55 protein-coding genes (2 of these 55 only partly in view) are annotated in these 55,059 nt (G+C 70.6%); 19 read left to right on the plus strand and 36 right to left on the minus strand.

Going from position 1 to position 55,059, the window contains the following annotated elements; translation table 11 throughout:
• The 3 genes from ACFZDJ_RS37380 to sthA form a co-directional block, all read left to right on the plus strand.
• A protein-coding gene (locus ACFZDJ_RS37380; RefSeq protein WP_385385831.1) for a gluconate:H+ symporter crosses the window boundary here: on the plus strand, positions 1-619 show its 3' portion. Its footprint begins 719 nt before the window's first position; only the last 619 of its 1,338 coding nucleotides appear in the window; its start codon lies off the left edge, out of view; it ends in the stop codon at positions 617-619.
• Between the two features lie 43 nt (positions 620-662).
• Positions 663-1,997 (plus strand): enolase C-terminal domain-like protein, encoded by a 1,335-nt coding sequence (locus ACFZDJ_RS37385; RefSeq protein WP_391065678.1) that lies wholly within the window; start codon positions 663-665, stop codon positions 1,995-1,997.
• Between the two features lie 82 nt (positions 1,998-2,079).
• Positions 2,080-3,483, plus strand: coding sequence for a Si-specific NAD(P)(+) transhydrogenase (gene sthA / locus ACFZDJ_RS37390; RefSeq protein WP_384908991.1), 1,404 nt, complete (start codon positions 2,080-2,082; stop codon positions 3,481-3,483).
• A 94-nt stretch (positions 3,484-3,577) separates the two neighbouring features.
• Here the strand turns inward: sthA and ACFZDJ_RS37395 are convergent, their stop codons facing one another.
• The gene (locus ACFZDJ_RS37395) at positions 3,578-5,539 is read right to left on the minus strand and encodes an FtsX-like permease family protein (protein ID WP_391065681.1); all 1,962 of its coding nucleotides are present in this window, start codon (positions 5,537-5,539) and stop codon (positions 3,578-3,580) included.
• A gap of 209 nt (positions 5,540-5,748) precedes the next feature.
• On the opposite strand from ACFZDJ_RS37395, the gene ACFZDJ_RS37400 reads away from it, so the two are divergent.
• Complete coding sequence (locus tag ACFZDJ_RS37400; RefSeq protein ID WP_391065684.1) at positions 5,749-6,177, plus strand: hypothetical protein; 429 nt, start codon at positions 5,749-5,751, stop codon at positions 6,175-6,177.
• On the opposite strand, the gene ACFZDJ_RS37405 is transcribed toward ACFZDJ_RS37400, so the two are convergent.
• Positions 6,149-6,919, minus strand: a complete 771-nt coding sequence (locus ACFZDJ_RS37405) for an ATP-binding cassette domain-containing protein (protein ID WP_391065687.1) — start codon at positions 6,917-6,919, stop codon at positions 6,149-6,151. The two genes, ACFZDJ_RS37400 and ACFZDJ_RS37405, sit on opposite strands and share 29 nt — an antisense overlap.
• A 312-nt stretch (positions 6,920-7,231) precedes the next feature.
• On the opposite strand from ACFZDJ_RS37405, the gene ACFZDJ_RS37410 reads away from it, so the two are divergent.
• On the plus strand, positions 7,232-8,536 hold the full coding sequence (locus ACFZDJ_RS37410) for a histidine kinase (RefSeq protein WP_391065690.1): 1,305 nt from the start codon (positions 7,232-7,234) through the stop codon (positions 8,534-8,536).
• Positions 8,505-9,176 (plus strand): response regulator, encoded by a 672-nt coding sequence (locus tag ACFZDJ_RS37415; RefSeq protein WP_390933849.1) that lies wholly within the window; start codon positions 8,505-8,507, stop codon positions 9,174-9,176. Before ACFZDJ_RS37410 ends, ACFZDJ_RS37415 begins: the two co-directional genes overlap by 32 nt.
• 80 nt (positions 9,177-9,256) lie before the next feature.
• Here ACFZDJ_RS37415 and ACFZDJ_RS37420 read toward each other — a convergent pair whose 3' ends face one another.
• The gene (locus ACFZDJ_RS37420) at positions 9,257-9,871 is read right to left on the minus strand and encodes a TetR family transcriptional regulator (protein WP_391065693.1); all 615 of its coding nucleotides are present in this window, start codon (positions 9,869-9,871) and stop codon (positions 9,257-9,259) included.
• A gap of 234 nt (positions 9,872-10,105) precedes the next feature.
• On the opposite strand from ACFZDJ_RS37420, the gene ACFZDJ_RS37425 reads away from it, so the two are divergent.
• On the plus strand, positions 10,106-10,876 hold the full coding sequence (locus ACFZDJ_RS37425) for an SDR family oxidoreductase (protein ID WP_391065696.1): 771 nt from the start codon (positions 10,106-10,108) through the stop codon (positions 10,874-10,876).
• A 335-nt stretch (positions 10,877-11,211) separates the two neighbouring features.
• Positions 11,212-11,400: a DUF6215 domain-containing protein gene (locus ACFZDJ_RS37430; RefSeq protein WP_390933969.1), complete on the plus strand. Its 189-nt coding sequence runs from the start codon at positions 11,212-11,214 to the stop codon at positions 11,398-11,400.
• 176 nt (positions 11,401-11,576) lie between these two features.
• On the opposite strand, the gene ACFZDJ_RS37435 is transcribed toward ACFZDJ_RS37430, so the two are convergent.
• Positions 11,577-12,473 carry an RNA polymerase sigma-70 factor gene (locus ACFZDJ_RS37435; protein ID WP_391065699.1) on the minus strand — a complete coding sequence of 299 codons (897 nt, stop codon included), beginning with the start codon at positions 12,471-12,473 and terminating at the stop codon, positions 11,577-11,579.
• A 213-nt stretch (positions 12,474-12,686) separates the two neighbouring features.
• Positions 12,687-13,886, minus strand: a complete 1,200-nt coding sequence (locus tag ACFZDJ_RS37440) for an FAD-dependent oxidoreductase (RefSeq protein WP_391065702.1) — start codon at positions 13,884-13,886, stop codon at positions 12,687-12,689.
• Between the two features lie 194 nt (positions 13,887-14,080).
• Here ACFZDJ_RS37440 and ACFZDJ_RS37445 point away from each other — a divergent pair, with 194 nt between their 5' ends.
• Positions 14,081-14,911: a M55 family metallopeptidase gene (locus ACFZDJ_RS37445; RefSeq protein WP_390933844.1), complete on the plus strand. Its 831-nt coding sequence runs from the start codon at positions 14,081-14,083 to the stop codon at positions 14,909-14,911.
• A gap of 43 nt (positions 14,912-14,954) precedes the next feature.
• On the opposite strand, the gene ACFZDJ_RS37450 is transcribed toward ACFZDJ_RS37445, so the two are convergent.
• Positions 14,955-15,914, minus strand: a complete 960-nt coding sequence (locus ACFZDJ_RS37450) for an alpha/beta hydrolase family protein (protein ID WP_391065705.1) — start codon at positions 15,912-15,914, stop codon at positions 14,955-14,957.
• Positions 15,915-16,359: 445 nt separating this feature from the next.
• On the opposite strand from ACFZDJ_RS37450, the gene ACFZDJ_RS37455 reads away from it, so the two are divergent.
• A complete protein-coding gene (locus ACFZDJ_RS37455) occupies positions 16,360-17,310 on the plus strand; it encodes an alpha/beta hydrolase fold domain-containing protein (protein ID WP_390933841.1) in 951 nt (316 codons plus the stop codon).
• Positions 17,311-17,446: 136 nt separating this feature from the next.
• On the opposite strand, the gene ACFZDJ_RS37460 is transcribed toward ACFZDJ_RS37455, so the two are convergent.
• The 5 genes from ACFZDJ_RS37460 to ACFZDJ_RS37480 all read right to left on the minus strand — a co-directional run bounded on the left by ACFZDJ_RS37460 (position 17,447) and on the right by ACFZDJ_RS37480 (position 23,997).
• The gene (locus ACFZDJ_RS37460; protein ID WP_391065708.1) at positions 17,447-18,526 is read right to left on the minus strand and encodes an Ldh family oxidoreductase; all 1,080 of its coding nucleotides are present in this window, start codon (positions 18,524-18,526) and stop codon (positions 17,447-17,449) included.
• Between the two features lie 20 nt (positions 18,527-18,546).
• Complete coding sequence (locus ACFZDJ_RS37465; RefSeq protein WP_391065711.1) at positions 18,547-20,280, minus strand: thiamine pyrophosphate-dependent enzyme; 1,734 nt, start codon at positions 20,278-20,280, stop codon at positions 18,547-18,549.
• Between the two features lie 13 nt (positions 20,281-20,293).
• On the minus strand, positions 20,294-21,154 hold the full coding sequence (locus ACFZDJ_RS37470) for an amidohydrolase family protein (protein ID WP_391065714.1): 861 nt from the start codon (positions 21,152-21,154) through the stop codon (positions 20,294-20,296).
• A gap of 156 nt (positions 21,155-21,310) precedes the next feature.
• Complete coding sequence (lhgO, locus tag ACFZDJ_RS37475; protein ID WP_391065717.1) at positions 21,311-22,519, minus strand: L-2-hydroxyglutarate oxidase; 1,209 nt, start codon at positions 22,517-22,519, stop codon at positions 21,311-21,313.
• 29 nt (positions 22,520-22,548) lie between these two features.
• A complete protein-coding gene (locus tag ACFZDJ_RS37480) occupies positions 22,549-23,997 on the minus strand; it encodes an aldehyde dehydrogenase family protein (protein WP_391065719.1) in 1,449 nt (482 codons plus the stop codon).
• Between the two features lie 235 nt (positions 23,998-24,232).
• Between ACFZDJ_RS37480 and ACFZDJ_RS37485 the strand changes: the two genes are divergently transcribed.
• Entirely contained in the window at positions 24,233-24,520 is a 288-nt protein-coding gene (locus ACFZDJ_RS37485; RefSeq protein ID WP_391065722.1) for an antibiotic biosynthesis monooxygenase, read from the plus strand.
• A gap of 48 nt (positions 24,521-24,568) precedes the next feature.
• Here ACFZDJ_RS37485 and ACFZDJ_RS37490 read toward each other — a convergent pair whose 3' ends face one another.
• The 12 genes from ACFZDJ_RS37490 to ACFZDJ_RS37545 all read right to left on the minus strand — a co-directional run bounded on the left by ACFZDJ_RS37490 (position 24,569) and on the right by ACFZDJ_RS37545 (position 35,781).
• The gene (locus ACFZDJ_RS37490; RefSeq protein WP_391065724.1) at positions 24,569-25,609 is read right to left on the minus strand and encodes a methionine synthase II (cobalamin-independent)-like protein; all 1,041 of its coding nucleotides are present in this window, start codon (positions 25,607-25,609) and stop codon (positions 24,569-24,571) included.
• Between the two features lie 3 nt (positions 25,610-25,612).
• Positions 25,613-26,128 carry a heme-binding protein gene (locus ACFZDJ_RS37495; RefSeq protein ID WP_391065725.1) on the minus strand — a complete coding sequence of 172 codons (516 nt, stop codon included), beginning with the start codon at positions 26,126-26,128 and terminating at the stop codon, positions 25,613-25,615.
• Positions 26,125-26,928: an alpha/beta fold hydrolase gene (locus ACFZDJ_RS37500; RefSeq protein ID WP_391065728.1), complete on the minus strand. Its 804-nt coding sequence runs from the start codon at positions 26,926-26,928 to the stop codon at positions 26,125-26,127. Before ACFZDJ_RS37500 ends, ACFZDJ_RS37495 begins: the two co-directional genes overlap by 4 nt.
• A gap of 26 nt (positions 26,929-26,954) precedes the next feature.
• Positions 26,955-27,326: a VOC family protein gene (locus ACFZDJ_RS37505; RefSeq protein WP_391065731.1), complete on the minus strand. Its 372-nt coding sequence runs from the start codon at positions 27,324-27,326 to the stop codon at positions 26,955-26,957.
• Complete coding sequence (locus ACFZDJ_RS37510) at positions 27,323-28,090, minus strand: fumarylacetoacetate hydrolase family protein (protein ID WP_391065734.1); 768 nt, start codon at positions 28,088-28,090, stop codon at positions 27,323-27,325. Before ACFZDJ_RS37510 ends, ACFZDJ_RS37505 begins: the two co-directional genes overlap by 4 nt.
• A 5-nt stretch (positions 28,091-28,095) precedes the next feature.
• On the minus strand, positions 28,096-29,544 hold the full coding sequence (locus ACFZDJ_RS37515) for an aldehyde dehydrogenase family protein (protein ID WP_391065737.1): 1,449 nt from the start codon (positions 29,542-29,544) through the stop codon (positions 28,096-28,098).
• Between the two features lie 68 nt (positions 29,545-29,612).
• Complete coding sequence (locus ACFZDJ_RS37520) at positions 29,613-30,533, minus strand: VOC family protein (protein WP_391065740.1); 921 nt, start codon at positions 30,531-30,533, stop codon at positions 29,613-29,615.
• A gap of 96 nt (positions 30,534-30,629) precedes the next feature.
• Positions 30,630-31,541: a LysR substrate-binding domain-containing protein gene (locus ACFZDJ_RS37525; protein WP_390933828.1), complete on the minus strand. Its 912-nt coding sequence runs from the start codon at positions 31,539-31,541 to the stop codon at positions 30,630-30,632.
• A 180-nt stretch (positions 31,542-31,721) separates the two neighbouring features.
• Positions 31,722-32,669 carry a substrate-binding domain-containing protein gene (locus ACFZDJ_RS37530; protein ID WP_391065742.1) on the minus strand — a complete coding sequence of 316 codons (948 nt, stop codon included), beginning with the start codon at positions 32,667-32,669 and terminating at the stop codon, positions 31,722-31,724.
• A 45-nt stretch (positions 32,670-32,714) separates the two neighbouring features.
• A complete protein-coding gene (locus tag ACFZDJ_RS37535; RefSeq protein ID WP_391065744.1) occupies positions 32,715-33,728 on the minus strand; it encodes an ABC transporter permease in 1,014 nt (337 codons plus the stop codon).
• The gene (locus ACFZDJ_RS37540; RefSeq protein WP_391065746.1) at positions 33,725-35,221 is read right to left on the minus strand and encodes an ATP-binding cassette domain-containing protein; all 1,497 of its coding nucleotides are present in this window, start codon (positions 35,219-35,221) and stop codon (positions 33,725-33,727) included. The genes ACFZDJ_RS37535 and ACFZDJ_RS37540 overlap by 4 nt, the downstream gene beginning before the upstream one ends.
• Positions 35,218-35,781 carry a carboxymuconolactone decarboxylase family protein gene (locus ACFZDJ_RS37545; protein WP_391065988.1) on the minus strand — a complete coding sequence of 188 codons (564 nt, stop codon included), beginning with the start codon at positions 35,779-35,781 and terminating at the stop codon, positions 35,218-35,220. The genes ACFZDJ_RS37540 and ACFZDJ_RS37545 overlap by 4 nt, the downstream gene beginning before the upstream one ends.
• A 233-nt stretch (positions 35,782-36,014) precedes the next feature.
• Between ACFZDJ_RS37545 and ACFZDJ_RS37550 the strand changes: the two genes are divergently transcribed.
• The gene (locus ACFZDJ_RS37550; protein ID WP_261690358.1) at positions 36,015-36,419 is read left to right on the plus strand and encodes a cupin domain-containing protein; all 405 of its coding nucleotides are present in this window, start codon (positions 36,015-36,017) and stop codon (positions 36,417-36,419) included.
• Positions 36,420-36,509: 90 nt separating this feature from the next.
• Here ACFZDJ_RS37550 and ACFZDJ_RS37555 read toward each other — a convergent pair whose 3' ends face one another.
• The 6 genes from ACFZDJ_RS37555 to ACFZDJ_RS37580 all read right to left on the minus strand — a co-directional run bounded on the left by ACFZDJ_RS37555 (position 36,510) and on the right by ACFZDJ_RS37580 (position 42,313).
• Positions 36,510-37,841, minus strand: a complete 1,332-nt coding sequence (locus tag ACFZDJ_RS37555) for an MFS transporter (RefSeq protein WP_391065750.1) — start codon at positions 37,839-37,841, stop codon at positions 36,510-36,512.
• 255 nt (positions 37,842-38,096) lie between these two features.
• The gene (locus tag ACFZDJ_RS37560) at positions 38,097-39,062 is read right to left on the minus strand and encodes a catechol 2,3-dioxygenase (protein ID WP_391065753.1); all 966 of its coding nucleotides are present in this window, start codon (positions 39,060-39,062) and stop codon (positions 38,097-38,099) included.
• Positions 39,063-39,072: 10 nt separating this feature from the next.
• Entirely contained in the window at positions 39,073-40,161 is a 1,089-nt protein-coding gene (locus tag ACFZDJ_RS37565) for a 4-oxalomesaconate tautomerase (RefSeq protein ID WP_391065757.1), read from the minus strand.
• Entirely contained in the window at positions 40,158-40,868 is a 711-nt protein-coding gene (locus ACFZDJ_RS37570) for a 4-carboxy-4-hydroxy-2-oxoadipate aldolase/oxaloacetate decarboxylase (RefSeq protein WP_390933821.1), read from the minus strand. Before ACFZDJ_RS37570 ends, ACFZDJ_RS37565 begins: the two co-directional genes overlap by 4 nt.
• The gene (locus ACFZDJ_RS37575; RefSeq protein ID WP_391065758.1) at positions 40,865-41,614 is read right to left on the minus strand and encodes a PIG-L family deacetylase; all 750 of its coding nucleotides are present in this window, start codon (positions 41,612-41,614) and stop codon (positions 40,865-40,867) included. Before ACFZDJ_RS37575 ends, ACFZDJ_RS37570 begins: the two co-directional genes overlap by 4 nt.
• Positions 41,615-41,662: 48 nt before the next feature.
• A complete protein-coding gene (locus ACFZDJ_RS37580) occupies positions 41,663-42,313 on the minus strand; it encodes an FCD domain-containing protein (RefSeq protein WP_390933820.1) in 651 nt (216 codons plus the stop codon).
• Between the two features lie 993 nt (positions 42,314-43,306).
• On the opposite strand from ACFZDJ_RS37580, the gene ACFZDJ_RS37585 reads away from it, so the two are divergent.
• The gene (locus ACFZDJ_RS37585; protein ID WP_391065761.1) at positions 43,307-43,552 is read left to right on the plus strand and encodes a hypothetical protein; all 246 of its coding nucleotides are present in this window, start codon (positions 43,307-43,309) and stop codon (positions 43,550-43,552) included.
• A 344-nt stretch (positions 43,553-43,896) separates the two neighbouring features.
• Here the strand turns inward: ACFZDJ_RS37585 and ACFZDJ_RS37590 are convergent, their stop codons facing one another.
• The gene (locus ACFZDJ_RS37590; RefSeq protein WP_385376123.1) at positions 43,897-44,754 is read right to left on the minus strand and encodes a LysR family transcriptional regulator; all 858 of its coding nucleotides are present in this window, start codon (positions 44,752-44,754) and stop codon (positions 43,897-43,899) included.
• Between the two features lie 173 nt (positions 44,755-44,927).
• Here ACFZDJ_RS37590 and ACFZDJ_RS37595 point away from each other — a divergent pair, with 173 nt between their 5' ends.
• Positions 44,928-45,833 (plus strand): EamA family transporter, encoded by a 906-nt coding sequence (locus tag ACFZDJ_RS37595; RefSeq protein WP_391065764.1) that lies wholly within the window; start codon positions 44,928-44,930, stop codon positions 45,831-45,833.
• A 209-nt stretch (positions 45,834-46,042) separates the two neighbouring features.
• On the plus strand, positions 46,043-46,510 hold the full coding sequence (locus ACFZDJ_RS37600; protein ID WP_168505242.1) for a hypothetical protein: 468 nt from the start codon (positions 46,043-46,045) through the stop codon (positions 46,508-46,510).
• Positions 46,511-46,540: 30 nt separating this feature from the next.
• Here the strand turns inward: ACFZDJ_RS37600 and ACFZDJ_RS37605 are convergent, their stop codons facing one another.
• Both ACFZDJ_RS37605 and ACFZDJ_RS37610 read right to left on the minus strand, forming a co-directional pair.
• Complete coding sequence (locus ACFZDJ_RS37605; protein ID WP_390933817.1) at positions 46,541-46,888, minus strand: hypothetical protein; 348 nt, start codon at positions 46,886-46,888, stop codon at positions 46,541-46,543.
• Between the two features lie 146 nt (positions 46,889-47,034).
• Positions 47,035-48,489: an MFS transporter gene (locus ACFZDJ_RS37610; protein WP_391065766.1), complete on the minus strand. Its 1,455-nt coding sequence runs from the start codon at positions 48,487-48,489 to the stop codon at positions 47,035-47,037.
• Between the two features lie 240 nt (positions 48,490-48,729).
• Between ACFZDJ_RS37610 and ACFZDJ_RS37615 the strand changes: the two genes are divergently transcribed.
• From ACFZDJ_RS37615 to ACFZDJ_RS37625, 3 genes are all read left to right on the plus strand, one after another.
• A complete protein-coding gene (locus ACFZDJ_RS37615) occupies positions 48,730-49,308 on the plus strand; it encodes a TetR/AcrR family transcriptional regulator (protein ID WP_385376082.1) in 579 nt (192 codons plus the stop codon).
• A 109-nt stretch (positions 49,309-49,417) separates the two neighbouring features.
• Positions 49,418-49,798 (plus strand): MauE/DoxX family redox-associated membrane protein, encoded by a 381-nt coding sequence (locus ACFZDJ_RS37620; protein ID WP_385376079.1) that lies wholly within the window; start codon positions 49,418-49,420, stop codon positions 49,796-49,798.
• A complete protein-coding gene (locus ACFZDJ_RS37625; RefSeq protein ID WP_384909038.1) occupies positions 49,795-50,262 on the plus strand; it encodes a peroxiredoxin in 468 nt (155 codons plus the stop codon). The genes ACFZDJ_RS37620 and ACFZDJ_RS37625 overlap by 4 nt, the downstream gene beginning before the upstream one ends.
• Before the next feature lie 54 nt (positions 50,263-50,316).
• Here ACFZDJ_RS37625 and ACFZDJ_RS37630 read toward each other — a convergent pair whose 3' ends face one another.
• The 4 genes from ACFZDJ_RS37630 to ACFZDJ_RS37645 all read right to left on the minus strand — a co-directional run bounded on the left by ACFZDJ_RS37630 (position 50,317) and on the right by ACFZDJ_RS37645 (position 52,393).
• Positions 50,317-50,643 (minus strand): cupin domain-containing protein, encoded by a 327-nt coding sequence (locus ACFZDJ_RS37630; RefSeq protein ID WP_390933813.1) that lies wholly within the window; start codon positions 50,641-50,643, stop codon positions 50,317-50,319.
• A 113-nt stretch (positions 50,644-50,756) separates the two neighbouring features.
• Entirely contained in the window at positions 50,757-51,140 is a 384-nt protein-coding gene (locus tag ACFZDJ_RS37635) for an SH3 domain-containing protein (RefSeq protein WP_391065769.1), read from the minus strand.
• Between the two features lie 59 nt (positions 51,141-51,199).
• The gene (locus ACFZDJ_RS37640) at positions 51,200-51,535 is read right to left on the minus strand and encodes a hypothetical protein (protein WP_101406866.1); all 336 of its coding nucleotides are present in this window, start codon (positions 51,533-51,535) and stop codon (positions 51,200-51,202) included.
• Positions 51,536-51,748: 213 nt separating this feature from the next.
• Positions 51,749-52,393, minus strand: coding sequence for a hypothetical protein (locus ACFZDJ_RS37645; protein ID WP_391065772.1), 645 nt, complete (start codon positions 52,391-52,393; stop codon positions 51,749-51,751).
• Between the two features lie 26 nt (positions 52,394-52,419).
• On the opposite strand from ACFZDJ_RS37645, the gene ACFZDJ_RS37650 reads away from it, so the two are divergent.
• A protein-coding gene (locus ACFZDJ_RS37650) for a hypothetical protein (protein ID WP_391065775.1) crosses the window boundary here: on the plus strand, positions 52,420-55,059 show its 5' portion. It continues 2,289 nt past the right edge of the window; the window shows 2,640 of its 4,929 coding nt (coding positions 1-2,640); its start codon is at positions 52,420-52,422; its stop codon lies beyond the right edge, outside the window.

The following is a 55,059-nucleotide window of genomic DNA, read 5'->3' on the forward strand; positions in this document are numbered from 1 at the left end:
TGCCGCCGTGACCGACATGGCCACGTCCGGTTCGAGCCCGTTCCTGCACTTCGTCGCCTTCATCGGATCCGCGCCGATCGCACTGCTGCTGACCTTGCTGCTGGCGGTCTGGGCGTTCGGCCCGCGCATCGGCCGGAGCCTCGCGGAAGTCAGCGCCTCCTGCAACTCCGCCGCCCAGGCGATGGCCATGATCCTGCTGGTGATCGGTGCCGGCGGCGCCTTCAAGAACGTCCTCGTCGAGGGCGGGATATCCGACTACATCAAGGACCAGACGCAGGGCTGGTCCATCTCGCCGATCGTCCTCGCGTGGCTCATCGCGGTCATCCTCCGGGTGGCACTGGGCTCGGCGACGGTCGCCGTCGTCACGGCCTCCGGCGTGGTGCTGCCGCTCCTGGCGGGCAGCGGGGTACACCCCGAGATGATGGTGCTCGCCGTCTGCTGCGGTTCGATCGCCTTCTCCCACGTCAACGACCCCGGATTCTGGCTGTTCAAGGAGTACTTCGACCTCTCGGTCGTCGAGGCGATCAAGGTCCGCACCACGTACACCACCGTGCTGGCCGTCCTCGGTCTGGGCGGTGTTCTGGCGGTCGAGTGGGCCCTCGACGTCCTCAGCCTCTGACCGCAGCCCCCCATCACCCCCGTACCCAAGGACTTTGAGAAGCATGAGCAAGAGCCAGCCGACCGTCACCGCCTTCTCCGTCTATCCGGTCGCCGGCCGGGACTCCATGGAGCTGAACCTCTCCGGCGCGCACGGCCCCTACTTCACCCGCAATGTCGTCGTCCTGACGGACTCCGAGGGACGTACGGGTCTCGGTGAGGTCCCCGGCGGGGAGAAGATCACGCGGACGCTGCGGGACGCCGAGTCCCTGGTCGTCGGAGCGAAGGTCGGTGACTACAAGCGCGTCCTGCGCGAGATCGGTGACCGCTTCGCCGATCGCGACGCCGGTGGGCGCGGCGCCCAGACCTTCGATCTGCGGACCACCGTCCACGCCGTCACCGCGGTCGAGTCGGCGCTGCTCGACCTGCTGGGGCAGCACCTCGACGTACCCGTCGCGGCGCTTCTGGGCGACGGACAGCAGCGCGACTCCGTACGGGTACTCGGCTACCTGTTCTACGTCGGTGACCCCGGCCGCACGGAACTGGAGTACGTCCGCGAGCCCGACGCGGCCGAGGACTGGTACCGGATCCGGCACGAGGAGGCCCTGTCGCCGGAGGCGATCGTCCGGCAGGCCGAGGCGACCCACGACCTGTACGGATTCCGGGACTTCAAGCTCAAGGGCGGTGTCCTCGCGGGCGCGGAGGAGGTCAAGGCCGTACGGGCGCTCAAGGACCGCTTCCCCGAGGCGCGGATCACCCTCGACCCGAACGGCGCGTGGTCGCTGCGCGAGGCGGTCGAGCTGTGTACGCCCCTGGTGGGCACGCTCGCCTACGCCGAGGACCCCTGTGGAGCCGAGGGCGGCTACTCGGGGCGGGAGATCCTGGCCGAGTTCCGCCGGGCGACGGGCCTGCCGACCGCGACCAACATGATTGCCACCGACTGGCGGCAGCTGACCCACGCGCTGGCCCTGCAGTCGGTGTCCATCCCGCTGGCCGACCCGCACTTCTGGACCATGCAGGGCTCGGTGCGTGTGGCGCAACTGTGCAACGCGATGGGGCTGACCTGGGGTTGCCACTCGAACAACCATTTCGACATCTCGCTGGCCATGGTGACGCACTGCGGGGCCGCGGCTCCGGGCGCGTACAACGCGCTGGACACGCACTGGATCTGGCAGGAGGGTCTGGAGCGCCTCACCGTCGAACCGCCGCGCATCGTCGACGGGGAGATCGCCGTGCCGGACGCGCCCGGTCTCGGTGTCCGGCTCGACAGGGAGCGGCTGCTCGCGGCCCACGAGCTCTACCAGGAGAAGGCGTTGGGGGCGCGTGACGACGCCGTCGGAATGCGCTACCTCGTCCCCGGCTGGGAGTTCGACAGCAAGCGTCCCTGTCTGGTGCGTTGAACCACTCCCATTTCCGTCGTGGGACCGACTGTTGTCCATTCACCCTTCCGGGTGAGGACTTCGGCCTGACAGACTCCGCAGGGTGCGCGACTTCGACATGCTTGTCATCGGATCCGGCCCGGGTGGTCAGAAGGCCGCCATCGCCGCGGCCAAGCTCGGCCGCCGGGTCGCCGTCCTCGACCGCCCCGACATGGTCGGCGGGGTCTCCATCCATACCGGGACCATCCCCTCCAAGACCTTGCGCGAGGCGGTCCTCTACCTCACCGGCCTCACCCAGCGCGATATGTACGGCCAGAGTTACCGCCTCAAGGAGGACATCACCGTCGCCGACCTGACCGCGCGCACCCAGCACGTGGTCAGCCGCGAGGTCGACGTCATCCGCAACCAACTGTCCCGCAACCACGTCTCCCTGTTCGCCGGCACCGGCCGCTTCGTGGACGACCACACGGTCGCCCTGGTCGAAGCGAACGGCAACGAAAAGCTGCTGACCGCAGAGCACATCGTGATCGCCACCGGCACCCGGCCGGCACGGCCCGCGAGCGTCGCGTTCGACGAACGTACGATCATGGACTCGGACAACGTTCTCAACCTGGAGCGGGTGCCGCGCTCCATGGTCATCGTCGGGGCCGGGGTGATCGGCATGGAGTACGCCTCCATGTTCGCGGCCCTCGGCAGCAAGATCACGGTGGTCGAGAAGCGGGCCTCGATGCTCGACTTCTGCGATGTCGAGGTGATCGAGTCGCTCAAGTACCACCTGCGGGACCTCGCTGTCACCTTCCGCTTCGGGGAGACGGTCGCCGCGGTCGAGCATCATCCCCGGGGCACTCTCACCGTCCTGGAGAGCGGCAAGAAGATCCCCGCGGACACCGTGATGTACTCCGCGGGCCGACAGGGCCTCACCGACGAACTCGACCTGGACAAGGCCGGGTTGTCCGCCGACCCGCGCGGCCGCATCAAGGTCGACGAGAACTACCGCACCGAGGTGCCGCACATCTACGCGGTGGGCGACGTCATCGGTTTCCCGGCGCTGGCGGCGACCTCGATGGAGCAGGGCCGTACGGCGGCGTACCACGCCTTCGGCGAGCCGGTGCACCCGATGCACGACCTCCAGCCGATCGGCATCTACACCATCCCGGAGATCAGCTTCATCGGGCGCACCGAGGACCAGCTCACCGAGGAGTGCGTGCCGTTCGAGGTCGGCATCTCCCGCTACCGCGAACTGGCCCGGGGCCAGATCATCGGTGACTCGCACGGCATGCTCAAGCTCCTGGTCTCCCCGGACGACCGCAAGCTGCTCGGCGTGCACTGCTTCGGCACCGGGGCCACCGAGCTGATCCACATCGGGCAGTCCGTGATGGGCTGTGGCGGCACGGTCGACTACCTCGTCGACGCGGTGTTCAACTACCCCACGCTGGCCGAGTCCTACAAAGTCGCCGCCCTGGACGCCACCAACAAGATCCGCCAGATAGACCGCCTCAGGGACTGACCACCGCCAGGGCCCGGCGGGGCCCGTACCGAGGTCCGGCACGGGCGAGGCCCGGGGCGCCTGGTGAGGCACCCCGGGCCCGCTCACGTCGAGGTCATTCCTTCGCACCGATCGCCTCGACCGGCCGGATCCTCAGCAGCATCCGCGTCGGCAGCATCGTGCCAGCGGCCGCGAGGGCCGCCGTCGCGCCGGCGATCGCCAGGTAGCCGAGGCCGGGTATGGCCGGGATCGGGGTGCCGCTCACCTCCATCGACACCAGGACGAGCGGGAACGCGGAGAGCAGGGTCCCGATGCCCACCCCGGCCGCGATGACGATGACGCTCTCGCGCCGCATCATGCCCACGACCTGCCCGCGGGCCGTGCCGGACAGCCGCAGCAGCGCGAACTCGCGTCGGCGTGCGGCCGTGCTCATCGCCAGCGTGTTGACGACGGTGATCGCCGTGTAGGCGATGATCACGCCGACGACGAGGTAGTTGACCCAGGCGTTCGCCCGTTGTTCCGCGAGCTGGTCGTCGACGACGAGGCCGTCCCGGAGCACCGTGCCGGGGTAGGCCGCGGCCAGGTGCGACAGGGCCTGGGTCAGGTCGGGTGCCGAGGGGGCGGAGCGTACGAGGACGGACTCGTCGACCTTGCCGGTGGTGTGGGCGAGCAGCAGGTCGTGGTCCATGGTCACATCGGTGAATCCGAAGCCGCGTTCGTAGACGGCGACGACCTTGGCCCGCAACGGGGTGCCGTCGCCCAGGTGGAGCCGGGCGGTGTCCCCGACAGCGAGCCCCAGCCAGGAGGCCGTGGTGGTGCTGATCGCCACGGTGTCCCGCGACAGGGCCTTCATGTTCCCTTCCCGCGGCCGCAGATCGAGGGCGCTGCCGAGCGCCCGGGGATCCACGCCCTGCACGCTGAGCGAGACGGACTCCTGGGCGCCCAGCATCCTGCCCATGGCGACGACCTTGGACCTGACCAGTCCGGTGGCCGACGCCACCTGCTTCATGCCCCGCACCTTCTCGGCGAGTTCGGGTGACACTCCGGACGGCGCGGTGAGGACGTGGTCGGCGACGAGCCCGGCCCGCAGCTGGTCGGCGGACTCCCTGAGTCCGGTGGTCTGCGCGAAGACGACGGTCGACGAGAAGGAGACGGCGAGCACGAGCGGGGTGATCGCGCCGGCCAGCCGGGCCACGTTGGCCCGGGTGTTGGCCGCCGCGAGGTAGCCGGTGACACCGGTCCGGTTCAGCAGCGGGGCGAGCAGGCGTACGGCGGTACGGGAGACCAGCGGGCCGAGCACCGCGACGGCGACGACGAGGACGAGGACGAGGGAGTTGGCGAGCCCGACGAGGGTGAAGAAGTCGGCGTCCTGCGCCAGTCCGGTGACGAAGATCCCCGCGGACAGGACGAGCAGCACACCGCCGGTGATCCGGCGTCCGCGGCCGAGCCCCGGGCTCTCCACGGCGGCCTCGCCGAGGGCCTCGGTGGGCCGGATCCGGGTCGCGCGATGCGCGGCGGACAGTACCGCGACCAGCGCGGTCAGGACGGTGACGAGCACCGCCGCGAGGAAGGGAAGGGGGCTGAGGGCGAGATCGAAGTCCGAGGGCACGATGCCGTGTCCGGCGAACCGGTCGCGCAGCCAGTACACGAGGAGCAGACCTGCCGGGCAGCCGACCACTCCGGCGAGCAGGCCGGTGGCGGCGGCCTCGGCGGCGACCATGCGCCGGATCTGGCCGGGGGTGGTACCGATCGCGCGCAGCAGGGCGATCTCCCGGCGGCGGTGCCGGATCGACAGGGACGTGGTGGCGTACAGGACGAAGACGGCGACGAGCAGGACGTTGCCGCCGATCGCGGCCGCCAGGAGGACGAGGTTGGAGCCGCTGACGGTGACGTCGAGGAACTCGGCCCGTCCGCGCCCCGCTCCGGTGTGCACGGCGAGGGCGTCGTCGTGGAGCGTGGACTTGATGGCGTCGACGAGTCGCTGCGGTGACGCGCCGGGCGCGGCGAGGACGCCGAAGGCCTGGACGGAGGCTTCGGGAACCGACTGGCGCAGGGTCGCGTCGGCCAGGAACGCCACGGACCGGCGGGGGGGCGTCGCCGTCCTTCAGGGCGACCAGTCCCGCGACCCGGAAGGTACGGGGCACCGAGGTGGACATCAGGCGGATCTCGTCGCCGGGGCGGACGCCCGCCTGTGCGGCGAGTTCGGTGTCCAGGACGATCTCGTCGGCGGTACGGGGCGCGTGACCGGTGGTCAGCCGGAAGTCGCCGAGACCGAGGCTCGACCAGTTGTGCGCCGCCACCCCCGCGCCGTGGTGTCCCGGCACCGGCTGCCCGGCACCGGTCACCAGCCGCACCGGGGCGCCCACGTCCGCGATCACCGACTTCACTCCGTCCACGCCGGTGATCCGGTCGGCCAGCGAGGCCCGCAGCGGTACGCGTTCGGGCAGCGGCTGGGACTCCTTCACGGTCGATCCGTCGAGGTCCTTGAAGGTCAGTTCGACCTCCTGGCGGCCCGTGACGACGACGTCGGCCGCCGCGTACCGCTCGGGGGAGGATCCGGCCCGTATGCCCGACTCCAGCAGGATCCCGCACGCGCTCAGGACGGCGGCGCCCAGCAGCAGGGCGACGAAGGTGCCGACGAAGCCGCCCTTGCGGGCCTTGAGCGTCAGCAGGGCGAGGCTCAGCATCAGGCGGCCCTCCGCAGGCCGGCCATGACGTCCGCGACGCGGTCGGCGCTCGGCTCGGTCAGGGCGTCGACGAGGTGCCCCGCGCTGAGGAACAGGGCGTGGTCGGTGTGTGCGGCGGCCACCGGATCGTGGGTGACCATGACCACCGTCTGATGCAGATCGGTGACGGCCTGCCGCAGCAGCCCCAGGATGTCCCGGGCGGTCTCCGGGTCGAGCGCCCCGGTCGGTTCGTCGGCGAAGATCACCTCGGGCCGGGTGACCAGGGCGCGCGCGATCGCCACCCGCTGCTGCTGGCCGCCGGACAGCTGGGCGGGGAAGCGCGCGAGCCGGTCGCAGAGGTCGACGGCCTTCACGATGTGGTCGAACCAGCCCTCGTCGGCCTGCCGTCCGGCCAGTCTCAGGGGCAGCGTGATGTTCTGCTCGACGGTCAGCGAGGGCAGCAGGTTGAACGCCTGGAACACGAAGCCGATGCGGGTGCGCCGCAGCTCCGTGAGCCGTCGCTCCTTCAGCGTCGACAGGTCCTGTGCGCCCAGCCGGACCACGCCCGAGGTGGGCCGGTCGAGGCCCGCCGCGCAGTGCAGGAAGGTGCTCTTGCCGGATCCCGAGGGGCCCATCACGGCCGTGAACGTGCCGGGTGCGATGCCCGCGCCGACCTTGTCGAGCGCCAGGACGGCCGAGGGGCCGTCGCCGTAGCGCTTGGTCACGTCCGTCAGCTGCACCGCGTACCGGCCGTCGGCCGGCCCGTCCGGTTGTTGGCCCCAAGACCGCACTGTGACTCCTCGACTTCTCAAGTTCCGGCTTCTCAAGTTCCGATTTCCCGCACGGCGTTCCGTGCGTGGTGCTCCCAGTCCATCGGCGGCAACGGGGCGCGGCCTCGGCCGCACCGTCGAACCCTGGTCTCCGCCGGTCGGGCGAGACCCCCGGTGCCCTCCGCCGTACGGAGGAGGACGGGGTCTCCTCGCGCCGCCGCTCGTGTGGGGTGTCTCCTCCTTGCGGAGGATGCCGCCACGGAGGAGACCGGCCGTGCGCTCTCACCCCCTGGGCAGATCAGCGCACCGGGTGAGCCGTCTAACGTGGGGCGCATGGACCTGATGGACTCGTTCGCCGGGCGCCGTGTGCCCCCGGCCGTCACCGACGCGGGTCTGGCCCTGCTACTGATCGCCGGATGCGCGGCCACGCCGCTGGCGATCCCGCCCGGCGGGCCAGAACTGCGGTCGCCGGACGCCTGGTTCGTGGTGCTCGTGCTGGTGTCCGCGCTGCCGCTCGCCGTCCACCGACGGTTTCCGCTGTCCGCGCTGCTGGTGATGTCGGCGGCGGCCGCCGCGCTGCAGGGCCTCCACTACATCCCGCAGCTCTCCGGGCCCCAGGGCACCTCCATCGGACCGACCTACGTGGGCGTGGCCATGGGCGTGTTCCTCACCGCCGTACGGTCCACTCCCCGTACGGCGACCTTGGTCGTGGCGTTGCTCATCCCGGCCGCGGCCGTCACCGAGTCGCTGCTCGCGCCGGCCGGGCACCGTGTCACGACCCTCCTGACCGAGACGGTGCTGCTGGTCGCCGCGTGGGCGCTGGGCCGGCTCTCCAGGGCGCGCGCCGCCATCCAGAACCAGGCGTTGGAACGGGCCACGGCGATCGAACGCGAACAGGTCGCCACCGCACGCGCCGCCGTGATGGAGGAACGGGCCCGGATCGCTCGCGAGTTGCACGACATCGTCGCCCACAACGTCAGTCTCATGGTCGTGCAGACCATCGCCGCCGACCGGGTCCAGGACCGCGACAGAGCCAAGGCCCACGAACTGCACGGCACCATCGAGGAGACGGGACGGGCCACCGTCACCGAGCTACGCCGGCTCCTTGACGTGCTGCGGACCGACGAGGAGGCGCAGAGCGACCCGAACAAGGAACCGCCCCAGCCCACCATCGACGCGCTGCCGGCGCTCGTGGAGTCGGTGCGCGCCGCCGGTCTCCAGGTCGAGTTCGATACCAGGGGAACCCCCGCCGAGCTCCCGGCCGGTTCACAACTCGCCGTCTACCGCGTCGTACAGGAAGCCCTCACCAACACCCTCAAGCATGCCGGTCACACGCACACCGCGCTGACCGTCGCCTGGGAGCCGGAGCGGCACCGGCTCACCCTGCGGCTCTGCGACGACGGGCCGCGGCAGGGCGGTGAGACATCGCGACCGCCCACCCCGGTGAGGGGTTCCGGTCACGGTCTGGTCGGTATGCGGGAGCGGATCGGCGCCGTGGGCGGCTCCCTGCATACCGGCAACCGACCGGGCGGCGGTTACTGCGTCCACGCGGTCGTCCCGCTCCCCTCCCCCGAACCCGACCCCCAGCACGAAGGGCACTCCCCGCATGCGATCCATCCGCGTCCTGCTGGTCGATGACCAGCCCATGATCCGGACGGGATTCCGGCTCATCCTCGAGGCCGAACCGGACATCGTCGTCGTCGGCGAGGCGGCGGACGGCGCGGCCGCCGTCGAGAGCGCCGAGGCCCTCACCCCGGACGTCGTCCTGATGGACATCCGGATGCCGCACATGGACGGTGTGGAGGCCACCCGCCGGATCGTGCGGGCGGGTTCGCCCAGCCGGATCGTCATCCTCACCACCTTCGACCTGGACGCGCACGTCGTGGACGCCCTGCGCGCCGGGGCCAGTGGTTTCCTGGTCAAGGACGGTCCCGCCGACTCCCTGGTGGGCGCCATCCGTACGGTGGCCGACGGTGAGGCCGTGCTCTCCCCGCGCGTCACCCACCGGCTGCTGGACCGCTTCGCCCACCTCGCCGCGCCCACGACGCCGACCGTGCCGACGAAGCTCGACGCCCTGACCGGGCGCGAACTCGACGTGCTGCGCGCCCTCACCCGCGGTCTGTCCAACGCGGAGATCGCGCTCGAACTCGGCGTGGGCGAGACCACGGTCAAGACGCACGTCGCCCACATCCTGGAGAAGTGCCGGCTGCGCGACCGCGTCCAGGCCGTGATCCTGGCGTACGACTGCGGCCTGGTCGTCCCGCGCGGAACGTCCTGACGGGGTCCACGTGGGGCGGGCGCCTGGCCGGCACACGGCACGCCGGTGATCACCGATCGCGGACACGGGGAGCGCCGCGGTCAGGGTGTGCTGTCCCGGTCCGCCGTCACGCGCAGGTACTCGATACCGGTGTCGAGCGCGGCCTTCAGATGGGTCGACTCGCCCGTGGACATCATCACCGACACACCTCCCTGGACTCCGGCCAGCAGTGCGGCGGCCGTCGTGTCGACGTCGAGGGTGGGCGACACCAGGCCACGCGCTCGGAGCGCGCGCATGCCCTGGGCGAGTTGCTCCTGCCACTGACGCATCAGCTCGGACACGATGGCCCGTGCGCCCGGCCGGGCTCGTCCGACCTGGAGGAACAGGGACCCCAACGGGCACTGATCACCCTGGCGTTCATAGCGCTCCACGACCGCGTCCCGCCACTGGTACCAGGACTCCCAGGAGTCCAGACGTCCCAGATGCGGCTGCTGGTCCTCCAGGACGCGGTCCGCCTCGAACTGCGCCACCGCCAGCAGCAGCTCGTCCTTGCCTTCGGGGAAATAGTGAAAGAGCTGGCTCTTGCTCGTGCCGGTCCGGGCGCGGATGTCGTCGAGCGTGGTGAAGGCGACACCTCTTTCGCGGAGCACCTCGGCGGCACCCTCGATGATGCGGGCCCGCGTGGCCCGGCCTTTCGCGGTCGGCGCGTGCGACATGGCGCGCTCCCTCCATCCCTGGACCGGCGTGCTGGACCGACGCACCGGACTGACTTACTGGACCGACTTACTGGACTGAAGGGTCCATTTTACGTGCTCCAGGGGCCCCGGACTGGACTTGCTGGTCCATTTTTGCCGATGCACAGTGGATCGCGCGGTTCAGCCCACCGGTGGACCGCCGTACGGAGCCGGTCGGGCTTCCCGGCCGCGGAGAGCGGGACGAGGGACCACATCATGGGTGAACGACTGCACAACAAGACCGCGCTCGTCACGGGATCGACGAGCAACATCGGGCGGGCGATCGCCGAGGCGTTCGCCGCCGAGGGGGCCCATGTCATCGTGTCGGGCCGCGATCGGGAGCGGGCGGCCCGGGTCGTCGAGGGCATCCACGCCGCCGGCGGGCGGGCCGATTTCCTCGTGGCGGATCTCGACGGCAGCGCCGCGGCCTCCCGGGACCTGGCCGAGCGGGCCCGTAGGTCCCTGGGCGGACACATCGACATCCTGGTCAACAACGCCGGCATCTACCCGGGCGCCGTGACCACCGCCACGGACGAGGAGACCTTCGACCGGGTCTACGCGGTGAACGTCAAGGCACCGTTCTTCCTGACCGCCGCCGTCGCACCGGACATGGCGAAGGCCGGCGGCGGCAGCATCATCAATCTCGGGTCATGGGTCGCGCGCCTGGGTATTCCGGTCGGCGCGCTCTACAGCTCCTCCAAGGGGGCCATGGAGACCCTCACCCGGGCGTGGGCCGCGGAGTTCGGACCGCTGGGAGTACGGGTGAACGCCATCTCACCGGGCGTGATCCTCCCCCGCACCGTGGAAGGGAGCGAACCGCACCCCGGCGAGATCATGATGAAGGGGACCCCGGCCGGCGAGGTCGGCAGCCCGGACGCCATCGCGCGCGCCGCCGTCTGGCTCGCCGGTGACGAGGCCTCCTTCGTCCACGGATCGGTGGTGGACGTCGACGGCGGCCGCGTGGGTGCCGCCGTCATCGCCGCGTGAGTCACCGCACGCCGATTCCTGTCACCCCACGGCAAGGAGGCGATCCATTCGAAGAGGGTCCTCGCGAAGTCCTGGTCGAGGACGGTCCCGACATATGTCCACGGCTGCGACGCACGAGGCTGAACACGCGCTTCAGCTCAGGGCATTGGTCAATGGCGCACTACCGCTCGCGGTGGGGAAACGCACGCTTTGTCGGGCGCTGACCCACAAGGCGGGGGATATGACCGAGGATTTCGCCGAAGCCAAGAAGGGCCCGAGCGCATGGGCCCAGGCCATCGCGGCGGTGGTGGTGGTCGGTGGACTGGGGGCCGGACTGTTGGTAGAACCGTTCGGACCTGTCGACGCTCCTCGGAACCCCGGCAGAGCAGGCGGAGACGGCCGGAGGCAACGAGAGCTCGGTCAAGCTCGCCGGCGGCACCGAGATCGCCCTCTGGCTCCAGGACTCCGTCGTGCCCGACGACGCGGCTCTGCTCAGCGTCGCCGAGAAGGTACTGCCCACGATCCCGGGCTGGGTCAGCGGCTGATCCGGCCCGGTCCCGCTCGCCGATCGTGCTCGCGGTGCGGGACCGGTGCGTCGTCGATGTCCTGGTGCACGCGCATCCGCTCCGCCGCACCGCGTCACCGGCCCGCGGCGACGACCTCGGTGGAGGCCCCACCGAGGACTCGGACTCCCGACCCCGCACCGGGTGTTCACCGGTATTCATCGCAGGGTGAGCGGGGTCTCGGCTGCGACGCGGGTCAGTTTCTCCGGGTTGCGGACGTAGTACAGGCCGGTGATACGGGCGTCTTCGACACGGATCGCCATGATGCCGTCGACCTCGCCGTCCAGGCGTAGGACGAGTGCCGGGTTGCCGTTGACCACGGTGGGGTCAATGGTGAGCGTGCCTTCGGTCTTGCCGGTCCCACCGACGATGAAGCGGACCACCTTCTCGGCGCCGCAGATAGGCCGCAGCGCGGCCTGCTTGACGCCGCCGCCATCGCTCACCAGGACGACCTCGGGGGCGAGCACGTCCAGGAGGCCCTGCAGGTCCCTGGATTCGAACGCACGCTGGAACGACTCCAGAGCCGCCCGGATCCTGCCCGGGGAGACCACTTCGCGAGGACGGCGGGCATCGACGTGCCGGCGTGCGCGATGCGCGATCTGGCGGACGGCCGCGGGTGTCTTGTCGACGGCGGCCGCGATCTCGTCGTAGCTGACGTCGAAGGCCTCGCGCAGCACGAAGACCGCGCGCTCGGTCGGCGACAGTGTCTCGAGGACGAGCATCATCGCCATCGACACACTCTCGGCGAGTTCGACGTCCTCGGCCACGTCCGGCGCGGTGAGCAGCGGTTCCGGCAGCCAGGGGCCGACATACACCTCCTTGCGGCGACTCATTGTGCGCAGCCGGTTGAGCGACTGTCGGGTCGTGATCCGGACCAGGTAGGCGCGCGGGTCGCGTACCTGCCCCAAGTCGACCTTGACCCAACGCAGCCAGGTTTCCTGGAGGACGTCTTCGGCGTCGGCGGCCGATCCGAGCATCTCGTACGCCACGGTGAAGAGCAGGTTGCGGTGGGCGACGAACGTCTCGGTCGCCGTGTTGGTGACGTGGTCGCTCATATGTCGGCCCCTCTCCTTCGTGGCCGACCCCGGTCGCCGAAGTCCTTCAAGCGTGCATTCACAGCAAGATCCTTCTCATGAGTAATCGTCCATACCCCTGGATCTGTTGAGTTGTGATCAGGCGGCTTGGGGCCGGGGCGTTCGACGAGCGTCGCCGCACGACACGCGGTCCAGATCCGTTGACGCTCGACCGGGCCGGCCATGAGTGGCTCGCTAGGCTGCCCGTTCGGCGGTGGTCCGCGCCTCGCCACGCCTGGTCTGCAGCAGTTGGCGGCGCTTGGCGTCCTTGGTCCACCAGCTGCGCGAGCCGGGCTTGCGTGCCTCGTACGCCAGTTGCCAGGGGATGCCCTTGCAGATGAGTTCCTTGATCTTCGCGCCCGGACGGCCGCCGAGGTAGAAGCTCTTCGCGGTGTCGTCCCTGCCGGTGAGCTGAAGGACGCCGGCGCGACGGCCCAGACTGATGCACTGGCTGACGAACCCCACGTCGATGGGCGCGGGCTGCTCACCCGCGAGCCGGCTGAGCACTGTCTCGGCGGCCTGCGGGCCCAGCTGAACCGCGGCCTGGCAGCTCATCCGGAACGGCAGGTCCGACGGTGCCGCCGAGTCCCCGGCCGCGACGATGCGCACGTCGTCCACGCTCGTCAAGGTCTCGTCCGTGAGCAGGCGGCCCAAGGCGTCGGTGCTCAGTCCGCTGCGCGCGGCCAGGTCCGGCACACCGAATCCGGCGGCCCAGATGGTCACCTCGCTCGGCAGCTCGCGGCCGCCACGCAGCCGTACGGCATCGCGAGTCACCGCCGTCACCTTCGCGTCGGGGCCTTCGAGCACGGTCACACCGAGTCCGGCCAGCCGCTTGGCGACCGAGCGTCGGCCCCGAGGGTGCAGGGAAGGGCCGAGCACCCCGCCGCAGACCAGGGTCACGGTGTGGCCCTCCTCCGCCAGCTCGGCGGCGGTCTCGATACCGGTCGCGCCGGCGCCGACGACGGTCACCGTGGCCGTTGCGGTCGCGGCGTCGACGACCGTCCGCAGCCGCTGCGCCTCCTCCAGGCAGGCGATCGGGTAGGCGAACTCGGCCGCCCCGGGTACCTGTGGGTCGGCGCTGCCACTGCCCACCGCGTAGACCAGGTAGCCGTAACCGACCGTGGCGCCGGTCGCCAACGTCACGCTGCGCCCGGCCGCGTCGATCCGGGTCACGGTGTCGACCACCAGCCGGACACGCTCGCCCAGAACCTTGCGGTAGTCCACGACCGCGTCGTCGGACCCGCCCACCAGTTGGTGCAGACGGATCCGTTCGACGAAGGTCCGGCGCGGGTTGATCAGAGTCACTGTCACGTCGTCGCGCTGCGTCAGGCGATTGGCCGCCATGACGCCGGCGTATCCGCCGCCGATCACGACCACATCGGTGTTCTCCATCATGGTGTCTCCTTCGTTTCCGGGGGCTCTGCCTCAAGACACCGCGGGATCGATCGCTGTGACAGCGTGTGAGGCAGGTCACTCCACAGGAACGTCCGCGCTTTCCTTCACACCGTGACGCAGGCCATCGCGCCCGGCGGAACCGAAGGAGGAGTGGCAGTCGTCTCCTAAGCGATCAAGCTTGAGGAGTTTGCGCAGTGCGGATCTATATCAGCGTGGACATGGAGGGCGTCACGGGGCTCGTCGACGCCGACGATGTGCAGCCCGGCGGCCGGGACTACGAGCGCGGACGGTTGATGATGGCGGAGGACGTCAACGCCGCGATCCGGGGTGCCCTCGCGGCCGGCGCCACCGACATCACTGTCAACGATGCTCACGGACCGATGCGCAACATCCTTCCCGAGGCCCTGCACCCGGCGGCCCGCCTCATCCGCGGCAAGCCCAAGCACATGCTCATGCTCGAAGGCCTCGCGCCCGAGCACGATGCCATGGTCTGCGTCGGCTACCACTCGAAGGCCGGCGCACTCGGGGTGCTGAGCCACAGTTTTATGGGCCACGAGATCGAAGACATGTGGCTGGACGGCCGGCCGGTGGGCGAGATCGGCCTGGCCCACGCCACCGCGGCGGCCATCGGCGTTCCGGTGGCGGTCCTCACCGGTGACGACTGCGCCTGCGCGGAGATGGCCGAATGGGACGCCTCTGTCACCACCGTGGCCGTGAAGAACGCGCGGGACAGATTCACGGCGGATCTGCGGCCCGCCGAGGAGGCACGTTCGGCGATCGAGGAGGCGGTTGCCGCCAGTCTCTCCGCACAACGACCGGCCACAGTGGCCCCATCGGGCCCGTCCACGCTCGCCGTCCGCTGGCAGTCGGCTTCAGTGGCCTCCACCCTCCTGGGAATTCCAGGGGTCACCTCGACGGACACGCGGACCGTCCGGGCGCAGGGCACTCTGCCCAGCCTCTACCGGCTGTTCGGAGTGTGGATGCGAGTAGCCGCTTCCCTCACCAACCAGCCACCGTACTGCTGACCCTTGGTGGCCGCCCGGGACCGCCTCGCACCCTTTACTTGGATTACTTGGATTCGACTCGTCCGAGCGGGTTGGGGTCGGCCCTCAGCGCGTCACGCGCCGCCTGCCAAGCGGAATCCCCGGGGTAGAGCTCGGTGCGGAGGTAGGCCCAGGTGAGCCGCTGGACCACGGACACTCGCTCGGGGTTCTCGTCCGTGGTCTCGGCGACGTCGTATCCGGAGACCCCGCCGAGCCCGTGCTCCGCGTCGAACAGGGTGAGCAGGGTCTTGCGGCCCGGGGAGAGGAAGTACGGATCGGCGTGCCAGTCCGGGCCCCGAACCGTCAGGTGGTCGGAGGCGTCCTTGTCGCCGGCGACCACGAGCGTGGGCGTCGTCATCTCGGAGAAGTCCGTGGTCAAGAAGAATGAATAGTTCTCGGCCACGAACTCGGTGACGGCATCGCCGCCTCTGCCGGGCGCGGCAAGCAGTACGCCGGCCTTGATTCGGGGCTCGGCCAGGGTCACTTCCGTTCCGTCGTCCGGATCGGTGAGCCGGGCGCCGAGCAGCAGGCTCGCGGTGTGCCCGCCCATCGAGTGCCCGGCCACGGCGACCTTGCTGTGGTCCAGGCGCCCGAGGAGCTGCGGGACGGCGGCCTCGATCACGTCGAGTCGGTCGAGGATGCGCTTCATGTCCTCGGCCCGTGATCGCCAGTGCAGAGGCGCCCCGGGCGTACCGGGATCCAGGCTCAGCGTCCTTGAGCTCAGATGGGTGGGCTGGATCACGACGAAGCCGTGCGCCGCCCAGAAGTTGGCGAGGGGGGCGTAGCCGTTCAGCGAGGAGAGGTGGTTCGAGAAGCCCTGGCCGTGCGAGAGGAGGATCACCGGCAGGTCGCTCCCGGTCACGGGCGCGGAGACGCGCACCTCCAGGTCCACGGCTCGGCCGGGAGCCGGCAGCGCCACGGGACTGACCGAGAGGACTGGAGTGGACGGAGTGAAGGTGTGGGGCGGGTAGGTCGATTCACTCATGATGCGTTTTTCCCTTCGATGACCTCTGCTGCCGGTCTCGTTCGGTTGACGGCCGGTAAGGCGGTCAGGCCCGGTCAGCGGCGTCCGTCTTCGGCTCCGCATTAAACGGAGCGTTGTTCCGATTAACATACGGAGCAACGTTCCGTTTTGTCAACGGCTGCCGGTCGGAGGTGACTGCGACCACCGCCGATACCGACGAGGGAGGGCGACGCAGTTCCCGGCGCCGGAAGGTTCGCGTGGCGAGTGGTGACCAACTGGTCGACGCTGCGCGAGAAGGCCGACCTGACGGTTCAGACCGCGAGGAGCACATCGGCAGGTGCCGATCCGGACCGGTTCAGGCAACCCTTGCGAGCACCCAAGAAGGCGCGGGTGTCCGTGTTAGCATCACCCCACCAATTGCCAGGAATCCTGTTGATTGGCGACACGGCTCGACGATCGGAACCGTATGTCTCTCCTTGCCCGGCCCGGAGTGGCCTCCTTCGCCGCCAAGTCGATACAGCGCCTCGCCGTGGCGGCCGACCGGCGCCCGAGCGGCCGCGGTTCGGCGGCCGCTTCACACGGCCGCTTCCCCGAGTTCCCTCGCTCCGTACGCGAGTTGACGGTCCCGACCTCGGTCGCACCGGCCCGGGTCGTGGTGTACCTGCCGACGTCCGAGGGTCCGCCGCCGCCGGTTCACGTCAACTTCCACGGTGGCGGGTACGTGATGCCGCTGACGGAGATCGACGATCCGCTCTGCCGTTTCCTCGCCGCCGAGGCGGGGGTGGCCGTGGTCAACGTCGACTACGTCGTGGCCCCGCAACACCCGTTCCCCGCCCCGCCCCGGCAGGCCTTCGAGGTCGTCCGGTGGATCGCCGAGCACGGCAGCGGGCACGGCTGGGACGGCAGCCGCCTGTCCGTGGGGGGACAGAGCGCCGGAGGCGGTCTCGCCGCGGCCGTCGCACGCCAGGCACTCGAGGAGGGCGGGCCCGGTATCGCCCTGCAGGTCCTGCACTACCCGCCGTTGGACCTCGCGACGAGCGCCCGGGACAAGCGCGCCGCCATCGCCAAGCCGGTGCTGCGCCCCTGGATGGGAGAGATCTTCGACAGCTCGTACGTCCCGGACCCGCGCGAGCGCGCCGACCGGCTGGTGTCCCCCGCCGGCGTGGCCGACACCGCCGACCTCAAGGGCATCGCCCCGGCTCTGGTCGTCACGGCGGAGTACGACCTCCTCAAGGCGGAAGGCGTGCGCTACGCCGAGCGTCTTCGGCGGGCGGGCGCCCTCGTCGAGCACCACGACGTGCTCGGGGTCGATCACGGGTACGACGGCAAGGACGACAAGAAGGCCCTGGAGACCTACGCCGTGATCGCCCGTCATGTGCGGCGGGCCCTCAACCCCGAGGCACCCGAGGCCGGTTGAGCCGTACGGCACGCCGGGTGAGCAAGGCGGCTCGGAGGCGGTCGAGCGGGCGGGGCCCAGGGCGGACGAGGCGCCCGCCGCACGCCGGACGCCCCGACCACCCGCTCCTCCATCCCCCTCTCCATGGAGGTGACTGTCAGCCCTGCGAGCGGGCCTCGGGTGGCGTGATGCCCAACTCGGCCGCGTTCTCCGTCAGTTCACGCCACACCTTCGCCGTCACGGGTACCCCCTTCTCGGCACGCCGCACACTCACGGCGGCACTGCGCTCACCGGGGTAGAACACCCCCTCGACACCGTCCGCTGCGGCCAGGCCCTTGAGCGTGCCGAGGGTGGCGTCGACGGCCGCTGTGAAGTCGTCCGCGTCACCGAAGGCCGCCGGGTCGATGGCGATGATCAGGGCGTTCTGGCGGTGCCCCCGGCCCTGGGGATCGTCCGAGTGGAAGGCGGCGAAGATCGGCGCTCCTACGAGCACGCTGGTGAGCAGTTCGAACGCCAGCGACATGCCGGACCCCTTGGCGCCGCCCAGCGGCAGCGGCATGACCGCCTTCTCCGGGTCGGTGGTGGGGGTGCCGTCCGCAGTGGCGGCGGCCCCCTCCGGCAGCGGGGTGCCGCTCGTCCTGGCCTGGCGGATCTTCCCCAGGGCGATCGTGGCGGTGGCCATGTCCAGCAGGAGCGGTGCGTGGCTCGCGGCGGGTACGGCGATGGCGAGCGGACTGGTGGCCACGGCCGCGCCCTTGGCCCCGGTGTAGCCCATGTTGGGCATCCCGGCGACGAAGGCGAGCCCGACCAGGCCCTGTTCGGCGATCCTCGACACGTAGTAGCCGATGGCACCGGTGTGGACGGTCCGGCGCACCCCCACGGCCGCGACACCCCCGGCCCTGGCCCGGGTCACCGCCTCCTCGGCGGCAGCGGTGAGAGCCACCGGGCCGGGCGCCCGATCGGCGTCGAGGACGGCGACCGCCGACGTACTGGACTCGAACGTCATCTCGGGCGTGGCGTTGGCCACCCCCTTGGCGAGCAGCTCCAGATAGGCGGGGACCCGCGCGGTGCCGTGGGAGTCGACGCCGCGCAGCGCGGCCCAGACGAACACGTCGGCGGTGGTGCGGGCGTGCTCGGGGCCGAGTCCGCCCTTCTCCAGGAGGGCGGCGGCGAAGGCGCGCAGGTCATCGGCCGGGACAAGGACCTTGCCCGGCTTGGGCGTTGGGGTGTCGGTCATGGTGGCGGGGGCCTCCTGGGTCAACGGGTGACGAGAACGTCGACGACGGCGGTGGTGCCCTCCGCCACGGCCTTGAGAGCGCGCTCCAGGGCGGGGGCGAGCGCGTCCGGGGCGTCGACGGTCTCGGTGTGCATGCCGAACGGCTCGGCGAACTGCGCCAGTCGGGGCAGCCGGTGCAGGTCGGTGCCCAGCCACTCGCCGGTCTCGGCGGCGGCGCCCTCGGGGTAGAACCTGCGGTGGTTGAGGTTCATCGACTTGTAGACGCGGTTGTTGAACACCACGATCAGCAGCGGCAGGTCGTACGCCTTGGCGGCGTCGTACGACGGGATGACCGGGTTGTACGCGAAGGCCCCGTCGCCGATGGTGAGGACCACGGGCCTTTCCCTGGCGGCGAGTTTGACGCCGAGGGCCACCGCGATGCCCTGGCCGAGTCCGCCCTGCACATAGAAGTACGAGTCGGGGTCGGAGGTCTGCACATGGCGCTTCACGACGCGGCTGTGGGTGATCGTCTCGTCGACGACGATCGCGTCCCGCCCGTCGAGCAGCCCCCGCAGGGTCGCGGCCACGAGCACCGGGTCGATGCCCTCGGCCCCTGCCGCCTTGGCCTCGGCCGCGGCGATCGCGGCCTGTTCGTCGGCGTGCCGCTCCTCCTGCGCGCGGCGCCGCGCGGTGACGGCGGCCACCGCTGCCTCGTCGGGTTGGGCGGCCTTCGCCCGCTTGGTGAGCTGGCGCAGGGTGTTGGCGACGTTGCCCTCCAAGTACCGCTCGGCGAAGAGAACTTGGTAGACCATGTGCGGGCGCTGCGGCACCTCGTCGATGACGATGATCCGCGCCTTCGACGGGCGGCGCGAGGGCGGGTAGAAGGGCGCACGGCAGTTGACGAGGAGGATGAGGTCCGCCTCGTCCATCCATGGGCCGATGTCGCTGCCGGCGTGCAGCGGGTGGGTGCGCGGGAAGTTGGCGCACACGGCCGAGTCGGGCTCGACGACCGGAATGTTCCATGCCTCGGCGAAGGCGAGGAGCGCCTCGAAGCCGCCCGCCTCACGGCCCGCCGTCTCGGTGACGATCACGGGGCCGGCCGCCTCGCGGATCAGCTGGGCGACGAGGTCGACCTCTTCGGGTGCGCTGTGCGTGGAGCCCGGCGGGACGACGCGCACCGCCTCGCGGCCGTCCCACTCCTCCAACAGGATCTCCAGGGGGATGTTGAGGTAGGCCGGGCCCGCCGGGGCCCGCCAGGACAGCTCCGCCGCCCGCGTGATCATCGTGGGCAGGGTGTGGACGCTCGCCGCCTCGGTGGCCCACTTGGTGAAGGGCTGGGCGGTGCCGTGCGGGCCGCCCACGACGGACAGGTTGCGGTACCACTGGCCGCCCGGGTCCTGACCGGGGCCGTCGCCGTACGTGGTCGACTCCGAGGAGGCGACCACCATCGGGACGCCGGCGAGGAGCGCGCCGTGGACGGCCATGGAGCCCTGCAGCAGTCCGGGCGCCGCGTGCAGCAGTACGCCCTGCGGCCGGCGCTCGATCAGTGCGTAGCCGGTGGCCATGCCGACGGCGACGGTCTCGTGGGTCAGGTCGAGGTAGCGCGGGCACGGAAGTCCGTCACGGTGGCGGCGGGCGAGGGACTCCCACACCGGGGCCCATTCGGACCCCGAGGAGCAGAAGAGGTAGTCGGCGCCGACGGCGTTGAAGGCGGCCACGAAGGCATCGCCGCCGTCACCTCCGTGGGCGCCCGGTGTATTCGGGGTGTCCGTCATCTCGTGTGCTTCCTCAGCCCTCGATCGGCCAGTTCAGGACCTCGGAGATACCCCGGCCCATGATCCACTCGAGCTCTTCAGGGGTGAAGTCCCAGTGCTTGGTGAACTGTTCGATGGTGTCGGTGTAGGTGATGCCGTGGCCGAGCAGCCGGGTGATGTCGGTGCCGTAGAAGCAGCGCTGCGGGCCCATCCTGTCGACCATCTCGCGCACGTACTTCTCGATGTTCTTGTTCGGGAAGGGCTGCGTCGAATAGCCCGGCAGCGCCGAGACCTTGACGTAGATGTTGGGGTGCTCGGCGAGGTCCGCGGTCTCCTGGACCCAGTAGCCGATCGCGTCGTCCACGCAGCGGGCCATGATGCCCATGTGGTCGATGATGATCTTCAGCCCGGGGTGCTTGGCGGCGATCTGGCCGAGTTCGCGCTTCCAGATCGGTGCGTGGACCATGGTGGGGATGGAGAGCTCCTCGGCGATCGGCCAGTACCAGTCGTTGGTCCCGTCGATCATCCAGTTGCGGTCCTGGGGGCGGTGGAAGGTCAGCCGGGTGCCCTTGATGTACGGGTTCTGCGCGAACTCCTTCAGCAGCGCGGTGCCCTCGACCGGGTCGTCCTGCGGGACGCGGGCCATGATGCCGAAGCGGTCGGGGTGCGCCTCGCAGGCCTCGAGCGCGTAGTCGATGCGGTTGCCCTCCCACGACGGGGGCAGGATCAGCGCCCGGTTGACGCCGGCCTCGTCCATCAGCTCGAGGGCCTCCTCGTAGGAGAAGGGGTCCTCGCGGTGGCCGTTGAGGCGGATGCGCTCACGCGCGCCCGGGACCCAGGGGCGGTCCGGGGTCTCTTCCTTCCAGATGTGGATCTGTGCGTCGACAACGAACATGTCCTCAGCTCTTTCTCGCGAAGGGGAAGTGGATCTCTCGAAGGAAAGGGGGTGGCGGGGTGCTGTGGAAGGAACGCTAGGCGGGTGGTGGGGCCTTGCCGAGTCCCCGGGGCGCAAGCACTACTTGCGCGAAAGTCCCCCGTACGCAGGGCATTCTCAGATTGCGGAAGCGTCGCCGAGCACGGCGTCCACGATGTGCTCGGCGATCGCCATGGAGGCCGTGGCGGCCGGGGAGGGCGCGTTGCGGACGGCGGTGATCCGGCCCACCTGGTGGATGCGGAAGTCGTCCACGAGCGTGCCGTCCGGGTCCAGGGCCTGGGCGCGTACGCCGGCTCCGCCGCGGACCACGTCCGAGACGCCGACGCCGGGAACGTACAGCTCGGCGTCCTTCATGAACGCCGCCCTGGACAGCGAGCCGCGGTACTCCCTGATGCCGGTCCTCCAGTGCTGGGTGGCCATCCTCCAGGAGCCGGGGTAGGCCGCGAGTCCCGCGAGGTCCTTCGGTGAGATCCTGCCGAGCGTGTAGCCCTCCCTGGCCAGGGCCAGGACGGCGTTCGGGCCGACCTCTACGGAGCCGTCGACGCGGGGGGTGAAGTGCACGCCGAGGAAGGGGTAACGCGGGTCGGGGACCGGGTAGACCAGCCCGCGCACCAGGTCCGTCCGCTCCGGCTTGAGCAGCATGTACTCGCCCCGGAACGGGATGATCCTCGGCTCCTTCTTGTCCTGGGCGAGCCGGGCGACGGCGTCCGAGTGGAGGCCCGCGCAGAGGATCAGCCGGTCGACGCGGACGCGCTCCTGCCGGGAGGCCACCTCGATGCCGCCCGGCACTTCGGTGATCGAGGTGACCGGGAATCCGAGCCGTATCTCGCCGCCCGAGGCCTCGATGTCCTGGGCGAACTCCCGGGCGATCGCCGGGTAGTCGGTGATCGCGGTGCGCGGGGAGTGCAGGGCCGCGATACCCCCGGCATGGGGCTCCAGCTCCTTGATCTCCTCCTTGGAGATCTTCCTCAGCTCGGGCACGTGGTTGTTCCTGGCCCGTTCGTACAGGTTCTCCATCCGGCCCAGCTCGTCCTCGCGCACCGCCATGACGAGCTTGCCGATCTCCGCGTACGGCAGCCCCCGGTCCTGGCAGTACTCGCGCAGGGCGGACACGCCCCGCACACACAGCTGCGCCTTGAGGCTGCCCGGCGCGTAGTAGATGCCGGCGTGCACGACGCCCGAGTTGTGCCCGGTCTGGTGGACGGCGACCGCCCGCTCCTTCTCCAGCACCACGACCCGGGTGCCGGGGCGGCGCAGGGCGATCTCACGCCCCGTGGCCAGGCCCACGATGCCGGCGCCGACGATGCCGATCGTCTCGTCAGCCATCGGCTTCCCTCCTGTTCTCGCCAAGGCCGTCAGGCACCGAAGTGGACGGCGACCGTTTTGACCCGGGTGTAGAAACGCAGGGCCTCCTCGCCCTGCTCCTTGAACGGCGACCCGGAGTCACGGAAGCCGCCGAAGGGGTGGTGGACGTCCCAGCCGGAGGTGGTGGTGTTCACCGCGATCTGGCCGCACTCGGCCTCGTCGGCGAAGCGGTACGCGGCGCCCAGGTTCTGGGTGAACACGGCGGCGGCGAGGCCGAAGACGCAGTCGTTGACGGCCTCGACCGCCTCCCCGAATGAGTCCACCGGGAGCAGCGCGACAACGGGCCCGAACACCTCCTCGCGCCAGATGTCCAGCTCCGGGGTGATGTCTCCCAGCACGGTGGGATTGACGTAGCAGCCGTGGCTCAGTGCCTCGTCCCGCGGCTGGTCGCCGCCGACGAGGACCGTCGCGCCCTGCTTGACCGCGCGCTCGATGTCGGACAGGACGCCGTCGCGCTGACGGGCGCTCACCAGCGGGCCCATCGTGGTGCCCTCGGCGAGGCCCGGACCGACGCGCAGCGCGGTCGCCTCGGCGAGCAGCAGCGCCGTGAACTCCTCGTACACGGGCCGCTCGACGATCACCCGGCTGGTGGCGGTGCAGCGCTGTCCGGCCTGGGCGAAGCCCGCGGCCGCGACGGCCTTGGCAGCGGCGGTGAGGTCGGCGTCGGCGAGCACGACGGTGGCGTTCTTGCCGCCGAGTTCGCCCTGGAAGCGGATGTTGCTGTTCGCGAGCCGGGCGCGCAGGGCCTCGCCGACCTCGTTGCTGCCGGTGAAGGTGAGCGCGGCCAGGCGTGGGTCGGAGATCAGCGCCTCGGAGATCTCCGCGCCGCGTCCCGTGACCACGTTGAGGACACCGGCGGGCAGACCCGCGTCGTGGAGGGCGCGGGCGAAGTGCAGAGCCGCCTGCGGGGTGTCGGTGGCCGGTTTGAGGAGGGCCGCGTTGCCCGCCGCGAGGCAGGGAGCCAGCTTGCGGGCCGGGGTGATCAGCGGGTCGTTCCACGGGGTGATCGCGAGGACGATACCGAGCGGCTCGCGCTGGTGGTGGGTACGGGTGTCCGGGCGGACGTCGTGCACGAGGGTGCCGTACCCCTGCCGGGCGAGACCCGCGTAGTACTCCAGGAAGTCCGCGGCCTTGATCGTCTCACCGGTCGCCTCGGCCCGCGTCTTGCCCATCTCGGTCGCCAGGTCCTCGGCGATCTCCGCGAGGCGCTCGCGCAGCAGCCGGGCGGCGTCGGTCATGATCCGGGCGCGTTCGAAGGGGCTGGTGCGCTTCCAGACGGCGAAGCCCTGCTCGGCGTGGTCGTAGGCGCGGGTGACGTCGGCGGCGCTCAGCGCGGGGACGCGGGCGACGGGGGTCCGCAGATCGGAGGGGTCGTGGACGTCGATCCACTCACCGGTCGCCACCCACTCTCCACCGGAGAGGGTTTCCAGGGTTCGCATGAAGATCACTTCCTTCGTCCGCCGCGGTGCGGGATCCGCGGTCTGCACAGGGAGCGGCCACAGGGGGCCGGATGCGACAACACACCATGTCGGGGCGGTGCCACCAGACCCGCACAGGCAGTCATTGCTTGCGCCGCGCGCGGGTCGGCGGGCGTCTGATCCATGCTGGAATCTGCAGGCCGGACGGTGTGTACGACACCGTCTGGAGCCGCAATCCCGCTGAGGAGAAACTGACATGGCCTACGCAGTCGTCGCCCACTACCGCTGCGACCCCGCCGAGGAGGACACCGTGCGCGCCGCGCTGCTGAAGGTGCGCGAGTACACCCGTGCCGAGCCGGCGAACCTGGCGTACGAGGTGCACGCCGAGGTGGACCGGCCGGGCGGTTTCGTGCTGTACGAGCAGTACGCCGACCGCGCCGGCTTCGTCGCGCACAAGGTCGCCGACCACTTCACCGAGCTCATCGTGGAGACGGTGTGGCCGCTGCTGACCGAGCGCACGGTGACCTTCGCCGAGGTTCTGTGAGGGCCTGCCGGGAAGCACGGGCGCGCTTCCCGGCCCCTGGGCTGCAGGTCAGAACTCGTTGCCCCAGCAGTAGCGGGCGACGGTCTCCACCAGCACCAGTTTGCGGCGCTGGTTCTCGGCGCTCAGCAGCGGACGGGTCGCCGTGTCGGCGAAGCCGCGGGACGGCGATACGGCCATGTCCTCGAGGTCCTTGACCTCGGCGGCGGCGTCGATGCGGGCCATCACCGTGTCGATGTCCTCGAGTGCGGACACGGTCGCGTCCACCACGCCCAGGCACGCGTCGCGGTCCTCCGGCAGGGCCTTGACCAGGTCGAGTTCGGCGTCGGTGCCCTTGTCGTACGGCAGGATCCAGCGGTCGGCCGGGATCCTGTCGTACAGGCGCTCGGTCCTGGCCCGGTCCACCCCGGCGGGTGCCTCCCAGCCGGGGCAGACGCCGATCCTGACTCCCTCCGGGCGCTCTTCCAGTCGTACCGCCAGGGCGTCGACGGCCAGCGCGTCCTCGAAGGACAGCGTGTTGGGGGCGGCCGGGTCGGCCCCCACGTGGCCGAGGAGGAGCGGGCTGTTGAGCTGGACGAGCCGGACGCCCCGGGAGACCAGCAGCGCGATCTCCGCCTGGATGATCTCCGCGAGGGCTTCGCCGAGTTCACGGGCCGAGGAGGGTCCGCCCGATGCGGCGAGTTCGGGTGCGAAGGTGGTGGCGGCCAGATATGCCGGGGAGGGCAGCGAGGCCTTGGGGGCGATCACCGTCAGCCCGGTGAGCCGCCCGGCCCAGTCGGCGAGCAGCGGACCGTTCGCCTTGGGCAGCGATTCCGCCACCCAGCGCGGCAGTCCGTCGGGGGTTTCCGCGTCCGTGCGACGGAAGCCGGAGACGGCGTCGAAGACCGCGCTGCGGAAGTCCTCCCGGGGGAAGTCCCCGTCGGTGACGACCGTGGTACGCAGCTTGCGCTGGAGGGCCACCGCCTCCTCGACCGCCTCGCGTTCCGCCTTCAGCACGATCTCGGGGTCGCCCTCGGCGCGCGCGGTCAGGAGGGTGCCGGGGCGGACCAGGCTGCCGTGGTGGTCGATGCGGTAGTTGAACGTGTCCGCCATGGCTCAGGCCTCCTTCTCGGTCTGCTCGATCTTCTCGGACTTCTCGGTCTTCTCGGCGTCCGGAGCCGGGGTGCCCGCGACGCCCCAGGCGGCGAACTCCAGCTCGTAGCCGAGGGATTCGAGGACGTCGTCGGCGACCTGCTGGTCCTCGTCCGCGGTGCCGCCGGCGATGCCGAGGCCGCCGATGATCTCGCCGTCCTTCTTGATGGTGACGCTGCCCTCGGTGGCCATGATCGGCTGGGCGGCGCCGGGCAGCTGGGAGAGCTGGGAGAAGAAGACCGGCTGGCTCTCCTGCCACTTCTTCAGCATCTTGCCGGGCCGCTGCATCACGGCCGCGGTGTACGCCTTGGCGCGGGCGATGTCCGGGGTGAGCGGGCGCGCCCCGTCCGAGCGGCGGACGCTGACGACGAAGCCTCCCGCATCCACCACGGCGACGCTCACCGCCTTCCCGAGCGACTGGGCGCGCTTCAGGGCGGCGTCGACGATCTCTTCGGCGGCATCGAGGGTGAGGCTGCTCATGCGGTTTCCTTCTGTGCGGTGAGGGTGCGGCGCAGCTGGGCGACGGCCACGTTGTACTGCTCGGGCGCCTCCCAGTACATGGAGTGCGGGGCGTCCTGGACGATCTCCAGATGTGAGCCGGGCAGCAGTTCGTGGGCGCGGGTCACGGTCTTCACGCTGAGTACCGCGTCCTTTTCCGCGGCCAGGAAGGCGACCTTGACGCCCGAGTTCTGGATCTCCTCCAGCGAGGGGCCGTTGGTGTCGAGGTTGCGCAGGTCGGCCATCTTGGCGACGTTGAAGGTGCCCATCTGCTGGAAGAGGAAGGTGAGGTCGGGTCGCTCCTGCTGGAACCGCCGGGTGAGCAGGCGGTCGATGACGGGGAGCTTGACGGCCTCGGCGCGGTCGGCGGCGGCGAGTTCCTTCAGCTCGGGGTGGCTGATGCCTCCCAGGGAGTGGCCGAGGGCGACCGAGCAGACGCGCTCGGGGCGCAGGAGGGCGGCGCGCAGGGCGGCGACGGAGCCGATGGACTGGCCGACGAGCATGACGTCGGTCAGGTCCTCCTGGTCGAGTACGGCGACGACGTCGCCGGGGAAGTCCTGTCCGTCGAACTCGGGCTTCGAGGAGTGCGGACGGGCCGGTGCCTCGGACTTGCCGAAGCCGCGCAGGTCCATGGTGACGATCGTGAACTCCTCGCGCAACGCGGCCACTTGCTGCCACCAGGCGGCGTGGTGGCCGCCGCTGCCGTGCACGAACAGGATCGCCGGACCGCTGCCGTGGCGCTCGTAGTAGATGGAGGTGCCGTCGGAGTCGGCGATGGGCATGTCAGTGAACTCCTAGCCGGACGCGGTCAGTTGGGACGCCTGCCGTGGAAGACCAGTTCGATCATGGTGTGGTCGGGGTCGTGGATGTAGCAGAACTTGGACTGGTTCTCCGGCCGCTCGATCGGGCGGGTGTGCCGGACGCCCAGCTCGTTCAGGTGGGTGAGGAACTCGTCCCAGTCGTCGACCTCGACGGCGAAGTGATAGGGCGCCATGCGCTCCATCTCCTCGACCGGGGTGAAGTGCAGATCGAAGTTGCCGCGGGTCATCAGCACCACGCGGGTGTTGGACTTGGGCATGATCCGCTTCATCCCGAAGACTTTCGTGTACCACTCGGCGGTGCGGTCGGGGTCGGTGGTGGGGAAGTTGACGTGGTGGATGTAGCGGGGTGCGGTGCTCATGACGGATTTCCTTCGCTGTGTACGGGGTTGGACAGGACACCGATGCCGCTGATCTCGATGTCCACGGTGTCCCCGGGCGCCAGTTGGCAGGTGGACTCGGCGCCCATCCACAGCACGTCACCCGGCTGCAGGGTGATGTGCCGGGTGATCTCGACGATGAAGTCGAAGGGGTCGAAGACCATGTCGCCGGTCGCGAACGACGCCCGGACCTCCCCGTTGACGCGGAGTGTGGTCGTCTGTGCCAGGGCGTCGACGTCGGTCTCGATCCAGGGGCCCATGGGCTTGAACGTGTCGCTGTTCTTGCTGCGCCAGAACGTGCGGTCCTGGTGCTGCCAGGTGCGGGCGCTGACGTCGTTGCCGATGGTCCAGCCGAAGACCGACTTCCGGGCCTCCGCATGGGTGGCGTGCCGGAGGGTGCGGCCGATCACCGCGACGAGTTCCGGCTCGGCCTCGAACCGGCCCTCGATCTCGGCCGGTTTGACGATGGGCGAGAGGTGGCCGGCGAGCGCGTTGTTGGCCCGATAGCCCACCTCGGGACGAGTGGGGACCTCGGCGCGGGCGTGCTCGATGTGCCGCGGGTAGTTCATGCCGACCGCGTAGAACACGGGCGGGACGACGACGGGCAGCCAGTGCGCGGTGGCGAGCGGCACGGTGCCGATGACGGTCGGGTCGCCTTCCAGGGGGGACTCGGACAGCAGCTCGACCTCCTCCCCCACCCGGCCCCACACCGCCCGTCCGCCGACCGAGACACGGGTGTATCGCATGACGCTCAGCCCGCCAGCAGATGGGAGACGCGCTTGGTGATCAGGTAGGCGTCGAGGGCCTCGGGGCCGCCCTCCCTGCCGTAGCCGCTCTCCTTCACTCCACCGGAGGGGGCCTCGCTGACGGAGCCGCCGCAGTGGTTGACGGAGAGGATGCCGGCCTCCAGTTCACGCACCAGGTGCTCGGCGGTGGCGGCGGACTCGGTGAAGCCGTAGGCGGCCAGGCCGTACGGCAGCGCGTTCGCGGTCGTGAGCGCCTCGTCGAGGTCGCCGAAGGGGATGATCGGCGCGAGGGGTCCGAACGGTTCCTCGTGCATGAGGTCCGCGTCCGCCGGTACGTCGGTCAGGACGGTCGGCGCGAAGAAGTACCCGGCGCGGTCCAGTCGTTCGCCGCCGGTACGGACGCTCGCTCCCCTGCTGACGGCATCAGCGGTCAGACGCTGAACGGCCAGGAGCCGGCGCTCGTTGGCGAGCGGCCCCATGGTGGTGCCCTCGGCCAGGCCGTCGCCGACGACGACCGCTTCGGCGGCCTTCACGAACTCCGCGGTGAAGTCCTCGACGAGGCCCTCGTGGACCAGGAACCGGCTCGGCGAGGTGCACACCTGTCCGGCGTTGGCGAACTTCGCCTGTGCGGCACGGCGCGCGGCCCTGGCCGGGTCGGCGTCCGCGCACACGATCACCGGGGCGTGGCCGCCCAGCTCCATCAGGGAGGGCTTCATGACCTCGCCGGCCGCGGCGGCGAGCAGCTTGCCCACGGGGACCGAGCCGGTGAAGGCGATCAGACGGGTGAGGGGGGAGGCGATGAGGTGGGCGGAGACCTCGGCGGGTTCGCCGAAGACGAGGTTCAGCGCACCGGCCGGCAGGCCCGCGTCCACGAAGCAGCCGACGAGGGCGGCGGCGGTGGCGGGCGTCTCCTCCGAGGCCTTGATGATGATGGAGCAGCCCGCGGAGAGCGCGGAGGAGATCTTCCGCATCGGGCCGCCCGCCGGGAAGTTCCAGGGGACGAACGCGGCTACGGGACCGATGGGTTCACGTCGTACGGACAGCAGGGTGCCGGGAGCGGAGGGGATGATGCGGCCGTAGGCGCGGCGGGCGTCGTCGGCGTGCCAGCGCAGCGTGTCCGCGACGCGGCGGGCCTCCCCGACGGCCTCGGCGCGGGGCTTGCCCTGCTCCAGGGTCATGATCCGGCCGACTTCGGCGCTGCGCTCCGTGAGCAGGTCGGCGGCGGCATGCAGGAGGGCGGTGCGCCGCGCGACAGGCGTGTCGCGCCAGGTCCTGAAGCCCTCGGCGGCGCCGGCCAGGGCGCCGTCCAGGTCGTCGGTGGTGGCGAGCGGTACTTCTCCGATCACCTCCTCGGTGGCGGGGTTCACGATCGGGGCGGTCCGTCCGGTGCCGCCCTGGCACCACTCGCCCGCTATGTACATGCGGACGGCGGGGTAGCCGTGGTCGGAGGTCATGAGTGGGTGCCCTTTCAGGCTGTCGAGCGAAGCGAATGGGGGTCCCCTCGGCCGAAGGTGGCGGGGGGTCAGGAGGCGGGGGCGTCCTGCTGGTCGCGGTTGGTGCGCAGCGCCCAGATGTGGTGGGGCGGGGTGGTCTCGTGGACCCGGGTCTCGTAGCGTTCGTCGACGCGGTCCATGTCGGCGGCGTACTCGACCCGTCCGCCGCAGGGTGCGTGCACGAACCGGAAGACGTTGGAACCGACGGTGTGGCGGCCGAGTCTGCGGGCCTCGCGCCAGCCGCGGTCGATCATGTGGTTGCCGCCCTCGATGACGTCGTCGAAGCCGGGCACCTCGTAGGCGATGTGGTTGACGCCGGCCTTGTCGGGGCGGTGGCACAGCAGCATGGTGTGCTGGTCCTGGTCGCCCGGGGCCTGCATGAAGACGCCCATGGGTTTCACCACGTCGGTGGGCCGGAAGCCGAGGAGTTCCACGTAGAACGCGACGGCCTGTTCGCGGCCCTCCTTGAGGATGTTGAGGGCGACATGGCACATCCGCAGGGGGTGGACGCGGGTGATCGGCTCCAGGGTGGTGTTCCAGCGGTCGACGCGGCCCGGCGCGTTGGCGGGCCGGGGGGTGAGGGGCGCGGGCTTCGGCCTGGCCAGGGTCAGGCCGACTCCGAAACCGGTCTCGTCCACGGTGTGGAACACTCCGGCGGCGTCCTCCCGGACCGTCCGGTCGCGGCCGACGGCCGCGACCAGCCGCTCCAACTCCTGCGTCGTGTCGACACCCCACACCACCTCGCGCAGGGTGGGACCCTCTTCCACCGGCGGCGGCAGCAACGGCCCGGGGTCGGTGTCGAGGTGGAGGGTCTGCCCGGTGAGCGTCTCGAACACCGCGCATTCGTCGGTCCGTTCCACCAGAAACAGTCCGAAGTCGTCGAAGAACCGGGCGCATTCGTCGAGGTCGCCGATGCCGTAGGTGACCGATTCGATTCTCTGGATTCCCATGGTCTCCTCGTTTCACGGGTCGCCTGGTGAGCGTAGATTTCGGGTGGCGGTGTCTCAACGCTCCGGACCGACGGACTGTGCAATCGTTTCTTGCGTTTACGGCCGGATCGCCGGAATGGGATTCTGCGAGAACCAGTCCGTCAGAAAGTCGAGGAAGACGCTGATCTTGCGCGGGGTGTCCTGCCCGGGGCCGTAGATCGCGTACAGCGGCCGGTCGGGCACCGCGAGTTCGGGCAGCAGGATCTGCAGAGCGCCGGAGACGAGGTCGTCGTAGGCGGGTCGCTGCGGGAGCAGGGCGAGACCGCGCCCGTGCACGGCCGCTTTCTGCAGGGCGATGTAGGAGTTGGACGAGAACGCGATGTTGCGGATCTTGTGCAGGGTGGACGCGTGTCCGTGGCCGATGCGCCAGACCGGGTCGTTGACGTGCACGAGGCAGTCGTGGTGTGCGAGGCCGTTCGGCTCGCTCAGTGGTCCGTTGCGGTTCAGGTATTCCTTGGCGGCGCACAGCACGAACGGAAGCGAGGCGATCTTCTTGAGGCGGACGCTGGAGTCCCGGAGGTCGCGGGTGTGGAATGCCACGTCGAATCCGCCGTCCAGGAAATCGTAGGTCCGGTCGGACATGCCGCCGAGTTCGAATCGCACCTGGATTTTGGGGTGTGCGGCGGAAAAGGCGGCGATGGCGTCCCCGAGGTCGAGGCTGCCTATCCATTTGGGACAGATGATGCTGAGCGTCCCTTCGGCGCGGTCGTGGAGCTGGGCGATGCCGGCGTCCTCGGCCTCGATCTCGTCCAGGATGCGCGCGGCGAACTCCGCGTAGCGCTGCCCGGGTTCGGTGAGGCTCACCGAACGGGCCGTGCGGTTGACCAGGCGGACCCCCACCTGCCGTTCCAGCTCGGCGACGTGCCGTGACACCAGCGAGCCCGAGGAGCCCAGCTTCTTGGCGGCTCCGCTGAAGCTGCCGGATTGCGCGACGGTGACGAAGCTGTGCATGAGGAGCAAGCGATCCATGTTTCCTCCGGAGGCCCACGACTGCCAGGGGTGGGCCCCGGCGGCGGTGCCGGTCGTACGGGTGTGCGGGCGGGCCGCGCCGGAATGTCCTCATGGCGGCTGTCTCGGACACTCCGGCGACGCGGTGGACGGGCGGCTCTGGACGACTGGCGGCAGGCACCGCTCGCGGTGCGGGTTCGGTTACTTGGGGCAGTACTGGGGTGCCTTGCTCAGGTTGTCCTTGGTGACCAAGAGAAGAGGAATGTTGGCAATCTTGTCAACCTTCTTGTTGTCCAGGAGCTCGATCGCGTTCTTGGCCGCGGTCTGGCCGATCGTCATCGCCGAGTTGGCCACGGTGGCGGAGAAGCGTCCGTCCTTGACGGCGGCCAGGCCCTCGTCGGTGCCGTTGGTGGTCACGATCTTGACGTTCTTGGCGCCGGCCGCGTCGAACGCCTTGCGTGCCGCGAGACCCATCTCCTCGTTGGCGACGAAGGCGTAGTCGAGGTCCGGGTGGGCCTGGATCATGTTCTCGGCGACGTCCTGCGCCTTGGCGGCGTTGAACATGCCGGGCTGGTTCGCGACCACCTTGGCGTTGCCGGGCAGCGCCTTGGTGAAACCGCCCACGAGCAGATCGGAGGCGGCACCGGGCGCACCCGCGATGACGCCGACCTGTACGTCCTTGCCGCCCGCGTCCTTGGCGACCCATCCGGCGTCCAGGGCCCCGACTTTGTCGAGGTCGACGACCGCCGCGCCGAGGATGTCGTTCACGTCGCCGGTGGCCACGGACGTCAGGTAGATCGGAATGTTCGAGGCCTTGGCCTTGGCTATGTCGCCCTTGAGCGCGTCGACGTTGACGGTCTGCACGATGAGGGCGCTCACATTGCGGGAGATCATGTCCTCGATATTGGACAGTTCGGTTCCGGAATTCTGGTGGGAGTTGGCCGTGTAGACCTTCGCCCCCTCCGACTTCGCCGTCTGTTCCAGGGCTTTCTGCAAACAGGTGTGGAATTCGGTGTCGGCGCCGTTGACGAACCCGAGGGACACGGATCCGGACCCACTGCCGGTGTCCTTGCCGCAGCCGCTCAGCACCAGGGTGGTGCCGGCGAGGGCGGCGAGCATCGCTCCGCGGGAGCGGGCGGAGAGTCTCATGGTCGTACGCCTTTCATGACAAGCGGTGGAGACAGGACGAGGGGGTCAGTGCCGCGCGGAGCGGGCCTTGTGGAGCTCGTTGGCGATGGCCGCGACGAGGAGCACGCCGCCCACGGAGACCTGCTGGAAGTAGCTGGAGACCTGCACGAGGTTGAGGGCGTTGGCCACCACGCCGAGCAGCAGCACCCCGAGCGCGGTCCCCACGACGGTTCCGTGGCCGCCGGCGAGTGAGGTGCCGCCGATCACCACGGCGGCGACGGCGGTGAGTTGGAGTGTGAGGCCGCCGGTGCCGGGGCTGCTGGCACCCAGCCGGGACAGCAGCATCACGCCCGCTAGACCGGAGAGGGCACCGGTGATGGCGTACAGCGTGAGCTTGCGCGCGGTGACGTTGATGCCGCTGAGCCGGGCGACGTGCTCGTTGCCGCCGATGGCGAAGGCGTCCCGGCCGAACACGGTGAACCGCATGACCAGAGCGGTCGCCAGCAGCACGAGGAGCGCCACGATCAGCAGGTACGGCACCCCGAGGACCTTGTCGTTGCCCAGGGAGAACATCCTGGTGCCGGTGGAGACGCTGAGTCCGCCCAGGACCAGCAGCGCGACGCCGTCCAGCAGAGTGGCCGTCGCCAGGGTCACGACGAACGGGGCGACGTTGGTGAACGTCACCACCAGCCCGTTGACCAACCCGACGGCCGTGGCCAGCAGCACCGAGGCGATGACGGTGAACGCGGTGGAGTGGCCGTGGGAGAGCAACTGCGCCCCGACGGCGGTGGTGACGGAGACGTTGCTGCCCATGGAGAAGTCCATGCCGCCCGCGGTCATCAGCAGGGTGAGGCCGGCGGCGATCACCGCGGTGACGCTCACCTGACGGAGCACGTTGATCAGGTTCGTCGCGGTGGCGAACGAGTCGGTCCGCAGTGCGGTGGCGACCACCACGACGATCAGGACCGCGATGAGGCCGGTGTGCGGCGCGCGGCGCAGGGCGCCGACGGTGAACCGGGGCCGGGGCTCCTCGGGCGGGTCGCTGACGCCCGGGGCGTCGGTAAGTGTCTTGACGCTCACTGCGGTTGACCTCCGAGAGCGGTGGCGACGAGTTCGTCGTGGGTGATGGCGGTGATGTCGTGTTCGGCGACCGCGCGGCCGGCGCTGACGACCACGACGCGGTCGGCCAGCCGCATGACCTCCTCTGCGGAGGAGGAGGCGAGCAGTACGGCCGTGCCCCGCGAGGCGAGGTCGTCGACGAGGGTGTGGATGTCGGCCATGGCCGCGATGTCCACGCCGTTGGTGGGGTCCTCCAGGAAGCAGGCGACCGGCTCGGTCTGGAGCCATTTGGCCAGCAGCACCTTCTGCTGATTGCCTCCGGACAGCGCGCTCACCGGCGGGTTCCCGGCGAGGGAGACCACGCCGTAGCTCCTGCGCAGCGGGGCCGCACGGCGGGTGAGCGCGCCGCGCCGGTGGACGCGGCGGCGTGCGAAGCGGTCGTCGGCCAGCATCAGGTTCTCGTCCAGGGAGAGTTCGGGGACCAGGCCCAGCGTCCTGCGGTCCCCGGTGACGCAACGCAGGCCGCTGGCGAGCGAGGCGCGGACCCGGCCGAGGGGCACGGGGGCGCCGTCGACGAGCACGGTGCCGCGGTCGGGGCGGCGGCGGCCGGACAGCAGGTCGAAGAGGCGTGACTGCGCGTCCCCGGCCGGTCCCAGCACCGCGACGATCTCGCCCTTGCGCACCTCGACGGTGAAGTCCCGGATGGTCCGGCCGTCGCTCAGACCGTGTACGGCGAGGCCGATCTCGTCCTTGGGGGTGGCGCGTTCGACGCGACGGGAGACCACGTCCCCGCCGACCATGCTGCGCACGAGCCCCGCCGGGTCGAGGGCGCCGGCCGGCGCGCTGCGGACGACGTCGCCGTCCCGCAGGACCGTGAGGCGGTCGGCGACGGCCATGACCTCGTCGATGTAGTGCGAGATGTAGACGACGGCGACGCCCTCGTCGCGCAGGGTGCGCACCAGGTCCCTGATCTGGTGCGCGGCCTCCGCGCTCAGGCAGGCGGTCGGCTCGTCGAGGATCAGGATCCGGCCGCCGCGGCGGACCTCCCGCGCCACCTCGACCATGGTCTGTTCGGCGACGGTGAGCGAACGCGCGGTGCGCTCCACGTCGATGTCGATGCCGAGGCCGGACAGTGCCTTCTTCGCCTCGGAGTCGACGGCTTTCCAGTGGACCGTACCGCGCCGGGTGGGCAGGTCGCCCAGCATGACGTTCTCGGCCACCGTCAGGCCCATCGCCAGTTCGCGGCGCTGGGGAACGGACGCGATACCGAGCCGTCGGGCCCTGCGCACGGTCAGTCCGCAGTGCGTGGCCCCGTTGACCTGGATGGTGCCGCCGTCCGGCTGGTACACCCCGGAGAGGATCTGCACCAGCGTCGACTTGCCCGCTCCGTTCATGCCCATCAGCGCGTGCACTTCGCCGGGGTACAGGTCGAGGTCCACGCCCTTGAGCGCTGCCGCCCCGCCGAAGCTCTTGGTGACGCCCCGTACGCGCACCACGGCCGGGAGGGCCGTCACGGCCTCGGTCCGTCCCCGCCGGGGACGACACGCTCGTAGCCGCGGATGTCGGGGAAGGGGGGCTCGCGATCGGCCTGGAGGTCCACTTGGAAGGTGTTCAGGCACATGCCGAGCATGGTGAAGTTGCCGAGCGCGCCGATGGTGTCGACCAGGCCCTTGGGGCCGAAGTGTTCGAGTGCGCGGGCGAAGGTCTCGTCGGAGACGAAGTGGTTGTCGAGGACCTCGCGGCAGAACTGGTAGAAGGCCTGGTCCGCCTCGTCGTCGAAGACCGCTTCGCGCCTCTCGGCGACGGCCTTGACGGCAGCCTCCGGGATGCCGGCCTCGATCGCCTGGTGCACATGCGCGTTCCAGGAGTACTGCGCGTCCCAGTTCCGGGCGGCCATCAGCAGCGCGAGCTCGCGCAGACGCTTGGGGAGGTCACAGTCGAAGCGGGCGAAGGCACCGAGCGATTCGGCGCGTTCACACATCTGTGGACTGTGCAGCCAGACGCGGAAGGGGCCACGGACGGCGCCGCGCCGGCCGGCGATGCGGGCGGCCAGTTCCTGCTGGCGGGGATTCATTTCCTCATCGGTGAGAACGGGGAGCCTCATGGGGCCGATACCTGCCTTCTCTTTCCGGCGTGTTTCCGGCACGTACGGGGAAGCCGTGCGATGCCAGCCGAAGGTACAGCCGAGTTCGGGAAGCTCACCCCTCCCGGAATGCAAGGTAAAACTGCACGCCGGAGGGCACCCATTCATGGGGACGCGACCTAACGTCGATCGACGCAACAGCGTTGATGGGAGAGGAACTCCGGATGACCACGATCATCAAAGTCGCGTCCGTGCCGCTGCTCGACCGTGGTGGTGCCGTCGTGACGACACCGCTGATCACCACACCCTCGGCAGCCGGAGAGAACCGCATCACGAGCGGCATGAGTGTCTATCCGGTCGGCTCCGGGGCTCCGTTGCACTCGCACAACTGCGACGAGCACGTGACGATCCTCGAGGGCGAGGCGGAGGTGGTGGTCGACGGCGAGGTGACGAAGCTGGAGCAGTTCGACACCACGTACGTGCCGTCGCCCGTCCCCCATCTGTTCCGCAACATCGGCGACCGCCCGCTGCGCATCCTGTGGGTGTACACGTCGGGCACGGTCACGCGTACGTTCACCGAGACCGGGGTGACGGTGGAACACCTGTCGGCACAGGACCAGATGGGCTGAGAAGGGCCGTGGATGCCGCTGTTCGTATCTGATCCGGACATGCCTGAGGCCGGGCCCCGCCAGGTCCCGGCCTCAGGCATGTCGTCGCGGTCAGCCGGTGGTGGTCAGCTGCTGGGCGGCGTCGGGCTGCGGGGTCTGCCGGGGGCCGCGCAGGCCGGTGAGGGCGACGAAGACCGTGGCGAGCACGGCGGCGACGGCGAAGGCCGTGAAGCCCCAGCTCTCGGACTTGGCCGCGACGAGCCGGCCGCCGAGCCACGGTCCGAACACGGCGCCGAAACGGCCGATGCCGGACACCCAGCCCACGGCGGTGGCGCGGTTGTCGTCGCTGGAGCGGCCGGCCACCGTCGCGTAGATCATGGCCTGGGCGCTGAAGAGGAACAGGCCGGTCAGGAAGACCACGACGTAGGTGAGCGGCAACGCCATGTGGATGCCGAGCAGATAGACGCCGAGGGCGGTGGCCGCGAACCAGACGGTGGCGACGCGCGCACCGCCGAAGTGGTCGGAGAAGCGGCCGGCGATCAGCATGCCGGCGATGCCGCCGAGGTTGATGACGATGACGAAGGACAGCGAGGAGCCGAGCTCGTAGCCCGCGCCGCGCATCATGGTGGGCAGCCAGTTGCTGACGCCGTAGACGAGCAGCAGGCCGCAGAACGAGGCCAGCCAGAACAGCAGCGTGGTGCGCCACAGCCCGCCGCGGAACAGGGCGATGACGGCGCTCCAGCGGTCCCCGGCCGCGAGGCGCTCCGCCGCGGGGGCGGGCAGTTCGACGTCGTAGCGCTCGGCGAGCTCGCGGGCTTCGCGTGTACGTCCCTTGGTGATCAGGAAGTTCAGTGACTCAGGGAGGTACTTGGCGATCAGCGGGACGCCGATGAGCAGCGGGACCACGCAGATCCAGTAGGCGACGCGCCACTGGCCGGCGCCGGTGGTCCACAGGCCCACGAAGCCCGCGAGGATGCCGCCGGCCTGGTGGGCGGTCATCAACGTGCCGACGATCAGGGCGCGGCGGCCGCGCGGGGCGTACTCGGCGACCATCGTGATCGTGGTGGGGAGCAGACCGCCGAGGCCGAGACCCGCGATGAACCGGCCCAGTCCGAAGACACCGAGGCTGGGGGCGACGGCGCAGAGGGCGGACGCGAGCGAGAAGACCGCCGCGCAGGTGATGATCACCTTCTTGCGGCCGATCCAGTCGGTGACCGTACCCGCGGACAGTGCGCCGATCAGCATGCCGAAGGTGGCGTAGCTGCCGAGGTCGCCGGCCTGGGACGGCTGGAGCCTCAGGGCGTGCTCGGCGAGCATGTTAGGCAGCACGGAGCCGTAGACGAACATGTCGAGGCCGTCGAAGAGCACGACCAGCCAGCACAGGCCGACGACCAGCGTGGCCAGTCCGGTCCCACGGGCGCGCAGGTCTGGGGAGGGAGACATCTTTGTTTCCTCTCGTCCGGGAGAAGTGTCCCTGGAGGGGATGAGTGAGGCGGGTCGGTGCGGCTCGAGCGGCTGACCCGATGGTGCGCACGACGCTAAGGTTCCGGTTCCCCAAGTGTCAACGCTTTTGTCAACAATCTCAGGAACAATCCAGCCAGGCGTTCGGAGAGGCTACAGGCGGAGTAAAACAGCAGGTGAAACGGCCATGGGCGGCACACAGCCGTGTGCCGCCCTGCCTGTTTCGCCGGCTTGTTCTCAGTGGTCCGCGGCCGGGTCCAGCGGCGGTGTGCCATGGGTGTGGAAGGACTCGATGGTCTTCAGCCCCCACGCCTGTCCCTTGGCCCGCTCGGCCTGGGTCCACGTGATCAGGGGCCAGTCGGGGGCCAGTACGAGACGGGTGAGCGGGTTGCACAGCTCGATGCGGTTGCCGCCCGGCTCGTAGACGTAGAGGAAGAACGTCTGCTGGATGGCGTGCTTGTGCGGGCCGGTCTCGATGAACACGCCGGTGTCGAGGGCGAGATCGGCGGCGCGCAGGATGTCCTCGCGGGTGTCGGTCGCGAACGCGATGTGGTGCAGCCGCCCGCGCGAGCCCGTCCAGTCCTCGGTGTAGACGACGTCGTACGACTTGTTCGTGAACGTCAGCCACTTCGCGGCGATCCGGCCGCCGTCGAGCTGGATCTGCTCGGTCGGCCGGGCTCCCAGGAGATGCTGGTGGAAGTCGGCGTTGGCGGCGACGTCGGCGGCCAGGTAGTTCACGTGGTCCAGGCGGCGTACGCCCACACCGTGACCGGGCTTGGCCTGGGGCTGGTTCTTCAGCCCCGGCTTCAGCTCGTCCGGGGCCTGATACCACTCGGACTCCCAGTACAGGGCCAGTTCGTGGCCGTCGGGATCGGCGGTGACGTACAGCGGGCCAAGGCCCGGCTCGTCCTCGGTCCAGCGTCCCTGGTGACCGGCGGCCTCCAGTTCCTTGACCCTCCCCTGCAGGGACTCCTCGCTGGAGGCGCGCAGGGCCGTGCGGCGCAGGCCTGAGGTCTTGTGCGCGGTGAGGACGAGGCTGTGGTGCTCGTAGTCGTCCCAGGTCCGCAGATAGACCGAGTCACCGCTGCGACCGTTGACCGTCAGGCCGAGGTAGTCGGTGAAGAACCGCAGACTTCCGTCCAGGTCCGGGGTGAGCAGTTCGACGTGCCCGAGGTGGGCGATGTCGCCGAGGGGCGGGGCCATACAGGCCTCCTTAAGGGTGGAGTGCGGCTCCGGCCGGCCGGGGGAAGACCGTACCGTCGAAGATCTTGCGTGCGGTGCGGACGACGGCGGTACGGCGGGCCACGGGGGCGGCCCCCGAAGTGCCGTCGTCGATCTCGCTCTCGATGTCGAGGAATCCGGTGGGATGCTCGATGCGCAGCCGTCCGCCGTTCTCGGGCAGACGGGCGACGTCCTGGCCGACGCCGCCGTGGACGCGCAGCCCGGCGGCGACACTGGCGGCTCCCAGGACGCCGATGGCGGTGTGGCAGCGGACCGGGATGAAGGTGCGGGTCATGACCGCGCCGCCGTTCGTGGGCGGTGCCAACAGGCTGAGCTTGGGCACGGTCGTCTCGCCGACGTCGCCCAGGCCCATCAGCAGGCCCGCCTCCAGGCGGATCCGCTGGAGCCGGTCGTGCAGGGTCAGGTCCTCCTCCAGGTCCCGCGGCCTTTCGTAGCCGGTGACCTGCAGGGAGGAAGCGGCGATCAGCACGGTCGGCATGCCGTTGTCCACGCAGGTCACCGGCGTGTCCGCGACGATGTCCCGGGCGTGCCCGGTGGGCAGCAGGGGGTTGCTGCCCCGCTCGAACTCGATCACCACGGGTGCGGCGGTGCCCGGCACGCCCGAGATCTCGGCCGGCCCCGCGTAGGAGACGCGCCGGTCCGGCGTGGGGAAGGTGGCGGTGGCACGGTCACCGCTGTTGACCATCCGGATCCGTACCGAGGTGTGCCCGTCCCGGGCGGCGACCAGGCCGCGTTCGACGGCGAACGGGCCGACCCCCGCCAGGAGGTTGCCGCAGTTCTGCCGGTCGGAGACCTCGGCCCGGTCCACCCCCACCTGGAGGAAGAGGTAGTCGACCTCCGCGTCGGGGCTCTGGGAGCGGGAGACCACCGCGACCTTGCTGGTGAGCGGGTGCGCTCCGCCGAGTCCGTCGATCTGCCGGGGGTCCGGGCTGCCCATGACCCGCAGCAGCAGGTCGTCGCGCGCCCCGGCATCGGCCGGCAGGTCCTCGGCCAGGAAGTAGGCGCCCTTCGAGGTCCCACCGCGCATCAGCATGCAGCGCAGCTCCTCGCCGGTGCTCATGACACGGAACCGTTCCGCGCGTAGTCGTCGTAGGCCTGGTACCGCACCCCGAGCCGTTCGAGGGTCTCGCGCAGGCCGTAGCGGTCGAGGCCCAACTGGCCCTCGGCGAAGGCGGCCCGGGAGGCGTCCTCCTTGGCGGTGCGCGCCTCGGCCGCCTTGACGGCCGTACCGGCCTGCTCGCGGGGTACGCACACCACGCCGTCGTCGTCGGCGACGATGACGTCACCGGGGCAAACGACCTGTCCGCCGAGCACGACGGGTACGTTCACCGAGCCGGCCGTGGCCTTGACCGTGCCCTGGGCACAGACGGCACTCGACCAGACGGGGAAGCCCATGGCACGCAGGTCGGCGGTGTCGCGCACCCCGGCGTCGATGATCAGGCCGCGCACCCCGCGGTACCGGAGCGCGGTGGCGAAGAGGTCGCCGAACATGCCGTCGGTGGAGGGCGAGGTGGTGGTGACGACGAGGATGTCGCCCTCGCGGCACTGCTCGACGGCCGCGTGGATCATGAGGTTGTCGCCGGGCCAGCACAGGGCGGTGACCGCGGTGCCCGCGATGCGCACGTCCTGCTGGATGGGCCGGAACCCGGGGCCGAGACTGCCGGTGCGGCCCATGCCCTCGTGGACGGTGGCCACACCGTAGCCGCCGAGTGTCTCGACGTCCTCGGCGTGGGCGCGCGGCGGGTTGGTGACGATCAGGCCGCTCATGCCAGCTCCTCCGTGACCTGCGGGTAAGGACGCATGTAGGCCTCGCCGTAGGTGGCGTGGGGCAGGCCGAGGTTGGGGCCCGCGTTGCGCTTGAGCTGTACGCCGCGCCGCTTGCCCAGGTCGGTGTAGTAGTCCCACAGGTGCTGCTGGGCGGCGAGGCATTCCATGGCCTTGCGCTTGGTCTCCCAGACCGGGGTGATGTCGAGGAGGACCTCGGGCCGGAAGCCGCACATCTCCGGCTGGTGCGGCTCGAAGAAGAACACCGGCGGGGCTCCGATGATCTCGCCCTCGGAGGGGTATCCGATGGCCTGGGCGAGGACGCGGGCGTCCAGGGCCATGCGGGCGGCCGCCGGATGGTCGCCGTTGTAGGGGTCGTCCAGGGCGTGGGTCAGGACCACGTCGGGCTGGGTGTCGCGGTAGATCCGCACGAGCTGGTCGGTCAGTTCCTGAGTGGCGAACAGGGGATAGTCGCCGGCGTCGAGGAAGCGCACTTGGGCGCCCAGGGTCGAGGCCGCCGCCTCGGCCTCGGCACGGCGGAGCTCCTTGATCTCCTCCAGCGACTTGCCCTCGCGCCAGGCTTTGGCGGACTCACCGCGCTCCCCGTAGGTGAGGCACGCGATGGTCACCTTCTCTCCACGGGAGGCGGCCAGGGCGATGGCTCCCCCGGCCCGCCAGACGAAGTCCCCGGCATGCGCGGTGATGACAAGTGTCGATCGTGGGGTGGTGGGCGCCTTGCCGTGCGTCATTGCTCACATCTCCTTGGTGGACAGGCCGGATGCCCCACCACCGCGACGTCATTGGCGCAGCGCGTCGATGACTCCCGCGAGGTGGGTGCGGACGGCCGCTTCGGCCGCCTGCGGGTCCCGGGCCCTGATCGTCTCGATCATGGCCAGGTGCTCACTCAGGGACTGCTGAGGACGCCCCGGTCTCAGCGCGAGCTGGAAACGGTGGCGCACCAGCTGCCCGTTGAGCCGCTCCAGCAGCCCCACGGCGACCTGCTGGCCGGAGAACTCCCTGATCCGGTCGTGCAGTTCGTGGTTGAGCTGGGAGTAGACCAGCGGCTCGCCGCCCGCGACCGCCTTGGACATCGCCGTGCCCAGCTCGGTCAGCTGGTCCAGCTGGTCCTCGCTCGCCTCGACGGCCGCCTTCGCGGCGCAGAGGCCCTCCAGGACCATGCGGCACTCGGTGATGGCCACCGCTTCCTCGACCGTCACCACCCGCACCCGCGAGCCGCGGTTGCGGATCCGCTCGACCAGTCCCTCCGACTCCAGCTCGATCAGCGCCGCCCGGACGCTGGCCCGCGTGACACCGAACCGCTCGGCGAGTTCGTTCTCCACCAGCCGCTGGGCCGGTGCCATGTCGCCGTGCAGAATCGCCTGCCGCAGGTGCACCAATGCGTGCTGCTTGGCCTGCTCGCCGGTGCCTGGACGGGCTTCCTTCGGCATCGCGCCCTCCCTGAGTGAGTGCCTGTCGAACCTAAATCCAGTCCAACAAGATTGTCAACAATTTTGTTTCCCATGTTGCCGACATGCTCCGTCGGCGGTCCTGTCACCCGCCACCACAGGGCGCTGACCGGCCCCAAGCGTCCCACGGCCGCTCGACAGGGGGACGTCACCGCCTCATCTCCCGGGCCGGGCAAGGGCGCAGTTCACTCAGCGGACACCGGGGGCGTCAACGACCCGAGGGCACGACCGCCGAGGGTCCGCCGCGGGGAATACCAACTCGACGCCGGATCCGTTTTCCTGGGCGGGTCGGAACCGGGCGCGCGTCATGTGCCGTTTTGACCCAGGGCGACGACCTGGGAGCGCCCTGACCAGCCCCGATCTGGGCGGGCGTCAGTCACTCAACACCAAAAGAAAGTAAAGGGAGTTACCCACGGCGCCACGGCCCGCTGTCCGTGCCCCAGGGGCCCACCTGCTGCGCTTGACTTCATTGTCCCGGTATGAGTAGTTTGGGTACGGGTTGAACAGAAAACTTACGTTTTGCCTGTTGAGAGACAAACAATCTCAACATCCCGACCGACTACATCCCGACCGACGGCAACCCGGTCGTCGGTTAACAGACGGACGGGCGCCCCGCCGCGAGGTTCGCTGCACTTCAGCAGCCTGGGTGGGCCCGATGCCGCGCGATCAGCGCGCGAGTCGGCGACGGCAACTCCCGTCACTCTCAACGCCGATGTACCGGACCCTTATCGCGAACGTCTCAGTGCCTCCAAGGTGCCGACGTCACCGCGGCCGTGCAGAGCCGGCACCTGTCTACGCTCCCGGGAAGGGAAAGCACCATGCGGATCATCACTTCTAGGACGTTCCGGCTGGTCGCCAGCCTGTTCGCCGCTCTGGCCCTGGCGTTCGGCACGGCCGGCATCGCCAGCGCGACCAGTTCCCACTCGGACTCCGGTTACTCCTACAGCAACTGGAACGACGACGGAGGCCACGGCGGTGGCGGAGACCACGGCGGCGGAGGCTACGGCGGCGGAGACCACGGCGGCGGCGGTGGAGACCACGGCGGCGGTGGCGGAGACCACGGCGGCGGCGGTGGAGACCACGGCGGCGGTGGCGGAGACCACGGCGGCGGCGGTGGAGACCACGGCGGCGGCGGTGGCGGCGGCCACGGCGGCGGTGGCGGCGGGGGCGGCCACGGCGGTGGTGGCGGTGGCGGACACTGAGCCCAGCGGTCGTAACTGACATCTGAAGATTGACGGCCTGTCATCTCGCCAAAGACGGCTGGTCTTCTCCGGACGGTCCCGCGTCGCGCCAGCGACCCGGGGCCGTTCGGCGTGCGGCCGTACGACCTGCACCAGCGGTCGTCCATGGTCCCGGTACCGTCGCGACAGAACCGATCGAGGGCGCGCTGACAGCCGGTGCACGGCACGTGACGCTGAGCGACGTCGCCGCGACCGGCGGAGTCTCGCGGGCGACCGTGAGCCTCGTACTCAATCGCGATGGCATTGCCTGACCACCACTCCCCGCTGCTGGAAGTGCGGCTGCGCCTTGGGCAGCACGGCGTACCCGATGCGCGGCGACGTCGACTACGCGGCTCGGCGATAAAGGCCCGTCAAAAGTTCGATGGCGGCGGGGGCGGCGGGGTGCGGGTCGTCCCGCCACCAGGCGAGCCGCACCGCGATGGGCTCGGCGTCGCGCACCGGCCGGTAGACGACGCCAGGGCGCGGGTACTGGTGTGCGGTGGACTCGGCCGTCATACCCACACAGCGGCCCGTGGAGATCGCGGTGAGCCACTCGTCGACATCGTGGGTCTCCCTGGTCACCGGGCGGGAGTCGGGCGGGAACAGCTCCGTCGTGGTGGTGCCGGTCCTGCGGTCGATCAGCAGAACGCGCCCGCCGAGGTCGGCGAGTCGCACCGAGCGGCGCCCGGCCAGCGGATCGTCGGCGGCCAGGGCGCACAGCCGCCGTTCCAACCCCACGATCGCGGAGTCGAACCGCCGGTCGTCCAGAGGTCTGCGCACCACGGCCGCGTCGCAGGCCCCTTCGGCAAGGCCGGCTGTCGCGGAGTTGACACGGACGAGCCGCAGCTCCGTCTCGGGGTGCGCCCGCGCCCAGTCGCGCTGAAAGGCCAGGGTGTGACGGCCGAGCGCGGACCAGGCGTACCCGATCCGCAGCGAGACGCGTCCCGACGTGGCCTCCTGGACCAGGTCGGCCACCTCGCCGAGTACCCGCCGGGCATGCGCCAGCACACGCAGTCCCGTCACCGTCGCAGTGACCTCGCGGGAGGTGCGCCGCAGCAGCCGCACCCCGAGGGCGCGCTCGAGCGAGGCCAGGGTGCGGGACACGGCGGCCTGGGAGACCCCGAGCGCGATGGCGGCGTCGGTGAAGGTGCCCTCGTCGACGATCGCGACGAGACAGCGCAACTGCCGCAGCTCCACATTCATGACGGAGGCGTCCACGACGGAGGCGTCCTCGGCAGAAGCGTCCCCGCCGGAAGCGCCCTTGCCGAAAGCGTCCTTGCCGGAAGCGTCCTCGGCTGAAGGATCCATGACGCAAGCGTATAGATGGACCGGCTGATGCATTTTGCGCAAGAGACCCGGCCTCCGAGCATCGAGACATGCACGCAGCCTCCGCACGCCCGGCAGAACCCGCGCGTCGCACTCCCCCGGCGCCCACGTCCCCGCAGCCCGGCGGCACGCGCCTGTCCGGCGTGGTCACCATGGTCGGCAGCGGCCTGTCCAATCAGACCGGTGCCGCCATCGGCTCCCTGGCCTTCCCCGTCCTCGGCCCCGTCGGCGTGGTCGCGATGCGTCAGTACGTCGCCGCGGTCGTCCTGCTGGCGGTGGGCCGCCCCCGGCTGCGGACATTCACCTGGGGGCAGTGGTGGCCGGTCGTGCTGCTGGCACTGGTGTTCGGGACCATGAACCTGTCCCTTTATACGGCGATCGACCGCATCGGACTGGGGCTGGCGGTGACCCTCGAATTCCTCGGCCCCCTCAGCATCGCGCTGGCCGCCTCCCGCCGCCGCGTGGACGCGTGCTGTGCGGTGATCGCCGCGGCGGGTGTCGTCACCCTGATGCGTCCGCGCCCCTCCGCCGACTTCCTCGGAATGGGCCTGGGGCTGCTGGCCGCCGGCTGCTGGGCGTCGTACATCCTGCTCAACCGCACCGTCGGCCGCCGCATCCCCGGCGTGGCGGGGTCCGCTGCCGCCGCCGGGCTCTCCGCCGTGCTGTTCCTGCCCGTCGGCGTCGCCGTCGCCGTCCGGCACCCTCCGACGCCGACGGCGGTCGGCTGCGCCGTGGCCGCCGGTGTGCTGTCCTCCGCGGTGCCCTGCCTCGCGGACCTGTTCACCCTGCGCCGCGTCCCCGCCCCGGCCTTCGGCCTCTTCATGAGCGTCAATCCCGTCCTGGCCGGTCTGGTCGGGTGGATCGTCCTCGGTCAGGGCCTGGACTGGACGGAGTGGACGGGCATCGGCGCCGTCGTCGCGGCCAACGCGCTCGGCATCCTCGCTTCACGAAGTTGACGGACACGTCACGGACCTTACGGACACCCGGGCAACGGACTGCCCCAGAAGAACGTTTCGGCGAAAACGCCAGACCGCGCCACCCCTTCCGCCACTTAGAAATATCTACCAGCATGAACACGCCGGGTCGGCGCCCAGGTGCGGGTCGCGCATCCGAGTGCGCCGCTCCACGCCTGGTCGGACGGCCTGCGAATGCCCTGGAGTTGGTCATGCCGGATGTGATGTGGATGCAAGGTGTCGAGTGGCTCGCGGCGGCCGCCTCGGACCCCCGGGCCTGCAAGCGGGAGTGGGATCAGGGGTCGGGGACCGTGCTCATGGAGGCCGGGCGGTTCTGGGACGTGCTCAGCGTTCCCGAGCAACTCGGGCTGCTCGCCCTGGACATCCTGTGGAACGACCCGCTGCGCGCCCCCGGCCCCACTCTGGTGGACACCGCATCCCGGAGAGTGGGCTTCTTCCTGCCGCCGGACCCGGCCAGCCGCTGGGTCGGCTCCGGCCTCCGGCACGCGGGCAAGGGCTCATGGGTCGCCGTACCACCGCCGTACCGCGCCGCGAGGTTCCTGGAATGGCTCATTCCGCCCGACGGGACCGGAGACCTGCATGCCGCGGTCCCCCTGGAACTGGCGTTGCAGCGGGCCAACGGGACGCTCGCCGTCCTGGCACCCCCGCCCGGAGGGTGACCGTCGCTCCGCGGCAGCGCGCGGAGGGGTTCACCAGCCCAGCAGGCCACGGGGTACGGGGACGGCGGGTACGGAGCCGGCGGACACCGTCTCGGGTTCGGCCGGTACCGGTCCGGCGGTCTTCTCGTCCCGCCTCTCCGCCCAGGAGTCGACCGGCCGGGCCGCGCTCTCGAAGGGGCTGGAGGCGGCGAAGGAGGCCCACAGCACCGCGACCACCTCGCGGTGCTCCGGAACCACCCGGCCCTTGGCCCGCCACTCCGCGACCAGTTGGGCGTAGATCGGCGGGTGGCCCAGACGCCCGTCCGTCAGCTCGGCGTAGCGCCGGCCCGCGAAGCCCTGCTCCAGACGGCGCCGCCGGGCCGTGTGAGTGCTGTCCATGTCGGAGCAACGGCGGTGCGTCGCCGGTGGTACGCGCCCGTGGTACCGCTCACCGAGTCGGGTGAACGCGCCGCCCGTTCGGAGCCGTGCCCCTGTCCGACAAGCATCTTCACGCATCAACGCGGTCCCGCCGAGCATGGTCCAGGTCAGCTCCGCGCGCCGGGAGCGACGGCGGCCTCCGGTTCCGTAAGCGCGGAGTCGGCGTCCGCGCGGGCCGAGGCGGAGAGCCGGCCGGCCCGCTGGACCGGCACAAGGAGGGCGGCCAGCGCCGCGGCCAGGCAGAGCAGGGCGAGCAGGGTGAATCCGTGGGTGTATCCGGAGCCGTAGGGAAGGCCCGAGGACTGGAGCCGGCCGGTCACCAGAACGCTGGTCACGGCCGCGCCGATGGACCCGCCGATGGTGCGGATGTTGGCGTTCATCCCGGTCGCGGCGCCGGTCTGCTCGGGCGGCACGCTGCCGACGATCAGGTTGGCCATCGAGGCGAAGGCGAGTCCGATACCGAGGCCGAAGATGCCCGCGGCGAAGGCCACTTGCCACTGCTGGTCGTGCCACAGGGCGAGGAAGCCGCAGGCGACCGCACCGAGCGCGGCACCGGTCGTGAGCAGCTTCTTGGCGCCGAGGATGGGCTCCAGCCGACCACTGAGCACACCCGAGCAGAACATGGCGAGCAGCATCGGCAGCATGAGCAGTCCGGCCGCGGTGACACTGGCACCGAAGCCGTATCCCGCGGAGCTCGGGGTCTGTACGAAGCCGGGCAGGAAGGACCAGATCGCGTACATGCCCGCACCGAACAGGAGCGCGGCGGTGTTGGTGGTCCACACCGCGGGCAGCCGCATGACGCGCAGGTCGATCAGCGGGGTGCGGGAGCGTGCCTCGGCCAGCAGCCACAGCGCGAAGAGCAGGACGGCGGCGGCGAACAGCCCGATCACCCGGGCCGATCCCCAGCCCCACTGGCTCGCCTGGCTGAGCGGGAGCAGCAGTGCGACCAGCCAGCCCGACAGCAGGACGGCACCGAGCCAGCTGACGCGTCCCTCGGCCCGGCTCGGGGATTCGGGGACGTAGCGCAGGGCGATCAGTGTGGTGACCGCGACGACGCCGACGGGCAGCCAGAACAGCCAGCGGTAGTCGAGCGCGGACACGATGGGACCGGCCGCCACCAGTCCGACGCCGCCGCCCGCGGCGATCACGGCGGACAGGTTGCTGATGCTGGGGCCGACCTCGGCCGCGGTGAACTCGTCCCGGATGATGCCGAAGGAGAGCGGGAACAGCGCTCCGCCTATGCCCTGGACGACCCGGGCGACGATCAGCACGCCGATGTTCGGCGCGAGCGCGGCGAGCAGACAGCCGAGCGTCACGGTCACGAGGACGGCGACGAGGGTGCGCTTCTTGCCGATCAGGTCGCCGACCCGGCCGAGGATCGGGGTGAAGACCGAGGCGGACAGCAGGTAGGCCGTCATCACCCAGGTCACGGTGGACTGCGAGGTGTTCAGGGCGTGCTGGACGGTCGGCAGGGCCGGTGCGATCAGCGACTGGAGCATGGAGAACACGCCCGCACCGGTCGCGAGGACCGCGAAGGTGAGGCGGGTGGACTTCGTGGGCATGAAAAGCCTCTCCGAACGGAGCGGAACGGAACGAAACAGAGCAAGGAACGGCCACTCAAGGAGCGGGGGCGGGCTGCGTACGGCCCGTTCGAGGTCACAGGGGGTACAAGCGCGTCGACGGTGCGTGCGGGCGCACGCCACCACGGGGAGCGCACCCCCGACTGCTAAAGTGGAGGTATGCCTCCACTGTAACGGAGGCATACCTCCGCTTCAACCTTCTTCTCGGCCGGGAGGCACCAAGTGACGGCTCAGCCGTTCCCCGTCAGCGGGATCGTGGCGTCCCGGCGCCCGCACCGCAAAGACGCCGCACGCAACTACGACGCCCTGCTGGGCGCCGCCCGCGAGGCCTTCGCGGAGCACGGCGCGGAGGCGTCCCTGGAGGACATCGCCCGGCGCGCGGGCGTGGGCATCGGCACCCTCTACCGGAACTTCCCCACCCGCCGCCACCTCTTCGAGAGCGTGTACGCGGACGAGGTGGACGCGCTGTGCCAGGTGGCTCTGGAAGTCGCCGAGCGGGAGCCGTGGGAGGCGCTGACCTCGTGGCTGCGGCGGTTCGTGGACTACACCGTGACCAAACGGGCCATCCGTGAGGCGCTCGACAACGAGTCGGAGATCTTCCTGACCTGCCGGGACTCGATGTACCAGGCGGGCGGCCCGCTGTTCGAGCGGGCACAGAAGGCCGGCGAGGCGCGCGCGGACATGGACTTCGACGACCTGCTGCGCATGGTCGCCGGGATCACCTCGACGAACTTCCTCGACGACACCCAGCGAGACCGGGTCCTCACGGTCGCGCTCGACGGCGTCCGCGCCGCGCGCTGACATCGGCCCGAGGCAGGCGGGAGGGACCCCCACCCCTTCGTGAGCCCCGTCGCCCACACCGCACTTACCCTCCAGTAATATCTCGCGGCAGTCCCCTGGAGGAGGAACCGTGCCACGGTCGGAACGCTCAGCCCTGTTGCTCGCCGGCCTGCTGGCCACCGCGGGTGTCGGTCACTTCATGTCGCCACGGCAGTTCGACGCGACCATTCCGCGGGCGCTGCCGGGGGCGCCCCGGACCTGGACGTACGCGAGCGGTGTCGCCGAACTGGCGCTGGCCGCCGGGGTGGCGGTGCCCCGTACCCGGCGGGTGGCCGCGCTGGCCACCGCGGCCTTCTTCGTCGGGGTGTTCCCCGCCAACGTCCAGATGGCCGTCGACTGGCGCCGGCGTCCCGCTCCGCAGAAGGCCGCGGCGATCGCGCGACTCCCCTTGCAGGTGCCCCTTGTACTGTGGGCACGCAGCGTTGCCAATGGTGGGAAGGGTCAGTCATGACGCGTGGTGTGGATGTGGGCGACAAGATCGAGGACTTCGCCCTGCCCGACGAGACCGGCACGGAGCGCAAGCTGACCGAGCTGCTCGGCGAGGGACCGGTCGTGCTGTTCTTCTACCCCGCCGCCCTCTCTCCCGGCTGCACCACCGAGGCGTGCCACTTCCGTGATCTGGCCGCCGAGTTCACCGCCGCCGGTGGGCGGCCGGTCGGCATCAGTGGTGACGCGGTCGACAAGCAACAGGAGTTCGCCGGGCGTCACACGCTCGGGTACCCGCTGCTGTCCGATGTCGACGGCACGGTCCGCGAGCGGTTCGGAGTGAAGCGCGGCTTCTCCCTGGCACCCACGAAGCGGGTCACCTTCGTCATCGCGCAGGACCGCACCGTCCTGGAAGTGGTGCGCAGCGAACTGCGGATGAGCGCCCACGCGGACCGGGCCCTCGCCGCGCTGCGGGCGCATCAGGGCTGACCTTCGGCTCCCCCGCGGCGGCCGGGTCGTCCTGCCTCGGCCCGGCGCGCCGCGTTACTCGCCGTTGCCCGGCGGGCCGACGACATGAAGGTCGTACGCGCCCACCGGGCCGAGCGCGGCGTCGAGGCCGAGGGACGGGGGCAGTTCACCGGCAAAGGCCACCGGGGTGCCGTTGCGGGTGAACCATTCCGCGATCCCGGTCGACACCGAGGTCACGAGCAGACGGGATTCCGGGCTGCGCACGACATGGCGGCGCGGGACGCCGCGGGCGCCGAAAGCGATGTCGCCCGGGCCCAGGTCGTACTGCTGCTCCCCGACGAAGAAGGTGATCTCACCTTCGAGTACGGCCCAGATCTCGTCGTCATGGGCGTCCACGTGCATGCTGATCCTTCTCTTCGAGGGGCGGTCGAGCGGCACCTCCTCCATTGTGCGAAGCGGTGGCTAGAGGAAGCTTCAGTCATCTGACTGGTCCGTCCGCCCGGCAGCCGCGCGGGTCAGCACTGCGCCGAGGCCGGAAGATCGGCCCGCTCGTCACCGCGGAGATACAGGGCACTGACCCAGCCGTTGCCGATGCCGGGGCCGCCGGAGAGGTGGATCCAGATGTGGCTGGTGGAGCCGTGGTCGACGACCGTCTCCCCGGAGAGCCAGCAGAAGGCGGGGTAGCTGTACCCGGCGCGCAGCCTGCCGATCGTGGGGTGGCCGTTGCCCGGGCCGGTTCGGATGGGCGCGTCGGCGATGGGCACGACGGTGTACGTCTCGTAGGCGGCCTGTCGCGTGAGGCCGGTCGGCGCCGCGGCCGAGGCGGCTCCCGCACTGAGCAGGCCGCACGCGAGCACGGCTCCGGCGAGGACGGCGACGGTCTTGCGTCGGATGTTCATGGATGAACTCCCTGGCACGGAGGGACGATCGCGGTGAATTCCGGTGAGTTCCGCTGCCTTCAGCACTGGGCGGAGGCCGGCAGATTCGCGTACTGGTCGCCCTTGAAATAGACGGCGCTGCTGAATCCGTCGGCGAATCCGATCCAGATGTCGTTCGTGTAGCCGTGGTCCGTGATGGTCTGCCCGTGGGTCCAGCAGTACGCCGTGTAGGACTGACCGGCGGTCAGGGTGGCCAGGTAGGCGCTGTCCTTCGTCGGCAGCTTGCGGACCTTGACGTTCTCGTAGGGCACGACGGTGTACGACTGCTCGGCGGGCGCGGCGGCGGCCAGGCCGGCCGGGACGAGGAAGGCGAGCGTCGCGGCGCACGTGGTGATGACGGCCGGAATACGGCGCATGGGAAATTCCCCCTGTATGTGGTGTTTCGCTTTCGACCACCGCCACAGTGGGCGCCGAGGAAGTGCGGCGGCAATGCCATTCAACGGTGTTCGAAGTGAGCGCACGGCCGCGGAAGATGGAGCGCGGATGTACTGCCGTTGTCCCTGCGGTGGTCGGCCGGCGTCCATATGTCCGAGTCCATGATCTTGCTCCCTGTGGGGCCTACGCAGTGGTTACGCTCCCGAGCGGACGGATCCGATGGGGGCGGGACGGCGGTCCTCATGACGGGAATGGCTCACTGTGCGTAGGCAGCGGCAGGCATCGGGCGGGAACGGCAGGGCCGGGGACCACGGCCGGGGAGCCGTCGGCCGGGACACGGCCTCGGTCGCCAGGACCGGCACGGAGGTCACGGCGCCGCACCCGGCGTCCCCGACGACCGGCCCGGGGATGACTCCGCAGGCACTGCTGGCCCTGCAACGGGACGCGGGCAACGCGGCGACGGCGCGCGCACTGCGTGGACGGCTCCCGGCCGCCGAGGGCGTGGCGGGCGCCACGCGTACGCCGAGGCCCGCACCGGCCGTACTGCCCACGCTCGAAGAACTGCCCGAGAGCAGTGCCGCCGCCCGGCTGCCCGCGGTGCTTCCCGCGATCGACGAGGCGGTGGAGGAGTCCGAGGACGGCGTGGAGAACGCCCGGCCGCGCGCCGCCACCACGACACGCCCCCGGCGGGCGGGCACACGTCGGCCGGTCCCCCGGCCGACCGGCAGCGGGACCGGCTCCTTCCATCCGCCGCTCGGACTGCCGCCGTACCTGCGGGAGTTACGGGCGGCGGGGCTCTCCACGGCGTACGGGCTCACCGGGCACGAGTTCGTGTCCACCGCCCTCGGGACGGTCCGACGGGACGGTGGCCGAGATACGCGAGGAGCTGGCCGGGCGGCCAGAGACGTTCTACGGCCAGGGCCGCTCCTTCGCCGTCGAGGGCCCGGAGGGCAAGGGCTGGTACGACGTCACCGTCACCATCTCCCGGGACGGCGCCGACCTGCCCGAGACCTTCGTCTCCCCGGAGGCCGCGAAGGCTCAGGCCGCGGCGGCGCGACAGGCCAGGGCCATGGCCGCGTTGCTCGCCGAGGCGGAGGCCGCCATGGGCAAGGGGAAGGCGAGAGCCGACGATCACGACGGCGGGGACGGCACCGGCACCGAGGTCGACCCGCGGCAGGCCGCCCAGGACGCGCGGACGGCCGAGGGCTCCCACATCAAGGTGGACACCCAGCACAACACCTCGGGCGTGGTGAGCCACTCCTCGGGCGGTTCGTCCAGCAAGGGCGTCAACTTCATGGCCTTCGGGCTGGCGCCGGTCGTCCCGGGCGTCTGGCTCGGCGGGGCGGTCATGGCCAACGCGCAGCCGTTCCAGTCCTCCACCGACTCCCGTGTGCAGAAGACCATGTCCGAACCGCGGGTGCTGCGCAGCGACAAGGGGTCCGTCGAGATGCGGCGCCAGGTGCGCTACGGCGTACGGGTCCAGCCCCAGGACGAGGGGCGAGGCGGCCGGGCGCAGACGTTCAGCGGCGCCGGGTCCCTGATGATGCGGGTGCCCACCGAACACCTGGTGCCGGTCACCGCCGAGGCACCCGTGCGGCCACGCCCCCTCAACACAGCAACCGCGCGGCGCGTTCGGCTCGCGGACTCGCTGGCCCCGGTCGCCCTGGACGACGCGGCGGCCCCCCATCCGGGCGGCGGCGGCCTGTTCGACACGGTCCGCTCCGTGCTGCACCCCTCCCTGACCTCCCGCGGCGCGCCCGGGCGGGCCCGGCTCCACGACGCCACCTCCGCCACCACCGTCCTGGAGGACCTGCCCCGGCTGCTGAGCGGCTGGGTGATCGGGGAGGATCTCGTCTCCAAGGACGGCAGCGCCACGGGCACCTACCGGATGCGCGCCGATCTCACCGCCCTGTCGCCCACCTGGACGACCGGCAAGACCCAACTCCGTACGCACCAGCAGGCGCAGCACTCGGTGTCGCACACGGCGGCCAAGGGTCGAGGGGGGACCTTCGGCGCGGGCCCGGCGGCGGGTTTCGGCGTGCTGGGCAACGCTGCCGCGGTGCGTGCGACGGTCATGCCCACGGCCGGGGCGCGCAAAGCGCGGTTCACGGTGGCCGAGCAGACGGTGTCGAGCCGTCAGGGCGCCGAGGTCAGGGGCGACAAGGTGCTCTACCTCGGCAAGGTCCGGTTCAGCGTCGAGGGCACCGGACCGCTCTCCCCCGCCATGAAGGTGCGCTCCGGGGCCCGCACGGCCCGGCACTCGATGGATGTCTGGGTCAGTCTGCGCGCCGACGAGGCCCGGTCGCTGGGCCTCGAACTGCCCGAAGGCGTCGCGGCGGGTCCCATGATCAGGGAGCCGGGAACGGACGCCGACGGGAGGAAGCTCGACCGGCGGCAAGGGGGGGAGTCACCGGGCGAAGCCGGATCGTCGGCCCGCCCGGGCACCGAGCGCCATCTGCCGTTCGGGGCCATGGGGTCGAGCGTGGCGATCAGCCAGCTGGACACCGCTCCCCTGCTCTCCGGCATCGAGCGGCTCTTCGCCACCGATCAGCGCCTCGCCGGCTACCTGCCCACGTTCGGCGCCGGGGCGGAAACCGAGGTGAGCCGCGAGGAGGGCGAGGTGCAGCGGCGCAACTACCGCGAGCTGATCACCGTACTCTCGGAGACCAACCTGCGGGTCAACAAGGACCAGTTGCTCTCCTCCGGGATCCGGGTCCGGATGCGGCGCAAGAGCCGATGGCACGCGCACGACGTCCAGATCAAGGTCGTCGGCGCCCTGCGCGAGACGGGCTACCGGGGGGAGACGAAGGACTGGCTGGTGCGCAGCCACAGCGGCGTCACCAGCAACTCGCAGAGCGGGCGGTCCAGTTCGCGGTCGATCGGCGGGCTGGCGCTCGGCCAGTTCCGGCTGATCCCCGGTGCCCTGTCCGCCACGGTGCGCGGTGAGCGGACCCGGCAGAGCACTCGGCGCAACCAGGCGGGTCCGACGACACGCTCCGACGTGCTCACCAACGGCGGTGAGAACACCAGCGCGTTCGGCGGCGCCCTGCGCCTGGACGTGGACGTCACCATGACGACACGGGAGCGGACCGCCAGACGTGCCCTCACCCCGGGCGTGCCGGGGCGGGACACACCCGCCGCCGTGCACATCGCGTCGACCGCGGACACCGAGGCGCTCGACCTGGCCGAGCAGGACGTACGGCTGCTCACCCCGACCGCGTTCACCCTGGACACCGCCGGGAAGGACCGGCTGACGGCCAGGTCCCGCAGGCGCACCGCCGGACTGGCGCCGCCGCAGCGGCAGTTCAACGCGTCGGGCATCGGCGATCTGTCGACCATGGCGCCGCGCTCGATCGCGGGCCGGGCGGTCCGGGACTGGACGCTGGTGGAGACCGTCGGAGGCGGTGGCCCGATCCGGGACCTCGCCTTCGAGCTCCTGTCGCGGGCCGCGAGCCGCAATCGGGAACTGCGGGAGGACCTCGCGCTGCAGACGGAGGGCCTCGCG

The sequence above is a fragment of the Streptomyces sp. NPDC007896 genome (genome assembly GCF_042959425.1).
In the GTDB taxonomy this organism is placed as follows: Bacteria; Actinomycetota; Actinomycetes; order Streptomycetales; family Streptomycetaceae; genus Streptomyces.

Bases quoted from the DNA above. Each gene is read 5' to 3' on its own strand.
- ACFZDJ_RS37385 (WP_391065678.1), top strand. From the start codon at position 663: ATGAGCAAGAGCCAGCCGACCGTCACCGCCTTCTCCGTCTATCCGGTC.
- ACFZDJ_RS37410 (WP_391065690.1), top strand. From the start codon at position 7,232: ATGGACCTGATGGACTCGTTCGCCGGGCGCCGTGTGCCCCCGGCCGTC.
- ACFZDJ_RS37415 (WP_390933849.1), top strand. From the start codon at position 8,505: ATGCGATCCATCCGCGTCCTGCTGGTCGATGACCAGCCCATGATCCGG.
- ACFZDJ_RS37420 (WP_391065693.1), bottom strand. From the start codon at position 9,871: ATGTCGCACGCGCCGACCGCGAAAGGCCGGGCCACGCGGGCCCGCATC.
- ACFZDJ_RS37425 (WP_391065696.1), top strand. From the start codon at position 10,106: ATGGGTGAACGACTGCACAACAAGACCGCGCTCGTCACGGGATCGACG.
- ACFZDJ_RS37435 (WP_391065699.1), bottom strand. From the start codon at position 12,473: ATGAGCGACCACGTCACCAACACGGCGACCGAGACGTTCGTCGCCCAC.
- ACFZDJ_RS37440 (WP_391065702.1), bottom strand. From the start codon at position 13,886: ATGATGGAGAACACCGATGTGGTCGTGATCGGCGGCGGATACGCCGGC.
- ACFZDJ_RS37450 (WP_391065705.1), bottom strand. From the start codon at position 15,914: ATGAGTGAATCGACCTACCCGCCCCACACCTTCACTCCGTCCACTCCA.
- ACFZDJ_RS37455 (WP_390933841.1), top strand. From the start codon at position 16,360: ATGTCTCTCCTTGCCCGGCCCGGAGTGGCCTCCTTCGCCGCCAAGTCG.
- ACFZDJ_RS37460 (WP_391065708.1), bottom strand. From the start codon at position 18,526: ATGACCGACACCCCAACGCCCAAGCCGGGCAAGGTCCTTGTCCCGGCC.
- ACFZDJ_RS37465 (WP_391065711.1), bottom strand. From the start codon at position 20,280: ATGACGGACACCCCGAATACACCGGGCGCCCACGGAGGTGACGGCGGC.
- ACFZDJ_RS37470 (WP_391065714.1), bottom strand. From the start codon at position 21,154: ATGTTCGTTGTCGACGCACAGATCCACATCTGGAAGGAAGAGACCCCG.
- lhgO (WP_391065717.1), bottom strand. From the start codon at position 22,519: ATGGCTGACGAGACGATCGGCATCGTCGGCGCCGGCATCGTGGGCCTG.
- ACFZDJ_RS37480 (WP_391065719.1), bottom strand. From the start codon at position 23,997: ATGCGAACCCTGGAAACCCTCTCCGGTGGAGAGTGGGTGGCGACCGGT.
- ACFZDJ_RS37485 (WP_391065722.1), top strand. From the start codon at position 24,233: ATGGCCTACGCAGTCGTCGCCCACTACCGCTGCGACCCCGCCGAGGAG.
- ACFZDJ_RS37490 (WP_391065724.1), bottom strand. From the start codon at position 25,609: ATGGCGGACACGTTCAACTACCGCATCGACCACCACGGCAGCCTGGTC.
- ACFZDJ_RS37495 (WP_391065725.1), bottom strand. From the start codon at position 26,128: ATGAGCAGCCTCACCCTCGATGCCGCCGAAGAGATCGTCGACGCCGCC.
- ACFZDJ_RS37500 (WP_391065728.1), bottom strand. From the start codon at position 26,928: ATGCCCATCGCCGACTCCGACGGCACCTCCATCTACTACGAGCGCCAC.
- ACFZDJ_RS37505 (WP_391065731.1), bottom strand. From the start codon at position 27,326: ATGAGCACCGCACCCCGCTACATCCACCACGTCAACTTCCCCACCACC.
- ACFZDJ_RS37510 (WP_391065734.1), bottom strand. From the start codon at position 28,090: ATGCGATACACCCGTGTCTCGGTCGGCGGACGGGCGGTGTGGGGCCGG.
- ACFZDJ_RS37515 (WP_391065737.1), bottom strand. From the start codon at position 29,544: ATGACCTCCGACCACGGCTACCCCGCCGTCCGCATGTACATAGCGGGC.
- ACFZDJ_RS37520 (WP_391065740.1), bottom strand. From the start codon at position 30,533: ATGGGAATCCAGAGAATCGAATCGGTCACCTACGGCATCGGCGACCTC.
- ACFZDJ_RS37525 (WP_390933828.1), bottom strand. From the start codon at position 31,541: ATGGATCGCTTGCTCCTCATGCACAGCTTCGTCACCGTCGCGCAATCC.
- ACFZDJ_RS37530 (WP_391065742.1), bottom strand. From the start codon at position 32,669: ATGAGACTCTCCGCCCGCTCCCGCGGAGCGATGCTCGCCGCCCTCGCC.
- ACFZDJ_RS37545 (WP_391065988.1), bottom strand. From the start codon at position 35,781: ATGAATCCCCGCCAGCAGGAACTGGCCGCCCGCATCGCCGGCCGGCGC.
- ACFZDJ_RS37550 (WP_261690358.1), top strand. From the start codon at position 36,015: ATGACCACGATCATCAAAGTCGCGTCCGTGCCGCTGCTCGACCGTGGT.
- ACFZDJ_RS37555 (WP_391065750.1), bottom strand. From the start codon at position 37,841: ATGTCTCCCTCCCCAGACCTGCGCGCCCGTGGGACCGGACTGGCCACG.
- ACFZDJ_RS37560 (WP_391065753.1), bottom strand. From the start codon at position 39,062: ATGGCCCCGCCCCTCGGCGACATCGCCCACCTCGGGCACGTCGAACTG.
- ACFZDJ_RS37565 (WP_391065757.1), bottom strand. From the start codon at position 40,161: ATGAGCACCGGCGAGGAGCTGCGCTGCATGCTGATGCGCGGTGGGACC.
- ACFZDJ_RS37570 (WP_390933821.1), bottom strand. From the start codon at position 40,868: ATGAGCGGCCTGATCGTCACCAACCCGCCGCGCGCCCACGCCGAGGAC.
- ACFZDJ_RS37575 (WP_391065758.1), bottom strand. From the start codon at position 41,614: ATGACGCACGGCAAGGCGCCCACCACCCCACGATCGACACTTGTCATC.
- ACFZDJ_RS37580 (WP_390933820.1), bottom strand. From the start codon at position 42,313: ATGCCGAAGGAAGCCCGTCCAGGCACCGGCGAGCAGGCCAAGCAGCAC.
- ACFZDJ_RS37590 (WP_385376123.1), bottom strand. From the start codon at position 44,754: ATGAATGTGGAGCTGCGGCAGTTGCGCTGTCTCGTCGCGATCGTCGAC.
- ACFZDJ_RS37595 (WP_391065764.1), top strand. From the start codon at position 44,928: ATGCACGCAGCCTCCGCACGCCCGGCAGAACCCGCGCGTCGCACTCCC.
- ACFZDJ_RS37600 (WP_168505242.1), top strand. From the start codon at position 46,043: ATGCCGGATGTGATGTGGATGCAAGGTGTCGAGTGGCTCGCGGCGGCC.
- ACFZDJ_RS37605 (WP_390933817.1), bottom strand. From the start codon at position 46,888: ATGGACAGCACTCACACGGCCCGGCGGCGCCGTCTGGAGCAGGGCTTC.
- ACFZDJ_RS37610 (WP_391065766.1), bottom strand. From the start codon at position 48,489: ATGCCCACGAAGTCCACCCGCCTCACCTTCGCGGTCCTCGCGACCGGT.
- ACFZDJ_RS37625 (WP_384909038.1), top strand. From the start codon at position 49,795: ATGACGCGTGGTGTGGATGTGGGCGACAAGATCGAGGACTTCGCCCTG.
- ACFZDJ_RS37630 (WP_390933813.1), bottom strand. From the start codon at position 50,643: ATGCACGTGGACGCCCATGACGACGAGATCTGGGCCGTACTCGAAGGT.
- ACFZDJ_RS37635 (WP_391065769.1), bottom strand. From the start codon at position 51,140: ATGAACATCCGACGCAAGACCGTCGCCGTCCTCGCCGGAGCCGTGCTC.
- ACFZDJ_RS37640 (WP_101406866.1), bottom strand. From the start codon at position 51,535: ATGCGCCGTATTCCGGCCGTCATCACCACGTGCGCCGCGACGCTCGCC.